Origin of the sequence: Bifidobacterium sp. B4142, from assembly GCF_026537325.1 — a bacterium.
Classification (GTDB): domain Bacteria; phylum Actinomycetota; class Actinomycetes; order Actinomycetales; family Bifidobacteriaceae; genus Bombiscardovia.
Window position 1 is genome coordinate 230,686 of sequence record NZ_JAFNMJ010000001.1, and the last position, 57,671, is coordinate 288,356.

Below are 57,671 nucleotides of genomic sequence, written 5' to 3' on the forward strand. Positions count from 1 at the left end.
ATTTCCACTGCCCACGAGGATCAGAAGTTCGGCATCCCCCTGCTGCCCCAGGGCACCGATGTGGGCCTGCTGGACCTCGGGCCTGAGCCTGGATCCTCCGGACAGGCTGGGGCAGCGGCTTCGGCGGCCACAAAGAGTGACGCCTCCTTGGCTCCTGTCGATTCCGTGGTCTCACCCACCTCTTCAGCCCTGTATTCGGCCGCCAACGGGCCCGCTGAACCTGCTGATCCCGCCCGGATCAAAGCCATGTCCGCCCTGGCTGACGGACCGGCTATCGCCCTGCTCAAGGAGATTCGCTCCCACGAGAAGGAACTGGAGCTGGTGGGCATCCATACCCATATCGGCTCCCAGATCCATGACTCTTCGGCCTTCATCGAGGCCGCCCGGCGCATGATGCTGCTGCGGCACACCTTCTGGGCCACCGACGGCTACCTGATGCCCGAGGTGGACCTGGGCGGCGGCTTCTCCGTGCCCTACACCCCGGATGAGGATCGGATGGACCTGGACCAGACCCTGACCAGCCTGGGGGCTGACATGGTCGCCATCAACCGTCGCCTAGGCATGCCCATGCCGGTCATCGCCTTCGAGCCCGGCCGCTGGATCGTGGCACCCTGCGGCATGAGCCTGTATCGGGTGGGCACCGTCAAGCCCGTCCCCCTGTCTGACGGAAGCGTGCGCACCTACGTTTCGGTTGACGGCGGCATGAGCGACAACATTCGTCCGGCCCTCTACGAAGCTCAATACACGGCTGTCCTGGCCAACCGGGATGGCAGCGGGGACCGTATCCAGGCCCGTGTGGTCGGCAAGCACTGTGAATCGGGGGATATCCTGGTGCAGGATGTGGCCCTGCCAGCGGACATTCGCCGGGGTGATCTGCTTTTGGTGCCGGTGACCGGCGCCTACGGGCGGACCATGGCCAGCAATTACAACCAGGCTCTGATCCCCGCCGTGGTAGGTCTGGACCAGTCCGGTGCCCATCTGATGCTGCGGCGGCAGACCATGGATGACCTGCTGGCCTTGGATCAGGGATGATGCGCTCCGTCTTGGCGGAAGCAGGCGCCGGGGTGGATGCGGGTGTCGGATTGGCTTTCTAAGATGGAGCAACACCCTGCGACAGGCCCCGATGGGGCGGATGGAGGATCCATATGCCTGAACGCATGCAGCAGCAGGAGGCCGTCAGGCCCATCCGCATAGCACTTCTGGGGGCTGGGACCGTGGGCTCCCAGACCGCCCGCCTCCTGGTGGAGCAGAGCCAGGACCTGGCCAGCCGAGTGGGCCGTCCCCTGCAGCTGGTGGGCATCGCCGTCCTCCATCCTGACAAGGTCAAGGCTGATTGGATCGATCCGTCCCTGCTGACCACAGACTCAGCCGACCTGGTCACCCGGGCGGACATCGTCATCGAGCTGATCGGCGGCATCGAGCCGGCCCGCACCCTGCTGCTCAAGGCCATCGAGTCCGGCGCCAGCGTGGTCACCGCCAACAAGGCCCTCCTGGCCCAGCACGGCCCTGAGCTCTACCGGGCTGCCGAAAAGCAGGGCGTCGACATCTACTTCGAGGCGGCCGTGGGCGGGGCCATCCCCATCGTGCGGCCCCTGCGCGAGTCCCTGGTGGGCGACGGCATCACCAGCCTGGTGGGCATCGTCAATGGGACCACCAACTACATTCTGGATGAGATGACCACCAAGGGTCTGCAATTCGACCAGGCTCTGCGCGACGCCCAGGCCAAGGGCTTCGCTGAGGCGGACCCCACCGCCGATGTGGACGGGCTGGATGCAGCCGCCAAGGCCGCCATCATGGCCACGCTGGCCTTCCACACTGATGTGCGCATGGATGATGTGCCCGTGGAGGGCATCCGCACCATCACCGCCGACGATATAGCGGCCGCACAGACCGAGCACCGGGTCATCAAGCTTCTGGCCGTGGCTGAGCGCGGCGAACAGGGCATCTCCGCCCGGGTCTACCCGGCGTTGATCTCCGACAGCCACCCCCTGGCCTCGGTCCATGGCAGCTTCAACGCCGTCTTCGTCACCGCCAAGGCCGCCGACGACCTCATGTTCTACGGCCGGGGTGCCGGCGGGGCGCCCACAGCATCAGCCGTTCTGGGGGACGTGGTCACCGAGGCCCGCCACATCGTCCAGCATGGCATGGGTCCGGGGATCCCCATGTACGCCAACATCCCCATGGCCCCTCTGGATTCATCCCGCGCCGCCTTTGCCGTCCGTTTCCTCATTCACGACAAGCCTGGCGTGCTGGCGGCCATCGCCCAGGTCTTTTCCGAGGCGGGCATCTCCATCAACGGAGTCAACCAGGACATCAAGCCCACCCTGCATGACCCGGGCTACAGCGGCGAGATCCAGCAGCTGCGCGTGGTCACCCACCTGTGCGACGAGGTGACCCTGCGGCAGGTGGTTGAGCGGATCTCCACCTTCGACTCGGTCACCGGGCAGGCCTCCATCCTGCGCGTCTTCGATCGGCAGGCCCAATGATGGCCGTTGCTGCAGAGGGTCCGTCTACTGTGCGGGTGTGCGTGCCGGCCACCAGCGCCAACCTGGGTTCAGGTTTTGATGCGGTCGGCCTGGCGCTGGACTACCATGACGAGATCGTCTTCACCCGTTCCGTGGACCCGGGCGACACCACCGCCTATGTGGTCATCAAGGGCGAGGGGGAGCGGACCCTGCCCCGAGACGAGACCCATCTGGTCGTCTCTACTTTCAGGCGGGCCTGCCAGGTCTTCGGACTGCCAAGGTTCGGCTTCATCATGCGCGCGGTCAACCGAATCCCCCAGGCCAGGGGGTTGGGATCCAGCGCCGAGGCCATCGTGGCTGGTATCGCGGCGGCTGCGGCCTTCGCCCACACTGGCCCACTGCGCCGTGATGCCGTCTTCGCGCTGGCAGCCCAGATCGAGGGGCATCCCGACAACGTGGCGCCTGCCGTCTACGGGGGGCTGACCGTCTCCTATGATCTGGCCACTGGCGAGGGGGTGGGTTCCCTGCCCATAGCCGGGGGCGCGCCCTTGGAGGGCGGCTACCACACCCTGCGTTACCAGGTGGATCCGGCCATCAAAGCCACGGTTTTCGTTCCCGGAGCCCATCTGTCTACGCAGAAGGCCCGACAGGCCCTGCCCAACCGGGTGCCTTACGCGGATGCCGTTCACAACCTGTCAAGGGCGGCCCTGATTCCTGGTGCTCTGAACCCAAGATCCCTGGATGACCTGGAGACAGAGGCAGCCGAGCAGTCTGCCAGAGCCAACGCCCTGCTCTTCGTAGCCACCCAGGACCGGCTCCATCAGCCATACCGGGCCGGGCTCATGCCCTCCTCAACCAAGCTCCTGCAGCTCCTGCGCAGTCGGGGCTACGCGGCGGCCGTCTCTGGAGCCGGTCCCTGCATCATCGTCCTGCATTACGGTGATGCCGAAAATGAGCTGCGGACCCTTGCCAAGGACTATCTGGATTCCGGCCGCTGGCGGATCCTGCCCTTGGACGTGGACTGCCGGGGGGTCCAGGTGGAACGGGACCAGGAAGGCAATCGTGAACACTGAAGACAGGCATACCCCGCTCATTCTGGCATCATCCTCCCCCTCCCGGCGGCGGCTCCTGGTCCAGGCGGGCATCGACCCCATCATCCGACCCTCAAAGGTGGATGAGCCGGCCGTCCTGGCTGAACAGGCCCGTAAACTAGGCCGCCACCTGGAGGACCTGGATGCGCGCGAGCGGGTCGCTATCTTGGCTGAGGCCAAGGCTTCGGCTGTCCAAGCGACCATGGATGCCGTCAAGGATGCCGAACGGCGCTCGCGGGGCGACCTGGTCACGTTCAGGCCTCTGAGCCAGGGTGATCCGGATGCATCCTCCAGGGATTCCATGAGCCAGGTCATCGGAGCCTGGGGCGGGATGCTCGGATCCGGGCGTGGGCCCCTCCTGCTGGGGTGCGACTCGCTGTTCAGCGTGGACGGGGCCGTCATGGGCAAGCCTCACCAGCCGGAGCGTGCTCTGGAGCGGTTGATGGCCATGCGCGGCCGAACAGGCACCCTGGTCACCGGTCACTGTCTGATCGATCTGGCCACCGGCCGACGGGTTCGAGCGGTCAGCAGCGCCCAGGTGACCTTCGGAGACTATGACCGGGCCTCCATGCAGGCCTATGTGGCCACCGGCGAACCCTTGGAGGTGGCCGGATCCTTCACCTTGGAAGGATTGGGCAGCGCCTTCATCCAGGGCATCCAGGGCGATCCCAGCGGAGTGATGGGATTGAGCATGCCCGCCCTGCGCGCCCTGGCCCAGGAGCTGGGCGTCTCCTGGCCTGACCTATGGGCCGGACGAGTCATGCCCGAGCGGCGGCAGACCGCCGGATCGACGCATGGGCCTGAAGGACTGGTCGCCCCAGTGGAGAACGTCCACCAGCCTGGCGACGGGTGGGTGGACTGCGCCTGCGGCAAGCGGCACTGGGGGCTCAACGGGGCTGCCGGCGTCTTGCTGGCCCGGCGCGATGCCCGCACGGGCGCGCCGATCAGCGTGCTTCTGCAACACCGGGCCCGCTGGAGCGCCGAGGGCGGCACCTGGGGTGTGCCGGGCGGCGCCATCTCGGACGGGGAGAACCCCCTGGAGGGCGGCCTGCGCGAAAGCTATGAGGAGGCCAACATCCGTCCGGAGGACATCCAGGTGGTGGGCTCCTACCTGGAGGACCACGGCCCCTGGGGCTATACGACCATCCTGGCCTTCGAGCGCCCCGGCCACCAGGTCGAGCCCCGCATGAATGACGATGAGAGCATTGCCCTGGAATGGGTGGATCTGGACAAGGTCGCGGACCTGCCCCTGCTGAAGGCCTTCGGCCAGGACTGGCCGCACTTCCTGCAACGCTTAAAAGCTCTGGCTGCCGAAGGCTGAACAGAAGGCCTGGTCCGGCGCGTCAGCTCAGGAGCAGAGCGACCAGGGCGATGATCACGGGCGAGCTGATCGTGCTCAGCAGGATGCCGTCCCTGGCGAAGGTGGTTCCCACCTCGTAGCGGGCCGCGTAGTTGTAGACGTTCTGACCGGTGGGCAGGGCCGCCAGAACCACGCACCCGTACAGCTCCACTCCGCTGAAGCCCATCATGAACCGGGCCAGCAGGTAGGCGATTATGGGCATGACCAGATTCTTCAGGATCACCGCGCAGAGGGTGGCACGACGGTCGGTGCCCCGGCCCATGGGCCGCGAACCCCGCAGGGACATGCCGAAGGCCATGAGGATCATGGGCACGGCCGACTGCCCGATCATGTCGATGGGCTTGTAGACGAAGTCGGGGATGATGAAATGGCCGGCCCGGGCGCTGATGGCCGAAATCACTATGCCGCCTATGGAGCCGATCAGGATGGGCTGCTTCAGGGGCTGTTTGAGGATGGTCTTGATCGAGAGCTTGCCAGAGGTGGTCGCGTCCAGAACGGTTAATCCAATAGGGGTGAACAGGGCCTGTTGCATGACCAGGATGGGTGCCACCAGTGTGGGATTGCCCAGAATATAAGTGGCTACAGGCAGCCCGATGTTGTTGGAGTTCAAATACAGGGAGTCCAGAGCGCCGATGGTGGCTTCGGCGGCCGGCAGGTGAAAGCTGGCCGCGTTCAGGGCCACGAAGAGCAGACCCACGGCCGCCGCCGACAGGAAGGCCACGATGATGCTGGGGTGGAAGATGACCGACAGCTTCTGCTTGGAGAGGATGGCGAACATCAGGCAGGGCGTCGAGACAAAGAAGGAGTACTTGTTGAGCACCAGCTGGGCCGTTGGACCGCCTACATGGAAGCGGGCGGCCACATACCCCACGGCGATGACCACGCCGATGATGAAGAACCCCTCCATGGCACTGAGCAGTCCAGGCACTCCGGCATCCTCCTCGTCTCGCATGGTGGACGGCGGCCTCCCAGGCGGAGTGCCACCGCTTCTGTCGTCCCCATTGTGCCACCCGGGCCTCATGCTTGCGGCTGCAAGTCCACCTGCGATTCCCAGCCCGCTAGCATGGCACTATGGCCAAGAACACACAGACCGATATTGATCTTCTCGCCGGCGTACAGGGGGCTGAACCTGCCCGGGCCCTGGCAAGGATACTGGAGTCCATGACCGCCCTGAACTCGGTCAGCGGCCAGGAGCGCACCCTGGCTGATGCCGTCCAGCGGGCCCTGTCGTCAAGGGCTGACCTCTTGGTTCGACGGCTGGGCGACACGGTCGTGGCCTCCACCCAGCTGGGCCGTCCCCACCGCATCGTCCTTGCCGGTCATCTGGACACTGTCCCCGTGGATGGGAACCTGCCCCCGCGCTGGCTGGAGCCCGGCGACCCGGCCATCCGCGCCGACCTGGCTGCCGCCCACCCCGGATCCCGGGTGCTGCATGGCCGGGGCGCCGCCGACATGAAGGCTTCAGATGCCGTCTTCCTTCACCTGGCGCTCACCCTGCAGGAGCCGGTCTATGACCTGACCTTTGTCTTCTACGACCATGAGGAGGTCCAGGCCGATCTGAACGGGCTGGGCCGGGTGGTGGCTGCCCATCCTGACTGGGTGCGAGGGGATTTCGCCATCATCGGCGAGCCCACCGACTGTGCCATCGAGGCCGGCTGCAACGGAACCATGCGCTTCGACCTGATCACCCACGGGACGACGGCCCATTCCGCCCGGGCCTGGATGGGCAGCAACGCCATCCACGCTGCCGCACCCATTCTGAACCGGCTGGAGCAGTACCGTCCGGCCACGGTGAAGGTGGATGGCCTGGACTATCGGGAAGGGCTCAACGCCACCATGATCGAGGGCGGCCTGGGCACCAACGTCATCCCCGACCGTTGCCGGGTGCACGTCAATTACCGGTTCGCCCCCGACAAGAGCCTGTCCCAGGCCAAGGAGCTGATGATGGGCCAGGGGACGGGCGCCGAGCTCGGCAATGGCGAGCATGTGGCCCTGGGCGGAGTCTTCCAGGGATTTTCGGTGCGCATGTGCGACGAATCGCCCGCGGCCCGTCCTGGTCTGGACTCGCCTTGGGCGCGTTCGCTGGCGGACCTGGTCGCCCGGACCACGGGTCAGCAGCCTCGCGCCAAACTGGGATGGACCGATGTGGCGCGGTTTTCAGCCCTTGGCCTACCGGCTGTCAATTTGGGGGCGGGGGACCCCCTGCTGGCCCACAAGGCCGACGAACAGGTGCCCCTGGATGACCTGGTTCGGTTGGAAGCCATACTGGTCGAGTGGCTCAATGGACCTGATGGCCGCTGATCTGTGACATACTAGAGGACGGTGGTTCTGCCTGACCACTTGCAGCGTAGGCGTTGATCCCCCCGGACGGAGACCCAGTGATCCGTGCGGGCGTCGGTGTCCGCCTGCGTCAGGAAGACTTTTTGCCAAGGCGTTTCGATCGGGCGCACGCAGGTGCGCGGCTGCAGTGAGAGTGCAGCGTGAGGACGGATCGGAACCGTGAGAGCGGCGCGAGGCGGCGTGCCGCAAGGAGCATTGTGCCCGAAAAAACGAATACTGAGGATACCCAGGATAATAGGTCCGCCACCAGGGATGGGCAGGAACGGCAGGTCGAGCAGACCGCTGGCTCCGGCACCCGTCGCCGTGCTGGACGGCGCGTGGTCAGAGTGGCCGGCGCCGCCGGCGCCGACGTGCCCGTGAAGGTCGAGGCCGAGAAGCGCAAGGCCTCTCGCAAGGCCAAGGAGGAGGACGACGAGTCCAAGCCCTCCGCCACCCGTCGCCGTCGCACCCGCAAGCCCAAGGAGGATCAGTCGGTCGATCAGGACGTCCAGGTGGATGAGAGCGAGTCCAAGCCGACCAGGACGACCACTCGTCGTCGCACCCGCACTGCTGCCCGCCGACGCGATGAGGAGCATGCCCAGGAGGGTGAACCTGATCAGGAGCGTCAGGAGCGTGCCATTGAGGCTGTGGAGGCACTGACCTCGGGCCGCAGCCAGAGGGCAGGCCGGAAGGCCGAGGAGCAGGATGAGCGCCCGCGCGCCTCCCGTCCCCGTCCTATGACATCCCTGCTCTTCCAGGAGCCCGTCATACCCGCCTCCCGGCCCGAGCATGATGGGCGCGAAGAACGGGATGATGAGGACGAGGATGCCGAGCAGTCGCCCAAGACCTCTCGCCGCAGCAGGTCCAGGAACACTTCGGAGGGCGGTTCACGCCGTTCCCGCAGGCTCAACGCCGAGGAGCGCAGGGCCGCCGACGAGGTGGAGCGCATCGAGGAGGATCTGGACCATGAGGGTATCACCTTCGTGGTCGACGAGGACCAGGAGCAGGACGAGGAGCCGCAGGAGTCCGGCACCCGCACCCGTCGTCGCCGCCGTGCCAAGGGCGACGAGGAGGACGCTGAGAAGTCCGTTTCCACCCGTCGTCGCCATCGCGGGCACGAGCAGGAGAAGGACAAGGATGATGAGGACGAGGCCCCGCTGACCCGTCGTCGCCGTCGTCGCAGGGGTGCTAAGTCCGCTGAGGGCGAGCCGGAGGTGTCCGGCACCCGCCGTTCCCGCAAGCAGCAGTATATTGACGAAATCACTGACGTGGAGGGCTCCACCCGCCTGGAGGCCAAAAAGCAGCGTCGACGGGACAACCGCCGCGAGCGCTCCCGTCAGTCCCAGCTGGTCGAGCAGGACTTCCTGGCCCGCCGTGAAAACGTCAACCGTCTGATGGTGGTGCGCGAGAAGGAGCACCACACCCAGATCTCGGTCATCGAGGACGACATCCTGGTCGAGCACTATGTCTCCGACATCCAGGAGGTCTCCACTGTCGGCAACATCTACCTGGGCCGGGTCCAGAACGTCCTGCCCAGCATGGAGGCCGCCTTCGTGGACATAGGCCAGGCCCGCAACGGCGTGCTCTATGCCGGCGAGGTCAACTGGGACTCCACCCGCCTGGAGGGCCAGCCCCGCCGGATCGAGCTGGCCTTCAAGTCCGGCGACCCCGTGCTGGTCCAGGTCACCAAGGATCCCATCGGCCACAAGGGCGCCCGGCTGACCTCGCAGGTCACGCTGGCCGGCCGCTTCCTGGTCCTGGTGCCCTCGGGCGGCATGACCGGCGTCAGCCGCAAGCTGCCCGACCGCGAGCGTTCCCGCCTCAAGAGCATCGTCTCCAGGGTGGCTCCCAAGGACATGGGCGTCATCATCCGCACCGCGGCCGAGGGGGCCAGCGAGGAGGCCCTGACCAAGGATCTGGAGAACCTGCAGCGTCAGTGGAGCAAGATCGAGGACAAGCGCAAGGAGTTCCTGCACGGCAAGCGCCCCAAGCTCCTGCAGGGCGAGCCGGACGTGGCCATCCGCGTGGTCCGCGACATCTTCAACGATGATTTCGCCAAGCTGGTGGTCCAGGGGGAAGGGGTCTACGAGCGGGTCCGCAACTACCTGGAGACCATGGCCCCCGACCTGGAGGAGAAGCTTGAGCACTGGGACCCTGCCGAGCACCAGGGCAAGGATGTCTTCGACCGCTGGAGCATCGACAGCCAGCTGCGCAAGGGCATGGAGCGTCAGGTCTACCTGCCTTCCGGCGGCTCCCTGGTCATCGACCGCACCGAGGCCATGACCACCATCGATGTGAACACGGGCCGCTTCATCGGCAAGGGCAAGTCCCTGGAGGAGACGGTGACCCGCTGCAACCTGGAGGCTTCCGAGGAGATCGCCCGGCAGCTGCGCCTGCGCGACATCGGCGGCATGATCATGATCGACTATGTGGATATGGTCATGCCGGCCAACCGCGACCTGGTCCTGCGCCGCCTGGTGGAGTGCCTGGCCCGGGACCGCACCAAGCATCAGGTGGCCGAGGTCACCTCCCTGGGGCTGGTCCAGATGACCCGCAAGCGGGTGGGCCAGGGGCTGGTCGAGGCCTTCTCCGAGGAGTGCCCCACCTGCCACGGCCGAGGCTTCATCCTCCACGACAAGCCGACCATCTCCGCCTCCTATGCCGACCCCTATGCGGTCAAGGGCGGCGACCCCTTCGTCAAGACCAACAAGCATGGTCATGGCTCCTCTGCCAAGGAGACCCTGTCCACCGGCTCGACGCCTGCAGTCAAGGCCAAGCTGGCCAGGATCGCTGCGGCGGCCCAGGCGGCGTCGGACGAGGACGACGCCCAGGCTGAGACGGCGGATGTCGCCAAGGAGTCATAAACTGAATTTCGTTTTGTCGGCGGGGCAGGCACATTTGACGACGCGGTGTGTTTGCTTCTATACTGGTTAGCTGGTGTCTGGACGGGTTCGTCAATTGCATGGCAGGACTCGGATGCCGGGCGCATACAGCTTTGGACAACAGGCAAGGTAGGGCTATGTACGCGATTGTGAAGGCCGGAGGCCATCAGGAGAAGGTCGAGGTCGGTGACCAGATCACGGTCAACCGTCTGGCTGCCAGAAAGGGCGAGTCGGTCGAGTTTCCGGTCGCGCTGGTCGTCGACGGATCCAAGGTGACCATGGCCGCCAAGGATCTGGCCAAGATCTCCGTCAAGGGCGAGGTCGTGGACGACGAGGCCAAGGGCCCCAAGATCAACATCCAGAAGTTCAAGAACAAGACCGGCGTGGCGCGCCGCAAGGGTCACCGCCAGAAGCAGACCGTGGTCAAGATCACGGCCATCGCCTGAGGGCCTAGGTCGAGGTAGGAAAGGAACCAGACATGGCACATAAGAAGGGCGCGTCCAGCTCACGCAACGGGCGCGATTCGAATGCACAGTACCTGGGCGTCAAGAAGTTCGGCGGCGAGGCCGTAGTGGCCGGCAACATCATCGTTCGCCAGCGTGGCACCAAGTTCCATCCCGGCCAGAACGTCGGCCTGGGCAAGGACCACACCCTCTTCGCCCTGACGGACGGAACCGTTCGGTTCGCCAACCGGCGCGACCGCAAGGTCGTTGACGTGCTTACCGCCTGATTGCTCTTTATCGGCATCGGCCAAAGGCCATCCCTGTCATGGGGGTGGCCTTTTGCATATGTATGAAGATGCCGGGCATTCAGCTCTCAGGGGCCGCATGTCAGGCCGGATTGAGTACCATGGGCCCCTATGAGCGCATTTGTGGATCAGGTCACCGTCCATGTCAAGGGTGGCGACGGCGGCAATGGGGCGTCCTCCATCCGCCGCGAGAAGTACAAGCCCCTGGCCGGGCCCGATGGGGGCGACGGCGGCCAGGGCGGCTCGGTCATTCTTCAGGCCGACGCCAACGCCACCAGCCTGCTGGACTACCGCTTTCTGCCGCACCGCCAGGCCGAGTCGGGCACCATGGGTCTGGGCGGCGACAAGGACGGCAGCCGTGGCCAGGATCTGATTCTGCCGGTGCCGGTGGGTACCGTGGTCTTCACCGCCAAGGGAGGCCAAGGCGAGCGCAAGCAGCCGGGCGAGCGCCTGGCTGACCTGGCCCATGCGGGGGACCGGTTCGTGGCGGCCCAGGGCGGCGTGGGCGGACTGGGCAACCGCTCCCTGGCCACCAAGGCCAGGCGGGCTCCCGGCTTCGCCCTGCTGGGGGATCCGGGGCAGGAGCGTGACCTGGTGCTGGAGCTCAAATCCATCGCCGACGTGGCCTTGGTGGGTTTCCCCAGCGCAGGCAAGTCCAGCCTGGTAGCAGCCATGAGCGCGGCCAGGCCCAAGATCGCCGACTATCCATTCACCACCCTGGTGCCCAACCTGGGCGTGGTCCAGGCAGGGGAGAGCCGCTTCACTATGGCCGACGTGCCAGGGCTGATCCCGGGAGCCTCCCAGGGCAAGGGCCTAGGGCTGGAGTTTCTGCGGCACATCGAGCGCACCGAGATCATCGCCCACGTCATCGATTGCGCCACTCTGGAGCCTGATCGGGATCCCATGAGCGACTATCGGGCCCTGGAGGAGGAGCTGTCCCGCTACGCCGACCGCCTGGAGCTTCCGCTGGGGGTCATCCCCATGGCGGAGCGGCCCAGGGTGATCATCCTCAACAAGGCCGATCTGCCGGAGGCACGCGAACTGGCCGAATTCGTCCGTCCCGACTTCGAAGCCCTGGGCCTCAAGGTCTTCATAGTCTCCACAGCCTCGCATCAGGGGCTCAAGGAACTGGGCTACTACCTGGCCGGTCTGGTGGATCGTCTGCGCAGGCAGCTGCGTGAGCAGCAGGAGGCCAGGCAGGAGGAGCGCGTGGTCATCCGCCCCCTGGAGCGGCGGCGCAGGAGCGGCGACCAGTCTGGGGACTTCACCCTTGAGCGGCATCAGACCCGATCCGGACAGACCTGGTTCAGGGTCTGCGGTGCCAAGCCCGAGCGCTGGGTTCGCCAAACCAACTTCGACAACGAGGAGGCCGTGGGCTATCTGGCCGACTGCCTGGCCCGGATGGGTGTGGAGGATGCCCTGCGCAAGGCCGGAGCCAGACCTGGGGACGAGGTTCGCATCGGTCCTGGCGACGATGCGGTGGCTTTCGACTGGGACCCGAGCGTGGCGGCCGGTGCCGAAATGCTGGATGGCACCCCCCAGGTGGCCCGGGGCCGCGACCTGCGGCTGGAGGAGAGCCAGGGGCTCAACCGCCGCCGCACCAACAGCGAACGCCGCCGCCAGTACCATCAGATGATGGACGCCAGGCAGGCGGTGCGTCAGGTCATGGAGCAGGAACGGCGCCAGGGTCACTGGGCCGATCCCTCCGTGGATGACGATCCCCACGACAGGCAGGGCCTGCTGGGGCGCGGGGATACGGATACCGCCAGTTCGGAAGAGGCCGGGCAATGACCGACGGGGAGGAATCCGACGAGGCCGCGGTCCGTTCCCGGGTGGCCCAGGCCCGCACCATGGTGGTCAAGGTAGGTTCCAGCTCCCTGACCGATCCCCACGGGCACCTGGACCTTGGCCGCCTGCGTTCGTTGGTAGGCGCCCTGGCCTCGGCTGCTGTGAATGGCGCCCGCCTGGTTCTGGTTACCTCCGGGGCCATCGCGGCCGGCTTCGGCACCCTGGGGTTTGACCAACGCCCTGACGACGTGGCCACCCAGCAGGCCACGGCCTCAGTGGGCCAGGGTCTGCTCCTGGCCCAGTATGAGACTGCCTTCGCCCGTTATGGCCTGCGTGTGGGCCAGATTCTGATCACCGCCCGCGACACCACCCATGCCGTCCAGTACCGCAACGCCCGACGCACGCTCTGCCGTCTGCTGGATCTGGGGGTCATCCCCATCGTCAATGAGAACGATGCCCTGGCCAGCAACGAGATCCGCTTCGGCGACAACGACCACCTTTCGGCCCTGATCGCCAACATCGTCAGCGCCGACGCGCTGGTCCTGCTGACTGACGTGGATGCCCTCTACACCGAGCCCCCCTCCAGGCCAGGGGCCCGCAGAATCGGCTTTGTGCCCGATGTGGCGGCCATCATGGATCAGGTGGATGCCCAGGGGTCCGTCTCCGGTCTGGGGACCGGGGGCATGTCCACCAAACTGGAGGCGGCGCGGATTGCTGCGGCCTCCGGCATGCCTGTGGTGCTGACCCGCGCCGATCTTGCAGGCCCTGCCCTGGCTGGCGACCGGGTGGGCACCCTCTTCGCCCCCATCCGTCCGCGGGGCTCCTCGCATCGGCTCTGGATCAAGTTCGCCTCCCGTCCCCGGGGCGGCTATCTGGTGGATCAGGGGGCTGTCAAAGCTTTGCGCGGCGGTCGGGCCAGCCTGCTGGCGGCTGGTGCCAGGTCGGTCCAGGGCGAGTTCTCTGCCGGGGATCCGGTCTGGATCCACGATGAGTCTGGACGCCAGGTGGCCAAGGGCTTGTCCGGCTACGATTCCGAGGAGGCCCAGGACATGCTGGGCCTCAACACCAAGGAGCTCCGCCGCCTACTGGGCGCCCACTATGCCCACCCGCTGGTGCATCGGGACTCTCTGGTACTGGTCTGAGCACAGCCCTGGGGGTGCTGGGCGGTAGCATGGCAGCATGACTATGGCGCAATGGCAGACCCTGAGCAGACGCATAGACGCAGTGGCCCCCAGTGCCACTCTGGCCGTGGATTCAAAAGCCAAGGCCATGAAGGCCCAGGGCATGAATGTGATCAGCTTCGGTGCCGGCGAACCCAACTTTCCCACGCCTGACCACATCGTGCAGGCGGCGGCCCGCGCCTGTCTGGACCCGCGCAACCACCGCTATACGCCCACGGCTGGTCTGCCCCAGCTGAAGCAGGCCATCGCCGACAAGACCCTGCGCGATTCGGGCTATCGAATCGACCCGGATCAGGTGGTGGTCACCAACGGCGGCAAGCAGGCCGTCTATGAGACCTTCCAGATCCTGCTGAACCCCGGCGATGAGGTCATCATTCCTGCCCCTTACTGGACCAGCTATCCCCAGATGGTTCTGCTGGCTGGCGGCCATCCGGTACCGGTGCTCAGCGGAGCCGACCAGGGCTATATCCCCAGCCTGGAGCAGCTGGAGACGGCCCGAACCGAGCGCACCCGTGCCATCATCCTCAACCTGCCCGCCAACCCAACCGGGGCGATCTGGGACGCCGGCCTGGTGGCTGCCGTGGATCGCTGGGCCATCGAACACCAGATCTGGGTGATCAGCGACGAAATCTATGAGCACCTGACCTACCAGGGGGCGCATACCCCCTATCCGGGCGCTCTGGTGCCCCAGGTGCGCGATCAGCTGATCGTGGTCAACGGCGTGGCCAAAACCTATGCCATGACAGGCTGGCGGGTGGGCTGGCTGGTCGCTCCCCTGCCGGTGGCCCAGGCGGCTGCCAAGCTTCAGGGGCACATGACCTCCAACGTGGCCAACGTCTCCCAGCAGGCGGCCCTGGCTGCCCTGACCGGCGGTCTGGAGGACGTGGAAGCCATGCGGTCGGCCTTTGCCCTGCGTCGACAGGCCATTGTGGATGCCCTGAACGCCATGGAGGGGGTGACCTGTCCTGAACCCTTGGGCGCTTTCTATGCCTTTGCTGACGTGACCGGTCTGCTGAATCGTCCAGTGGGTCCACAAGGAACGATCTGCGCTACCTCGGGCGAGCTGGCCGAGGTCATTCTGGAGCAGATCCAGGTAGCGGCCGTACCAGGCGAGGCCTTCGGCGCGCCCGGCTGCCTGCGTTTCTCCTACGCGCTGGCTGACGAGGACCTGGCCGAGGGTATGAGGCGCCTTGCGCACTGGGTCGGTGCCTGATCCTGATCTTGGGCGAAATGCTGTTGGGGCAACACGGTTGGACGCAATCCGTCCTTTAGGCTAAACTCGAGATTTGGCGGTTTTTCCTCCCTGCCGAGTAGGCTGGTGGGAAGTTCCGATAGGGAAGTGGCGCAATTGGTAGCGCAACGGTCTCCAAAACCGTAGGTTGTGGGTTCGAGTCCCGCCTTCCCTGCCAAGGCTTGCAGCAGATGGTGCAGAACAAACGAAGGACGGATGACCATGGCACAGAAGGATGGGGCTGAGGAAGCCAGGCCGAACTTCTTCATGCGTATCGGGCTCTTCATCAAGCAGGTCATCGATGAGATCCGCAAGGTGGTGACTCCCACGGGCAAGGAGCTGGTGGGCTGGTCCGTGGCGGTTTTCATCTTCGTGCTGTTGCTGATGATCTTCGTAACCGTAATGGACTTCGGACTGGGCAAACTGGCCTTCCTGATATTCGGCTGAGCTGTGACAAGGTAGAAGGTGGAGTGATCCATGAGTGATGATCTGACCAGAGAGGGACTGGACCCCGATCAGGCCGCTGAGTCGGCCCCGTCGGCATCCGATGATGCCCCCACGCAGGAGGATGCCCAGGTCCAGGATCAGCAGCTCGGAACCTCTTCGGAGCAGGCCGAGCAGGACAGCACACCCGCCGAATCCGCCCAGGCCAAGGACACTCAGGACGATTCTTCCGATTCCGGCGACCAGCCCGACCAGGAGGATCCCGGTCAGCGTGCCGTGGACGAGTTCTCTAAGAAGCTGCGCACCCTCGAGGGCAAGTGGTATGTTCTGCACACCTACTCCGGCTACGAGAAGCGCGTCAAGGCCAACGTGGAGTCCCGCGTGGCCTCCTTCGGCTTGGAGGACAAGGTCTTCCAGGTGGAGATTCCCATGGAGGAGGTCGAGAAGCACACCGACAAGGGCAAGAAGGTCGTCACCCGTGTGCGTGTGCCTGGCTACGTGCTGATTCGCATGTGGCCCGACGAGAACGCCCGCCGCATCATCCGCGACACCGAGGGCGTCACCGGATTCGTCGGCCCCAACAAGGAGCCGGCCCCGCTGACCCGCAAGGAGGTCGTCCAGATGATGGCCCCCATGATCGCCTCCGAGGCCCTGAAGGCCGCTGGAGACAAGCCCGAGGCCGCCAAGAAGCGCACGGTGGAGGTCTCCTATGCCGTTGGCGATCAGGTCACCGTCACCGAAGGGCCTTTCGCCACCATGGCTGCCGTGGTCTCCGACGTGGAGCCCACCACCCAGAAGCTGACCGTTCTGGTCTCCATCTTCGGCAGGGACACCCCTGTGGAGCTGGGCTTCGACCAAGTCGAAAAGATCGCCTGAAAGCCTTCGGTCGGTCCTCGGTCAATGCGATAATCATGAAGCTTGTGCTCTCCTGTGGAGCGCATTTGGAAAGAACAGGTTGCGGGAGGGGATCCATGGTCTCCGACATCACCGCTTCGTAGAAAGAAGAACCAGCATATGGCTGCAAAGAAGAAAGTCACCGCGCTGATCAAGGTGCAGATAGAGGCCGGCAAGGCCAATCCTGCGCCCCCGCTGGGTCCCGCACTGGGCTCCCACGGCGTGAACATCATGGACTTCTGCAAGCAGTACAACGATGCCACCAAGGACAAGATGGGCCAGGTCATCCCCTGCATCATCACCGTCTACGAGGATCGTTCCTTCACCTTCATCACCAAGACTCCGCCGGCAGCCGACCTGTTGCGCAAGGCCGCCGGTGTCTCCAAGGGTGCCGGCAACCCGCTGACTACCAAGGTGGGATCCGTCACCAAGGCCCAGGTCCGCGAGATCGCCCAGACCAAGATGGAGGATCTGTCGGCCCGTGACGTCGAGGCCGGGATGAAGATCATCGAAGGCACCGCCCGTTCCATGGGCATCACCGTCACCGACTGAAATTTTTGTTGTGAGCGGTAGGGCATACGCTTGCCCGCACCGCGACTGCTGATAGGAGAAGCAGATGACCAAGCGTTCCAAGAAGTACCGCGAGGCGGCCGAGAAGGTCGATCGCACCAACCTGTACACCCCTGAGGAGGGCATCGCCCTGCTCAAGAGCATGCCCAAGCGCGGGTTTGACGAGACCGTAGAGGCCGTCTACCGTCTGAACGTGGATCCCCGCAAGGCCGACCAGCTGGTCCGCGGCACCGTCAGCCTGCCCAACGGCACCGGCAAGACCGTGCGCGTTCTGGTCTTCGCTCGTGGTCCCCAGGCGACTGCAGCCGCCGAGGCCGGAGCCGACGAGGTGGGCGACGACGAGCTGGTGACTAGGGTCGCCGGCGGCTACCTGGACTTCGATGCCGTGGTGGCTACCCCCGACATGATGGGCAAGGTCGGCCGTCTGGGCCGCGTGCTGGGTCCCCGTGGCCTCATGCCCAACCCCAAGACCGGCACCGTGACCATGGATGTGGCCAAGGCGGTCACCGAGATCAAGGCTGGACGTATCGAGTTCCGTGTGGATAAGAACGGCAACCTGAGCTTCCCCGTGGGCAAGGTCTCCTTTGAGCAGCAGGCTCTGGAGGAGAACTTCCACGCGGTCGATGAGGAGATCAAGCGCCTGAAGCCGGCCACGGTGAAGGGCCGCTACATCACCAAGGCCACCGTCACCACCACCATGGGCCCGGGCGTTCCCCTGGACATCGCGGTGCTCTGAGCCGGTTCTGCTGTAAGCTTCCAGGGCGGGAGACCTCCGGGTCCCCGCCCTTTTTATATCTTGGTCTGGCGGCAGTCGGTCGGGCAGCAGTCAGTCGGCGCGCGGATGCGATCTGCGGATTCTGCCGATGATCAGGGCCGCCTGGAGGACGAAGGATTCCCGTGGGTCCATGGCGTCCCAGCCGGTCACCTCCACACAGCGCCTGAGCCGGTAGCGCACGGTGTTGGGATGGATGCCCAGCTTCTTTGCGGTGAGCTCCAGCGAGTTGCCAGAGCGCAGGAAGGTGAGCAGGGTGATCGGCAGAGGCCCGTCCGGATCCTGCCCGGCCAGGCTCAGATAGACTTCCTGGTAAAGCTGGTCGGCAGCGTCTGTGTCCCCGTTGAGGGCTCGTTCGGGCAGCAGGTCGTCGGCGTGCAGTGGCCTGGGCAGGGCGGCGGTGATGGGGTCGGCCACTGCCGGGGCCGCCGCGTGCGTGCTCAGGGCGGCTCGGATGGAGGCTCCCGCACCGGAGATCCCATGGTTCAGGGGCCCCATGCAGACAGCTGACTCGTCGGCGAAGAAGCGCAGGATGGACGCGCAGAAGTCGGTCGGTGTGCCCGAGCGGTTGGGGTCGATCAGGACCACCATGAGCCCCTCGCTCTCGCCCACCAGAGCCCTGCCGCCTTGACGGGCCGCCGTGGTGTGTATGGGCTGGCGTGCGTTCTCCATGCCCTGTCCCTCATCGTTGCACCGGGCCTCGCCAGCGACGGCGAAGCAGTCGAATTCGGTCGGCCAGCCCAGCCGGGCCAAATCGTCAACAGTGCGTGTGTCCGCCGCTTTCTCAGTCACATGCCGGATGATCCTGGACTCCGTTGCGGCATTGCGCCCGTTCCTTGCCTCGGCCAGATCGGCGTAGAGAGCGGCTGCTGAGGTGGCGGCATGACAGGTGTAGACCAGCGTGGACCGCTCCCCCTCGGCACCCATGGTCCGGCCGGCCTCCTCAAGCATGTCCAGAATGAGTCGGGTCAGCTCCATGGCCCGGTGCGAGCCCAGGCTCCGGGAGAGCTCGGCTGGTACGGGGGAGGGGATTTCGCTGCCTTCTGTGCCTGGGGTGTCAAGTCGGGAGAGCAGGTCGTCCAGAGCTGTTCGTATGGCCCCCTCCAAGGTTCTGCGGCCATCGGCGGGCAGGGACCTGGCCCAGGGCAGCGCCTCCTCCAGATGGTCCAGTGTCTTCCGCAGAATCTGCTCCACGGCGGCATCGGAGGCGTCAGGTGCCTGGTGACCTTGCTGCGCTTCTGCAGGGTCGTCGTCCTGCGGCCTGGACCGCTTCGACTGGCCGATCATGTCGGCCGGTCCATCGGGTTTTCGACGCGGGCACGACGGCTCTGCCGGACCATGTCCAGGATCAGGAAGGGCACCACCATGTCCACCGGCAGCATGTGCCGTTCGAAGTTGTTGGCGGGGGCGGTGATCATGACCCCCATGATCAACAGGAGAGGGAACCAGCACAGGGCCCCGCGCCAGCGGCCGGCAGCCAGACGGGCCATGATCAGCAGCAGGGCGGCCACCACCCAGAAGTTGGCCCGTGCCACCAGGCCCAGCAGGGGGGTGTCGGCCCAGGTTCTGACGAATCCGGTCACCCCGTTGCGCCAGTTGTGGCACCAGGCCGCCAGCCAGGAGCCCGAATTCTGCACGTAGCCGTTGTTCAGATAGTAGGACATGGCCACGTAGGCAGGGTCGCCGGGGTCGAAGTAGCCGTAGGACTCGGCCATGAAGGCATCCAGGTAAATCACCGGGTTGCGCAGTCCCACCTGAAGCCAGGCTCGGTTCAGCCGGGACAACTGCTCGGGCGTGACGGTCCTCCAGCGATAGACGATCAGTTTGGGCTGGTTGCCCGAGGACTTGACCCGGTCGGCCTCCCAGGGGGTGTATTGGATGGCGGCATTATCCAGGTCCATGATGGGCTCAAGGTCGGCCCTTGCCTGGGCCGGAACCCCTCGGGGGTTGAGCTTGGCCACCCGGGCGATTTGCTGCAGCTGGATGCTGCGGCTCTCTACAGGGTCACCCTGGATGACTGTCCCTGTGGCCGTCAGGGCCCCGGTCACCCCTGTGAACAGGACCAGGGGCAGCAGGAGTCCTATTAGGATGGTGGCCCACTGGCGGCGGTGGATGATCAGGGCCAGGACCAGCTGGGCCAGAATGATGTAGAGGGCGTACTTGGCGCTGATCAGCATAATCAGGGTGCTCAAGGCGAGGCCGGGCCGCAACCGGGCCGCTTGGCTGGTATGGAGTGGCAAGTTCTTGCCTCCTGACTCCAGCTGGTGCCAGATGCCGAACCACCAGATGAAGGCGAAGGCGAAGAGGGGGGACTTGGTCAGGCTGAAGGTGCTGAAGACCACGAAGGGGGAGAAGAGGAAGAAGAGCATGACCAGGGTGCGGGCCAGGGCACCGACATGTTCAGTTTTGTCGCCGCGCAGGAAGCGATCGGCTGTGACGGCGCAGCAGAAGGCCGCGAAGACAACCTGCAGCCCTGCCAGAAGCACGATGCCCGCATCATAGGATCCGGTCAAATGGTTGGAGGCCATGATGGTCATTCCGTAGAACAAGGTCAGCACCATGTTGTGCTGGTCGGTCAGGAAGGCGGGGTGCCCTGGCCACAGGTAGTGGCCGATGGGATAGACGTCCATCTGGGTGAAGGCATTGCCGCCGTAGGGGGGCTGATCGCCCTGCAGCTGGGCCAGGAAGTTGGCGCATTCCTGGGCCTGCGCGTACAGGTCGGCCCCGTAGGCGGCCAGCAGGGTAAGGAAGGCCCAGGCCCAGCCCAGCAGGAGCAGACGCATGATGGGTCGCCAGCCGCTGGTTTGTCTGGTGATGAAGGCCGCGTAGGCACGCATCCACGGGCGCTGTGCCAGGGCGGTCAAGCGCTGTGGCATCCGGGGGGGTTCGCAACCCAGTGAAATCCGGCGGCAGGCCAGGACCAGGATCAGGCAGACGGCCAGGGTCCCCAGCATGATCAGCACCTGGGGCAGGCCCACCTGTGTCAGCGAACCCTGCTGACGGTAGAGGGGGCCCAGACCGGTGCAGCAGGCAATCCAGAGGCAGGCCAGCAGGGCCAGGACCAGGCCGACGGTCCGGGATGCACGGGAACCAGGCCTTCCGGTCTGTAAGGCTGACGTCTGTACAGGTTGCTCGCCCGTCTCTCTCGGTTGCGCCCTTCCGCTTTCTGCGTTCAAAAGAACCCCTTTCGCGGGTCATGCCTGGTGGACGGTTCCCCCATTTTATCCAGTGCTCGCCCGAGGATGCGCTCAGAGATGTCCAAGGATCTCCTGTGAAAAGATACAAAAACCGGCCGTCGCTTTTGTGGGTGGTCCGCTACCGGGGCTGACCCCTTGTGCCGTATAGTGGAACGCGTGCCTCACCAGAATATCAAGTGGCAGCCATCGGCATCGCTGGACAGTGGCGTACTCTCCTCGATCGTGGTGCTCGACACCGTCGATTCGACCAATACGCTCGTGGCTCATGCTCTGGAGGCCTCGACGTATTCGGATGCGCGCGACCGGGTCGAGCGGCTGTTTGGGGGCAGTGAATCGACAACGAGCACGGAGACCGTGAAGGGACTGGCCTCTGGCACAAGGGGAAAAGCCGAAGATACGCCTCGAAAAAATGCCTGTCAGGGTGTTTCTACGACTACAAGGTACGAGGGAAGAGTCGCAAGTAAAGGTATTCGGCGATGGCCGGGCGCCGGGGGGAGCACCATGCCGCTGAGCGTAGCGGTTGCCGATGCGCAGTCCCGGTGCCGCGGTCGTCTTGCCCGAACCTGGGTCAATCAGCCCCGACGTTCCTTGCTGGCCACTTGGGCCTTGCCGCTGCCCACCAGCCTGCTGGCTGGACCCTTTGGCGGATGGATGCCCATGGTGGCGGGGTTAGCCGCTCTGGAAGGCCTGCAGGACGTGCTTGGGTACCACCGTTGCCTGCTGGCTGACGGCGGCGACCCTGAAGAGGTCCTGATGCTCAAGTGGCCCAACGATCTGTTCTGCCGCGGGGCCAAGCTGGGAGGCATCCTCTGTGAGCTGGTCCGGGTGGATCAGGACTGGTCGGCCTTGGCTGTCGGCGTTGGCATCAACCTGTTCCTGCCTCGGCAGGCGTTGCCTATTGTGGAGTCCACCTCCCTGCAGCTCCACTACCAAGACCTGCCCGATTACCAGACCTTGCGCGACGATCTGGTCGACGCCATCAGCTGGCGCCTGAGCGGGGAGATGGCCCCCCTCGGCGTTGACGGGTCGCTGGACAGGTCCTTGAACGGGCCCCAGGGGCTGCGTTCGCGGATTGCCACGCTCAGCTGGACATTGGGCAGGCGGGTCAGGGTCGTTCCCGTGGCCGGTGAGCCCGTGGAAGGCCGTGCCCTGAAGATCAATCCGGACGCCTCCCTACGGGTGCAGTTGCCCGACGGCAGCCAAGTTGACGTGTCCACCGCCGACGTGGGAGTCCTGCCTGAAGTGGCCGCTGTGGGGGCCTAATCCCCAGCCTGTCCATGTTTTCCGCCAGTTCAATCACCCTTGTGCAACCAGTGAGGAGAGGGGAATGAAAAAACTGCTGATCGCCAACCGCGGCGAGATAGCCCTGCGGGTTGTGCGCACCGCCCAGGAGATGGGCATCGCCACTGTGGCCGTCTACGCCGACCAGGATCGGGATGCCCCCTATGCCCAGATGGCGGACGAGGCCTACCTCTTGCCTGGGGACACCAACATGGAGACCTATCTGAACGAGGATCTGATCGTCTCCATCGCCCGCCGGGCCGGCGTTGATGCCCTCCACCCGGGCTACGGCTTCCTGTCCGAGTTCTCCTCCTTCGCGCGGAAGGTGATTGAGGCGGGCATCACCTGGGTGGGGCCGGATCCGGAGGTCCTGGACGAGTTGGGTGACAAGATCACCGCCTGCAAGGTGGCCGAGCGGGCCCGGGTGCCCGTGGTGCCGGGCCTGAGCGAGCCCGTCACCGACATGCGTCCCCTGCTGGACTTCGCCGACGAGCATGGCTATCCGGTCATGATGAAGAAGGCTGACGGCGGCGGCGGCCGAGGGATCACCCTGATCAACGACAGCGATGAGCTGCGCACCTTCTACATGAACCATGATGCCCTTCAGGGCGGCGACCTGGGCGACTACTTCATCGAGAAGTTCGTGGACCGGGCCCGGCACGTGGAGACCCAATCCGGCAGGGACAGCCACGGCCAGTTCACCGTCTACTCCACCAGGGACTGCTCGGTCCAGCGACGCAACCAGAAGCTGGTGGAGGAGGCCCCGGCCCCCTTCCTGTCCGACGACGTGATCGCCCAGCTGGAGGGATTCTCCCGCCGCCTGTTCGACACGGTGGGCTACGTGGGCTTGGGCACATGCGAGTTTCTGGTCACACCCAGAGACGACGTCTACTTCATGGAGGTCAACCCCCGGCTGCAGGTGGAACATACGGTCAGCGAGCAGGTCTGCGGGCTGGACCTGGTCCGCGAGCAGCTGCGGATCGCTGACGGCGGCTCCCTGAACGTGGCGCCTCCGCCCCGCGGCCACAGCTTCGAGCTGCGCATCACCAGCGAGGATCCGGCCACCAACCTGACCCCCAGCTCAGGGACCATCGAGTCGATTCAGTGGCCCTCCGGCCCCGGCATCCGCGTGGATTCGGGCGTCGAGGTGGGCGACACGGTCTCACCTAGGGACGACTCCATGATGGGCAAGCTGATCGTGACCGCCCAGGACCGTCCGGCGGCTGTGGCCAGGGTTCGTCGGGCCCTGCGCGAGATGAGCATCAGCGGGGTTCCCACCCCGGCCGGCCTCTTCCAGAAGATCTTCACCAATCCTGAGTTCACTGCCGAGGATGGGCACTCCTTCGATGTGTCCACCAAGTGGCTGGAACGGGTCTACCTGAACGTGGAGCCTGCCTCCAACGGCAGCGGCCAGCCCGCCTCGGTCTCCAGCGCCTCCGCCCAGGAACAGGACCGGGACAGTAATCCCATGGAGACCTACAACGTGGAGATCGACGACAAGCGGGTCAAGCTTTCCCTGCCCCAGTCACTGCTGGGAGGCATGGGTGGAGTCGGCGGCCACGGCGGCATTTCCAGGCCCAGGCAGCCCCTGCGAGGGCGCGGGCTGCGAGATCAGGAGCCTTGCGCACCCCGGCAGGACGCAGCCCGGTCCGGCGTTATAGTGGCCACCATGCAGGCGGTGGTCACCCGCATCAACGTGGCCCCCGACCAGGAGGTGGACAAGGGCGACCTGCTGGTGGTGCTGGAGTCCATGAAGATGGAGAACTACGTCTATGCCCCGGCCAAGGGCCGCGTGAAGGCCATCGATGTGTCCGTGGCCCAGGGGGTGGATCCGGGCCAGACCCTGGTCACCCTGGATCTGGGAGGGGAGGATCAGGCATGAGCGCCACCGAATCCACCTTGGGCTCCCAGCCGGTGCGCCAGGGCATCCATCGGGCCGCCGCCCTGGCCAAACAGGCTGAGGAGCACGCCCGCGACCGTCAGCATGCCAGGGGCAAGCAGACTGCCCGGGAACGCCTGGACCTGCTCTTCGATAAGGACACCTTCGAGGAGGTGGGCCGCTTCGCCGGCGGTGACATCGCCGGGGATCGAGCGGGCTCTGCAGTCATCACCGGTTTCGGCCTGGTCTACGGGCGCAAGGTCGGCGTCTACGCTCAGGACTTCTCTGTTCAGGGCGGCACCCTGGGCCGGGCCGAGGGCGAGAAGATCTGCCGGCTCATGGATATGGCCCTGAGGATCAAGGTCCCCATCGTGGCCATGATCGACTCGGGAGGCGCCCGCATCCAGGAGGGTGTGGCCGCTCTGACCCAGTACGGCCACATCTTCCGCAAGACCTGCCAGGCCAGCGGATTCGTCCCGCAGATCTCCCTGATCCTGGGGCCCTGTGCCGGCGGTGCCGTCTACTGCCCGGCCCTGACCGATTTGATCATCATGACCAAGGAGAACTCGGACATGTTCGTCACCGGTCCCGACGTGGTCAAGGCTGCCACCGGCGAGACCATCAGCATGGACCAGCTGGGCGGAGGCTACGTGCACAACACCCGTTCCGGCGTGGCCCACTACCTGGGTGAGGACGAGGCCGACGCCATCGACTACGCCCGGACCGTGCTGGCCTACCTGCCTTCCAACAGCGCACAGGAGCCTCCCCGGTACGCCTTCATCTCCGGCCATGCCGAGCGCCAGGCCGCCAAACGTTTGGCCACGGTCATCCCTGAGAACGACCGGCAGCCCTACGATGTGCTGGACGTCATCCACGCCATCGTCGATTACGGCGAGCTGGTCCAGGTCCAGGAGCTCTACGCCAGGTCCGTCGTGGTGGGCTTCGCCTGCCTGGAGGGCCGGCCGGTGGGGATCGTGGCCAACCAGCCCATGGTGGACGCGGGCAGCCTGGATGCGGAATCCTCTGAGAAGCTGGCCCGTTTCGTCCGACTCTGCGACGCCTTCAACCTGCCGGTCATCACCCTGGTGGACACCCCTGGCTACAAGCCGGGCTCGGACCAGGAGCACGCCGGCATCATCCGTCGTGGGGCCAAGGTCATCTATTCCTACGCCAACGCCCAGGTGCCCATGGTCACCATTGTGCTACGCAAGGCCTTCGGCGGCTCCTACATCGTCATGGGCTCCAAGGCCATCGGCGCGGATCTCAACTACGCCTGGCCCTCCTCGCAGATCGCAGTGCTGGGAGCCCAGGGAGCGGTCAACATCATCCACCGGCGCGACCTGCAGGAGGCCAAGGAGGCCGGCCGGGACGTGGATGAGCTGCGCAGCCGGCTGGCCCAGGAGTACGAAACCAGCACCGTCAACGCCAACCTCTCCCTGGAGATGGGCGAGCTGGACGGCATGATCGACCCGGAGCAGACCAGACCGGTCCTGATCCAGGCCATGGACCTCCTGGCAGACAAGCAGCGCGTCAGGGTCAACGACAAGCACCACGGCAATCAGCCTCTGTGATCTTCCTCGTCATTATCAGCAATCCCCAACTCTCTATGAATAGGACATCATGACCAGTACATTCTTCATCAACCGTCTCGCCGAGCAGCCGCACGCGCTCATGTTCGCCGGACAGTCCAACCCTTGGACCGTGGCCCTGGCCGATCTGCAGGGCGATCCCGACATCGACAAGGCCTTGAGGGAGCGGATGGCGGCGGCCACCGACCTGCTCAGGGCAGTCAAGCCCGACCTGCTGGCCACCAACGGTCGTCAGCTGGACCTGTTTGGCTACAAGCCCGACCCGGTCAGGCTGGGGCCGGCCGCCGACGCGGCCGTCAGTGTGCCCGGCATCGCCCTGGTGCAGCTGGGCGCCCTCATGGATATGGATCAGCTGGGCTATGACGCGGCCCAGGCCCGTCCCGTGGCCCTGCTGGGACACTCCCAGGGCATCATCGGCGTCCACATGGTCCAGGAGATTCAGGCTGCAGGGTCCCTCAAGGCCGCCCAGGGCGCCATCGACCAGATTCTGGCCACCGCCATGCTGATCGGCGCGGCCGGAACCCGCCAGGCTCGTCGTCTGGGCATCCATCGCCAGGGTGAAGCCACGCCTATGCTCTCGGTGCGCGGCGCCACCCGCCGTCAGGTGGAGGTCCTGGTCGACCGGGTGCCTGGCGCTCGCGGCCCCATCAGCGTGGCCGTGACCAACTCGGATCGCAACCTGGTCCTGTCCGGCTACCCGGAGGATCTGGCCGCCTTCGCCATCGAGGCGAGCAAGGAGAGCGAGCACCAGCTCCAGCTACGTGAAGACAAGGTCCGTGGCGGAACCGCCTTCTCTCCGGTTCTGGAGTACCTGGATGTGACACTGCCCTTCCACTCGCCGCTCATGAAGGAGGCTGTAGATCTGAGCGTGGACTGGGCCTCCCGCTGCGGTCTGGACACCGAGCGCGCCCGGGTCCTGGCCGAGGAAGTCCTGCTCAACCATGCCGACTGGGCAGGCCGGATCGCCGAGGTCATGGACCAGCAGGATGCCGCCTCCCTCTGGCTGGTGGATCTGGGCCCGGGCGAGACCCTGGGCAAGCTGGTGGACAACCTGGTCCAGGGCACCGGTGTGGGCGTGGTCGAGGCCTCCAACCAGGCCCGGCGTGCGCAGCTGTCCACCATGGAGGAGGACCCGGTCAGAACCCAGGACTGGTCCAAGCTGGCCCCACGCCTGCTTGAGACCCCGGCTGGCCCTCGAGTGGAGACCGCCTTCAGCCGGTTGACCGGCAAGCCCCCGGTCATGCTGGCCGGCATGACCCCGACCACCGTGGAGCCCGAGATTGTTGCTGCGGCCGCCAACGCCGGCTACTGGGCCGAGCTGGCCGGTGGCGGCCAGGTGACCGCCGAGGTCTTCGACCGCCATGTGTCCCAGTTGGAGGACCAGTTGCAGGAGGGCCGCACGGTCGAGTTCAACGCCATGTTCATGGACCGCTACCTGTGGAACCTCCAGTTCGGCAGCCAACATATCGTGCCCAAGAAACGTGCCTCCGGCACACCCATCGACGGGGTGGTCATCTCTGCCGGCATCCCCGAGCTGGACGAGGCCGTGACCCTGATCCGTCAGCTCAACGAGGAGGGTTTCCCCTATGTGGCCTTCAAGCCCGGCACGGTAGACCAGATCCGTCAGGTTGTGGCCATCGCCCGCAAGGTCGCCCCCACCCGCATTCTGATGGAGGTCGAGGGCGGGGCCGCCGGCGGCCACCACTCATGGGAGTCCCTGGACGACCTGCTTTCGACTACCTACGCCGAGGTTCGCGCCTGCCCCAACATCGTCCTGGTGGCCGGCGGCGGCATCGGCACCCCTGAGCGGGTGGCCGACTACATCAGCGGCCAGTGGTCCCGCGCCTACAACCTGCCGGACATGCCTGTGGACGGCGTCATGATCGGCACAGCGGCCATGACCGCCAAGGAGGCCCATACCAATCCCGAGATCAAGCGGGCTCTGGTAGCCACTCCCGGCATCGACAGCTCGACTCCGGATCCGGACCCCTTCGCCCCCATGGGCGAGAAGTGGGTGCCCAGCGGCAAGTCTGTGGGAGGCGTAGGCTCCGGCCTGAGCCATCTGCACGCCGACATCTACGAGATGGAGAACTCCTCCGCCGAATGCGGCCGCCTGCTGGTCCGAGTCATGAAGCACCCCGAGGAGCTGGAGACCCGCCGTGGAGAGATCATCGAGGCTCTGAATAAGACCGCCAAGCCCTACTTCGGCGATCTGGAGACCATGACCTACCAGGACTGGGCCCAGCGCTTCGCCGACCTGGCCTGCCCCTGGGCCGATGACACCTACATCGACCGCTTCCTGCACCTGCTGCGGCGCATTGAGGCCCGTGTCTGCGAGCGCCAGAGCGGCGAGTTCGACTCCATCTTCGTCTCCAGGCAGGATGTGGCCGAGCCCGAGCAGGCGCTTCGTCGGCTGCATGAGGCCTACCCTCAGGCAGCAGAGCTCAAGGTGGTGCCCACCGACGTGGCCTGGTTCCCCGCCCTGGTGCGCGAGTACCCCAAGCCCATGCCCTTCGTGCCGGTCATCGACAACGATCTGCTGCGCTGGTGGGGTCAGGATCAGCTCTGGCAGTCAGAGGACCCCCGCTACGGCGCCGACTCGGTCAGGGCCATCCCCGGGCCCATCTCCGTGGCGGGCATCACCACGGTGGACGAGCCGGTGGCCTCCATTCTGGGACGGTTCGAGCAGGCGGCCATAGACCGGGTGCGCGATCTGGGCAAGGGCCCAGCCAAGGCTTACAGCCAGCTGGCAGGCGCCGCTGACGCGCAGGAGTTCATCCGCCGCAGCCCCAATATCTCCTGGGTGGGCCACCTGATGGCCAATCCGGCTTACGGGACGGCCATGGACGACCCCAACTACACAATCACCGCCACCGGCCAGGACGACCAGGGCGAGCACTACGACCTGGACATCCATCTGGACACCTACTGGGATGACGACCCTGACGGCGGTCTGGACCGGCATGCGGTGCGCGACATCGTCGTGCCGCTGACCCTCAAGAGCGACCAGGTCGGACTCTTCCCTGTGGTCGACCGCAGCCGCCTGCCCAAGGACGTCTACGCCATGCTGGCCGATACAGCCGGCATCGGCAACACCACCATCACCGGCGACAGGCTGGAGGCCATGCCTGTCATCGAGAGGGACGATGACGACCCTGACCACCCCTTCGGCCTGGCCCACAGCGGCTACACCCTGGCATCCAACCTGGGCTTCGACCATGAGGCGGCCACCGGAGGCACCCTGCCCGATGCGCTGATCCCCTCCGGTTTCGCCCCTGACGCCCTGGTAGGTCCGGCCTGGCCGGCCATCTACGCAGCCCTGGGATCCGTCTATGTGGATGGCTTCCCCATCATCGAGGGCCTGCTCAACGCGGTCCATTTGGATCACCTGATTGAGCTGGAGGTCAGCGAGGAGCGCTTGCTGAAGTACACCGGCCAGCGGATCGAACTGACCAGCTGGGCCGAGCCCTACCAGGAGTCCGCCTCCGGCCGGGTGGTGACCATCCACGTGGTCCACGCCGCCCAGGACGGGACCGTGCTGGCCCGCGAGGTCGAGCGTTTCGCCATCCGTGGCCGCGCCTACAGCAACCAGCTGCCTCAGGAGGCCCCCGAGTACGGCGGCATCCGTGCCGACACCGTGGATACACCCCGCAGGCTGCTGCGCCGCGTCACCGTCACCGCCCCCAAGGACATGACCGCCTTCGCACGCACCTCCGGGGACTTCAATCCCATCCACACCTCCAAACGAGGCGCTGCTGTCTCCGGCCTGTCTGCGCCGCTGGTGCACGGCATGTGGCTGTCGGCCACCGCTCAGTACGCGGCGCAAGCCACCGACGAGCAGGGCATCCACTACGAGATCGCCGGATGGACCTACAACATGTACGGCATGGTCCAGCTGGGCGACAGGGTGGAGATCAGCCTGGAGCGTGTGGGCAAGGTCCGCCATGGCGGCCTGGTCCTGGAGGTCACCTGCAGGATCGACGGCCAGCTGGTCTCCCGCGGCACGGCAATCGCCCGAGCACCACGGACCGCCTACGTCTATCCCGGCCAGGGAATCCAGCAGCAGGGCATGGTTCTTGACGAGCGGGCCAAGTCTCCGGCCGCCCGTGAGACCTGGGAACGGGCCGATGCCCTGACCCGCAGCAAGCTGGGGTTCTCCATCCTGGCTGTGGTGCGTGATAATCCGCATACCCTGACGGCCAAGGGGGTCACCTACCACCATCCGGAGGGGCTGCTCAACCTGACCCAGTTCACCCAGGTGGCCCTGGCAACCGTGGCCTTCGCACAGACCGCACGCCTGCGTGAGTCCGGCATGGACATCTGGCCCGCCTACTTCGCCGGCCACTCTCTGGGCGAGTACAATGCTCTGAGCTCCTTCGCCGGGGTCATGTCCCTGGAGACGGTCCTGGAGCTGGTCTTCCACCGCGGGTCCACCATGCACTCCCTGATCGAACGCGACGAGCAGGGGCGCAGCAACTACCGGATGGGCGCCCTGCGTCCCAACCAGTTCGGTGTGGGCGACTCCGGTGTCAAGCAGTATGTGGAGTCCGTGTCCAAGGAGTCCGGTGAATTCCTTGAGATCGTCAATTATAATCTGGCTGGTCAGCAGTACGCCGTGGCCGGTACCATCGCCGGCTTGGAATACCTGCGGGCAGATGCCAACCGCCGGGCCAAGGAGGCGGGCGGCAAGCCGGCCTTCATGTATGTGCCCGGCATCGACGTGCCCTTCCACTCCACCCTGCTGCGCAAGGGGGTGCCTGAGTTCCGCGACACCCTGGATGCCCTGCTGCCCGAACACATCGACTATTCACGCCTGGAGGGTCGCTACATACCCAACCTGGTTGCACGGCCCTTCCAGATGACCAAGGAGTTTGCGGCCTCCATCCTGGAGGCGGTTCCCTCCGAACGCATCAAGCAGGCTCTGGACGATCCCCAGATCTGGGACCAGTATGCTGCCGACGACCAGAAGCTTGGCCGCCTGCTGCTGACCGAGCTGCTCTCCTGGCAGTTCGCCTCTCCTGTGCGCTGGATCGAGACCCAGGCGATCATGTTTGACGCCCCCGAGCAGGGCGGTCTGGGCGTGGAGCAGCTGATCGAGGTAGGGCTGGGCCATTCGCCCACCTTGGCCAACTTGGCTACCAAGACCCTGAAGCTGCCCGACTTCCGCGAGCGTCATGTGAGCGTCTACAACCTGGGCAGGGACGAGAGCCGGGTCTATCTGACCGACACCGATCCCATGGCCCCGGTGGAGGAGGAGATCACGGCTGCTCCGGTCCAGGACCCCATCCCTGATCCAGCTCCGGCACCAACGGCTGCCCCTGAGTCGGCTCCAGCCCCGGCCCCTGCTGGAGACGGCTCGGCTCCGGGTCAGGCGACCGGCGGTCCATCGGGCGCCGATATAGCCGACCTGCCCTTCAGGGCCTCGGATGCCATCGCTGTACTGCTGGCCTACTCCACCAAGATTCGCCCCGAGCAGATCGGGCAGACCGACACCACCGACACCCTGACCAACGGCGTCTCCTCCAGACGCAACCAGCTGCTGATGGACATCAGCTCCGAGCTGGGCGTGGCCAGCGTGGATGGTGCGGCCGAGGCCAGCATGACTGACCTGAGCGCCCTGGTGAACAAGGTGGCCCCCAACTATCGGCCCTTCGGCCCGGTGCTCTCCGACATCGTGCGTGAGCGCATCCGTGACCTCTTCGGCCCATCAGGCATCAAGCTGCAGCAGGTTGAGCAGCGGGTCACCGATGTCTGGCAGCTGGGTGCTGGCTGGGTCTCGGCCACTGTAGCCAGCCTGGTCCTGGATACCCGCGAGGGTGCCTCTTCGCGTGGCGGCGACCTGGCCCTCCTGCCTACTGAAGCCGTCTCCACTGTGGCCGCGGCCAATGCTCTGATCGACCAGGCCGTTCAGCAGGTGGCCCAGCGTCACGGCGTCACGGTCTCCATGCCCTCTGCAGGTGGTGCCGCTGGCGGTGCCGTGGTCGACTCCGCCGCCTTGGATGCCTTCGCGGCCCAGGTGACTGGCTCTGAGGGTGTGCTGGCCTCCACCGCCCGCTTCCTCCTAGACAAGCTGGGGCTTAAGCCCCCGACCGTCCAGCCCGGCGAGAATGAGGATGCAGCCGTCGTGGCCGCCGTTGATGCCGAGCTGGGCAACGACTGGCCCGAGCAGGTGGCGCCACGGTTCGAGGCCTCACGCGCCGTCCTCTTCGACGATCGCTGGGCCAGCGCTCGCGAGGATCTGGCTCACATCTACCACGAGCATGATGATGACCGCAGCCGCCTGAGCTTCGTAGGAGCCGGGCGCGAGGTGCATGATCAGGCCGTCTGGTACGCCAAGCAGGCAGGCAAACGCGGCGAGCAGGATCTGGCCCGGGTCTTCAGCGGAATCGCCGACCAGGCCATGACCCCTGCCGACTCGGACCAGACTGCCGCACGATTCGCTAAGGACGTGGCCGTGGTCACCGGCGTGGCATCCAAGTCCATCGCGGGATCTCTGACTGCCGGCCTCCTGGAGGGCGGTGCGACGGTCATCGCCGTCTGCCACTCCCTGAAGCCGCAGACCGTCATCTGGGCACGCGACCTCTACCGTCGCCATGCCGTGGGCGGTGCCCGTCTCTGGATCGTGCCCGCCAACCTGTCCAGCTACCGGGATGTGGATGCCCTGGTCGACTGGGTCGGCAATGAGCAGCGCAAGACCACGGGTGCTACGACCACCGTTCTCAAGCCTGCCTACGAGCCCACCCTGCTGCTGCCTTTCGCAGCCCCCGCCATGCACGGGACCATGGCCGACTCGGGCCGGCTCTTCGAATCCCAGGCCCGGCTCATGCTCTGGAGCCTGGAACGCCAGATCGCCGGGTTCGCCAGCATCGGGGCGGACACCGATGTCGACCACCGCCTGCATGTGGTCCTGCCCGGCTCCCCCAACCGTGGCATGTTCGGCGGCGACGGAGCATACGGGGAGGTCAAGGCTGCCCTGGATGCCATCGTCAACCGGTCCCGCCCGGAACAGGACTGGTCCGGGCGGGTCACCTTCGCCCATCCGCTGATCGGCTGGGTCCGTGGCACCGGACTCATGGGCGGCAATGATCCGCTGGTCCAAGTCGTGGAGCGCCATGGCATCCGCACCTACTCCACCGAGCAGATGGCTGATTCTCTGTTGGAGCTGTGCACTGTCCAGGCTCGCCAGCAGGCTCTTCAGGCCCCGCTTCAGGCCGACCTTACCGGCGGCCTGGGCTCCAGCTCGCTAGATCTTAAGGCCCTGAAGGCCGAGGCTGCCCAGGACGACGATTCGTCGACGCCGACTCCAGCCGGAAAGCCCGGGGATGCGCTTGCAGATGCCGAAAGGGATCCGGACCGGGTCATCAAGGCCCTGCCCACACCCCGGGTGCCTGCTCAGGCTCCGGTAGACCTGCAGGATTGGCAGGGCGTGACCGCTCGGCCCGAGGATCAGATCGTTATCGTATCCATCGGCGAGATGGGCCCCTGGGGTTCCGGCCGCACCCGCTTCGAGGCCGAGATGGGCATCCATTCGGATGGCCAAGTCGACCTGAGCGCCGCCGCCGTCCTCGAGCTGGCCTGGAACATGGGCCTGGTCGAGTGGCAGGACAGCCCCAAGCCGGGCTGGTACGACACTGACGGCGAGCTGGTGCCTGAGCAGGACATCGCCGAGCGCTACCACGACCAGGTGGTGGCCCGCTCCGGCATCCGTCCCTTCGACGACGGCATGGGCTCTGACTACCGCCAGGGCACCAACGAGGAGGAGGTGGACGTCTTCTTGGATCACGACGTGGCCTTCTCGGTGCCCACCAAGGACATGGCCGAGGAGTACGTGGCCCAGGATCCTGACCACACCAGCATCGCCCGCGACGAGCAGTCCGGCGAGTGGACCGTCACCCGCCTGCCCGGCTCCCGCATCCGCGTGCCGCGCCGGGCCACCATGTCCAGGACCGTGGGCGGCCAGTTCCCCAAGGGCTTCGACCCGGTCAAGTGGGGCATTCCCGCCTCCATGGTCGGGGATGTGGATCAGATCGCCCTCTGGAACATCGTGACCACCGTGGATGCCTACCTGTCGGCCGGATTCACCCCGGTGGAGATCCTCCAGGCTGTGCACCCCTCCAAGGTGGCCTCCACCCAGGGAACCGGCTTCGGCGGCATGGCCTCCATGCGCAAGCTCTACCTGGACCGCTTCCTGGGCAAGGAGATTCCCACGGACATCCTCCAGGAGGCTCTGCCCAACGTGGTGGCTGCGCACGTCATGCAGTCCTACATAGGCGGCTACGGCAACATGGTCCAGCCGGTCTCGGCCTGCGCCACGGCTGCGGTCTCCCTCGAGGAGGGCGCCGACAAGATCGCCCTGGGCAAGGCGGACTTCGTGGTCACGGGTGCCATCGACGACATCGGCGTGGAGTCGGTCATCGGCTTCGGCAACATGAACGCTACCGCCAATTCCGCCGAGATGTACGCCAAGGGCATCCAGCCCCGGTTCTTCTCCCGGGCCAACGACCGTCGGCGCGGCGGCTTCCTGGAGTCCCAGGGCGGCGGAACGATCCTCCTGACCAGGGGAGACATCGCACTGCGCATGGGTTTGCCCGTGGCTGGCGTAGTTGGATACATCCACTCCTTCGCGGACGGCGCTCACACCTCCATCCCCGCACCTGGGCTGGGGGCTCTGGCCGCCGGCATGGGCGGCAAGGACTCGGATCTGGTGCGCTCGCTGGCCAAGCTGGGCGTGGCCCCTGACGACATCGCGGTGGTCTCCAAGCATGACACTTCCACCAACGCCAACGACCCCAACGAGTCCGAGCTGCACAACACCCTGGCCCACGCCATCGGACGGACGGACGGGAACCCGCTCTACGTCATCTCCCAGAAGAGCCTGACCGGCCACGCCAAGGGCGGTGCCTGCATCTTCCAGATCAATGGACTCACCCAGCTCTTCCGGTCTGGAGTCATTCCGGCCAACGCCTCCCTGGACTGCGTGGATCCGGTCCTAAAGCGTGACGACCATCTGGTCTGGCTGGAGCAGCCCCTCAAGGTGGGCAAGGTCAAGGCCGGGCTGGTCACCTCCCTGGGCTTCGGCCACGTCTCCGGCATCGGGGTCATCGTCAGCCCTGGAGCCTTCGAGGCGGCAGTGCTCAAGGCTTTCGGTCGGCAGGCCCTTGATGCTTGGCGTCACCGGGCCAACGACCGCTTGGCCTCTGGACAGCGCCGCCTGGAGGAGGGGCGCATGGGCCGGGTCCCGCTCTACGAGTCTATTGACAATCGTCGTTTCCACGAGGACGGCCACGGCTACGTCGGCCACGAGGTCGAAAAGGCCATGCTCCTGGATCCGAATGCCCGCCTTGGTGCTGACGGATACTACGACCGATCCTGAACCTGACGGCCTGCGACGGCCTGCTCCTGCTCGGTTTATGCCGGGCCGGAACAGGCTGTTTTCTTGTCTGGCAGTGGTTGATTTGTTCGTCTGGGCGTCAGGCAGGTGGTTGCAGAGGCTGATAATGGTGGATTCTGTGTAGATGGCAACGGGGTAGGTGATTCGCGTTCTCAACGGAGTCCGCCTGGCTCATACCATGATGGATATGAGGACCGGATGGCCTTCTTTGCAACCAGAAGGGAAGAGGTCGGACAATGGTTGATCAGGATAACCGGGACCAAGGCAGTAGTCAGTTGGATAATCATGGCGAGATGAAGGCCGATGGTCCGGACAGCCGCCCGGTCAGCTCCATGGCCATCGTCAGCCTGGTGTTGGGAATCGTCGCCCTGCTGGCCTCTTTCTTCAAAGAGATTGATCTGGTGGCCCTCTGCCTGGGCGGCCTCGGGGTCATCTGCTCCCTGCTGGGGTTCTTCTTCGCCCGGAGCGGCGGTCGGCACAAGGGGAAGGTCATGGTCATCTTCGGCCTGGTGATGAGCCTGCTGGCCATCGTCATTGCCTTCTTCATGCATGGCGGGATCAGCCAGCCCTTCGTCATGCCGACCTTCCGGTTCTGATCTGTCGGCAGCCTGGGATCAGAGTCAATTCTGAACCGGGGCTTGGGCGGCCCTTGACAATGGGGATGACCAGTGGTTCCGGACTCCGGACGAGCCATCAAGGGTCTCTGGTGCTGAGATGGAATGTCTGGTAGTGTTTGTCTCAACTGGGTAATACCCGTAGTGTGGCGGGCATTGCATGGTTCAATCCTGATAGGGGAAGCCATGAAGACAAGACTGCTGGCATTGGTTCTGACGATTATGTCCGGGGCTGTTTCCCTTGCTGGGTGCGGGGGTTCCACCCGCTCGGAGCCGAGCCTGGAAGATGTCAGCGGCAGATTCGCCGCAATGAAGACATACGACCTGACCGGGGATGGCGGCAAAGTGACTATTTCCGCCAAGAAGCAGGGTACTGTCTACCTCCTCGCGATGAGGCCGGACCTGCGCAAGGTGGATGCCGGGCGGTGCACTGTCGACGGCAAAACAATGCGGTCCTCCTCTTCAAACCTCAATTACCCCGCAGGACAGGGGAAGAATTTCTTTGTCTTTGCCGAGTCCTCGATCGTCGGCGGCAATCATCAGCTCGCCTGCACCCAGAACGAGGGGACAAGGTTGCTGGCCCTGTTCGAACCTGCTTCCTGATGGCTGCGACGTGTCCGGTGATATGGCACGGCAGCCATGAAACAGGATTGAAATCCGGATTGAGATGCCATGTCCGACCGTATTGCCACCAGATGCCTTATGCGCCATGAAGCCGAATGCCTGCTATATGTGGAGCGACCGCCTGAAGCTGGGGATGGCGCTTGAAAGGGCCGTACGGGTCTGGTCGCGAAGGCAGTAGGAAGGCTGGTCCCACCAGGTGTATATCTAAGCTGACCTCCAATCCCTGCTTTTGACTGACGACCCAGGACTTGCCGATGGCCTTCCATCAAGGGCATACTCATATCATGGGTTTTTCGGGTGAGAAAACTGTGTTGGGACTGGGGCATGATCTGGTCTTCATAGCCGATTTCGCCGAGCGGTTGGCCATGCCAGGTACTCGGATGAGCAGTTTGTTTTCAGTCCGTGAGCGACGGCAGTCCCAAGAGCGGGCCCGGGTCAAGGGCGATGATTCCGAATCGCACCTGGCAGTCCGTTGGGCCGGCAAGGAGGCTGTTCTGAAGGCCTGGTCTGAGGCGCTTGAAGAGAGGGGTGCCCCCTATGGCCTGGATGACTTCCCTTGGGGTGCAATTGAGATCCTGGATGATAGCCGGGGCAGACCTGGTGTCTATTTGGCGCAAGATCTGCAACTGGCTCTGTCTGATTCCCTGGGCGCTGATGGAAACGATCGGCTGGCATGGCATATTTCCCTCACCCACGACGCAGGACTGGCTTCCGCGGTTGTCATACTGGAACGGCTCTTGTCGTGAGTTGAACGCCTCTGCTGTTCACCCCCTGAACTTCGGAAAACGGCGGCAATCTGAATCCGGGATGTCAGCCTGTTTTTGTGACTACCGCCTACCTGGTGGGATCCGTATGTCGCGGCTCTTGCGCGACGCGTGGATTCCCAGCAAGGCAGGAAGAGATGCCAGGCTACGACTTCTTGGAAAGGATGATCCTCAGATCATCCAGATCGGTCCGCTCCATCAGTCGGGCCAGCTGGACACGGCTCAAGTCCAGTCTGTCATATGCTGCCGAGAGGAGGGTCGACCGTTTGATGGACATGGTTTTGGCGATTGCGGCGTTGGCCGTGCCTTCCGCGGCCAGGAGGCGGCCTGACGTTTGCGCTCGCTCAACGAGTTCAACATGGCCCTTGCCTGGTTCCTTCTGATCATTGGACGGCTGTCGAACAGGCTGTGAATGAGCTGACGGGTGCTGACGGCGTTGAATTGAGGTCCACCCCTGCAGGCCTTGATGCTCTTGGTGATGATCTCTTTCGATGGGTCCGTCTTCACAACAAATCCCCCGGCACCGGCTTCAATGGCTTTTCTGCCATGCGGGGTCGGGGAGCCTGCGGATCCATTTGGTGGCCTCAACGCGATCGCATTCAGGATGACAGGCACTGGCAGTCGAGATGTCGCACCCTGTGGTAAGCTCTTTACCGAGCCAACGGCTTTGCGGGCGTAGCTCAATGGTAGAGCCTCAGTCTTCCAAACTGATTACGCGGGTTCGATTCCCGTCGCCCGCTCCATGGCAATCGTTGATATTTTATTCAGCAATTGGGCGAATATCTCGTAGGTTTTCTTGCCGAGGAGATAAGAAGCGTCTCATATTTCAGAGCAAAAAACAATCCAATATCAGACGCAATCTGGGGAACAGCACATAAAGTGGCAAGTTTATTGTGTTGCTGCTTCAGGTGCTGCTGCTGTTTTTGGACCTATTGCGTATGTTCAAATTCGTTGTAGAGAAAGGGCGAAATGAGCAGTTTAACAGGTAGTGGTTCGGGCGGCCTGAGTTCATCCCATAAGCACACTTCTGTGGCTGCCTTTACCGATTTATGAGGTTGCAAGGTCTTCGAACTATGACAGGGTGATTTGCTACGAGGTCAATAAGGGAACACTCGGACCCATGGATATTGCCGGGTTTGAACAAGTGTTGGGTCTGGGCTATGATTTGGTCGACCTGCAGGAGTTTGGTCGGTAGCTAGCCGTGTCAGGCACGCGCATGCTCAGTTTGTTCTCGACGCGAAAGCGGCGACAGGGTGAGCCGAGAGCATTGATCAAGGATGACACAGCGGCGCACTAGGCATGCGCTGGGCCGGTAATAAGTGGAATCGGTGCTCAAGCCTGGCCTCAGGCACTGGGGCCTGAGCCATCACCCTATGAGTTGGATGACTGCTCCTAGAGCTGGGCGGATATTCCGGACGATAGTAGAGGTTGACCGAGTGTCCGCTTGAATTCCTCTCTGGCAGCCAAGCTTCATGATTTCTTGCCTCTAACCGGTGGTCAGGTCAATCGAGTGCAGTTGTGCTGGCATATCGCTCTCAGTCATGATGGACCGGTAGCTTCGGCTGTTGTGCTTCCGTGCAGACGCGTCTGGAATGAGGTTAAGGCATCAGCTGTTTGGATGAATTCCTGGCTAGTTCGTTGGGCTGTCCAAAACAGCAGTTCGGCAGACAGGACGATGTTGGAAGTCGTATCGGTTGCCAATGGTCTCAAGAGCGGTCAGCAGCGTGCATTACAGGCGTTTTTCAGGCGAGCGACCACGGTTTCGGTGTAGACTGACTGCACGTTGCCTCTTCTTGAGGTGTGCTCCCCACATTGTAGGGGGATGGCCCCGCCTATATCGCGGGGCAAATAGACCGTTCCCCGTGCTCCCCGCATACGCGGGGATGATCCCAAATGGCGCCACTGCCAGACAGCGCACCACAGGTGCTCCCCGCATACGCGGGGATGATCCCCACCTCTGATGGCTTCCCAGATACGCTGTCCAGTGCTCCCCGCATACGCGGGGATGATCCCCACATGCGTACACCTGTGGCCTTGTCCTCCATGTGCTCCCCGCATACGCGGGGATGATCCTCCTGAGCTGAGCTTCGGGTGCGGCCACCGGTGGTGCTCCCCGCATACGCGGGGATGATCCCGGGCTGCGCATCAGCGAGGCGCTGGGATTGAGGTGCTCCCCGCATACGCGGGGATGATCCGCCCGCCTGCACCTACAGCTGCTCCCACAGCCGGTGCTCCCCGCATACGCGGGGATGATCCCGACGAAAGCGAATGGTCGTTATCCGACATCGAGTGCTCCCCGCATACGCGGGGATGATCCCCCCTGCACGAACATGCCGGCAATCCTGTCAACGTGCTCCCCGCATACGCGGGGATGATCCTCGACTGTTGCGCCATCGTCCGATTCCATCCTTGTGCTCCCCGCATACGCGGGGATGATCCCGCCTGCTGGGCTTTGTCCTGAGCAGCCTGGACGTGCTCCCCGCATACGCGGGGATGATCCGCCGTCGCTCACCCGCTGCCCATCCACATACAAGTGCTCCCCGCATACGCGGGGATGATCCCACGTCGGTCACTCTTATGCCTTTCCCGGGTCGGTGCTCCCCGCATACGCGGGGATGATCCTGACCTCCTGCATAGACAAGGACTTAAATTTCAGTGCTCCCCGCATACGCGGGGATGATCCTTCGGCCTTCATCATCACAGTTACGTGGTAAAAGTGCTCCCCGCATACGCGGGGATGATTCCCGTTGCAAACCGTCAATACCAGTCCCAGAGGAGTGCTCCCCGCATACGCGGGGATGATCCCGACACGGAACGCCGCTACGTCGCGCACCTCGCGTGCTCCCTGCATACGCGGGGATGATCCCTACTACGGCTCAGACTCGGCATCGGCGCATCGTGCTCCCCGCATACGCGGGGATGATCCCAGAGTCAGGCTTGCGTGCGATCGGCTCTGCGGCTGCCGTTGTTGTTTCTTTAAGCCCGCGCTGCGAATGCAAAAAACCAGTGAAACTTCCCGATGTTTATTAGGTGTAGGTAGGTTAGTTGGTGCTCATTTGTTCAGATACTCCCTGAAGGGTTCAAGCTCGAAACTAGAGGTAGTTGGCCATCTTCCTGACTTGGGCTGTGGAAAGTCGCATCAGCTTGGAGTGGCCGCATGCGGCGTCGAGCACGCTCTCGATGGCTGTCGGCGACTCACTTGCTGTGAGAGCATTCTTCGTGTCGTCCTCGATGTATGTCCAGGCTTTGTCGGGCAACTGCCATCATGGCATCAAAGCGGATGTCAGTCATCCATGTCCTCCTTTCAGTGTCCCTGCCTGCTAGGCCATGCTTCCCGCATCCGGACGTGGTGACTTGTTGTCTGCGTTTCGCTGTGGTTCGGGACGCAGACCAAGATTTTTTGGTCTTGTCCTTTATATGCTGTTCGTGGCCGTTGCTCAAATTTGTGAAGGCGTGAACTTCTAGCTGGGTTCTTTAAGGTGGAGAGCAGTGAGTTCGGATGACTTGTTCTTGGCATCGGGCTCTCGAGTAGCGCCTTCAAATGTTTGAGAGCCTTCGCATCCATCGAGCTTAACTTGCTGGCGGAAATACACAGTTGACTGCAACCTCTTTCTTCCGACAAGCTGGCATCCTTGCAGCAGCACGGCATATTCAGTAGACCGGAATTAATGTCCAGCCTTTCCGGTTTGTGTTGTATCGCCTGCACAGATCAATATCAGAAACTCGAATAATCGAAGAGATTCATGCTTTGTAATCGTAATAGGGCTAAAATACTGGATGAATGATTAGCTGGGCCAGAACCTTACGTGCTGCAGGTATGCACAATGCGCAAAGGGGAGAGCCTCCCGAGCACTCATATTTTTTGATGATTATATGAATACCATTGACGGGGATCCGACCACAGAAAAACTGATGCCCCTGATCGAGGAGGCAGGATCTTTGGATATCGACGTGTTCTACTAACCGATCTATTCAAGCTGGGATCTAGGTGAAGCGCGCGATATAGACAGAGCACTCGCCTTGAAGGAAGATGCGACTGCTGTGTTTGCTGGCAAAATTTTGCGGCGGCAGGCAGATTAACAGCAGGAAGCAAGAACAGGATGATGCGATTGTAGACAAGAATAAAGAAGGTATGAGAACGGACATCCATGGCAAATTGATAATTCGTGGATCCGTTCCCAAACCTCAGTGGTCAATGGTTTGTCTGTTCTTAGTTTTGGGGCTTTCTGAACAGGATTTGACTTTTCGATGCATGTGCATGTGTGTCTTAGTCGTCTAGTGATGAAAAACGAGCGGCAGGGGAATATGGCAACTGAAGTGGATGGTCAGCTGCATCAGGTCTATGCGATGACTTTTGCGTTTCTGGGCACGAGTGCGCTGCCCGGTATAAGCTGTAGGCGATGTGTTCACGAGTGGCGGACTTGGAGGTGTGGTCGCCGATGGAACAATTCGACGATACGAATGGTGCGGAATCCGCCAGAGGCGATGCAGCTGGTTCCGTAGCCGTGCCGACGCACACGGATGAAGCGACTGCTGTGAACAGGGTTTCGGCCCATCCTGAGGCCACTATTCCAGATTCGGAATACTCGCTGGCTGAGATCGAGCAGCGCCGTGCCCGTCCGGTCCGCTGGGTCGTCTTCGCGCTGGCAGTCCTCTTGGCCATTGTCATTCCTTACGGATACGGTCGCTCGCTGGCCATCAACCATACCCAGGGCGTACTCCACTATGCCTCGGTCCTGGATCCGCGAGGCATAGCCCTGATTGCCTGGACGGTGACCGTGCTGACCTTTATGGGTATCGCCATGTCCATCATTGAGTCGTCCTCCTGGTTCTGGCGGGTGGTCTTCGTGCTGGGGCTAGCCGCAGAGCAGCTGATCGCCGGCCTCTGCCTGCTCAAGATGAATTTCTGGTACAGCACCTTCGTGGTCTACCAGCACCAGGCCATCCTGGCCAACGCGGCCAACCTGGGCATCATCGCGGCCGGACTGGGAGTGGCGGTCTTCGCCATCCTCTTTGTGGCCATCCTGGTCTGCGTCAAGAAGGATTCCCCCTGGAACGCATTGACCCACAGCTGGTCGGCCCTGTCCATGTTCTTCATCATTGAACTGATTGCCATAGCCATTGTCCTCTTCGGCGGTCTCATCACCGCGGTTTGATTCGTAGGGTTGCTAATTCGTAAGAAATAAGTCGCTTGACATGCTGTAACCGACGAGTTGGGGTTTTCAGGTTGGTTTTCGTCTGCCCACGGCAATAGAAGCGGCCGTAAGACCACGATGCCATGTCCCATTGATTGCTGCAGAGCATTTGACCTTCGGGGATGAGTTGTTGCATGTGATTCTATTCTGCTAATTCCCGATCCAGGCAGTGGGCTATCCAACCACTGTAGAAGATGTCTATGGTGGATATGCTCACGCCGATTCCTGCGAAAATGAGGATGGGCCAGTTCAAGTAGGTCTTGACCCGTTCGGGAAGGGTGAAGAAGTCGTCAATGAAAGGGTAGGCCATCATCAGGACGAGTGCGGTGTACGCGAGGACGTGGATGGAGTAGGGGATGGTGGTCCCGGTGGTGTATCGCATGCCGATCAGGTAGTTGTTGAAGGCAGTTTGGAGTTCGCGGCTGCTGGCCGGGGTCATGCGGTGTGGGGGGAATTGCCGGTGGGTGGCCCAGGCCCATGTGCCGATGCCGAGGGCGAGGCCCAGGAAGCAGCAGACGATCTCAGAGGTCAGTGGGGGCATGCCCAGGAGGACCTCACCGCCCTGGAGGGGACGGTGAGGTCTGGAGCGGTGCCATGCGCGGGCTATTCTGAAGGCGACCAGGAGGATGGTGACGATCAGCGCGGTGACGTATATGGGTGCGGCGTAGTGTTGCCTGTTGTATTCCCTGGCTTCCGGGGTCCGGTAGCGCATGGGGGCTTTGAGGGGCTGGTTGCGGACGCGGTCCCAGTAGACGCGGGTGAACCGGTCGGGTAGGTAGCCGATGGCTTCGTAGCGCCACCATGCGGGGCGGCGGGCGCGCCAGTGCGGTGTCGGCCGTGTCCTGCGGCGGACGGGGTCATCCCGCTGGTGGTTGTGGGCGAGGGCGCGGACCCGGCGGGCGCGCAGGAGCCTGGTGACGGGGTTGTCGGGCCCTTTCCAGACCAGGAGGCTGATCTGGTCCTGGGTGAAGGTGACCAGGTCAGGGTCGGGAGTGTGGCCGACGCCGACCTCGGGCAGGGGGATGTCGCCGCCGGGGACCACGCCGGAGCCGCAGGCAGCGCCGCCCACGGAGCAGATCCTGCCCGCGTACCATGGGCCGGTGGCCTGTTCGGGTGGTTGCACATATTGGCCGACCAGGCGGACCACCAGCCCGTCCTCTCCCGGCTCGTCGAACAATCCGCTGCCCCTGCAGGCCCCGGATACGGTTGCGGGCCCGTCGGCCAGGACGACCAGTGATCCCAGGGGCAGGACCTGCCCAGGTCGGGGTTGGCCGATTCTGCCGCGCCGCCGCCACACGTGCCCCTGGTAGGTCGGCAGGCACAGGCCCCGCGCCAGGAGGTAGGGCGCCAGGACACGGTCCATCAGCCGCCTCGACCTCACGCATTGAACGACACCACGGCAAACAACCAGACCAGCACCGCCCCGAAGAGCAGCAAACCGACCATCAAATACAACATGAAAATCCTTTTGTAAGCCTTAATTCCAAGAATTGCTTTCTCCGGCATTCACCAAACGTTATCCTGAATATGGTCCCCCAATCCATCTCCCTGGCCGCGTTTGACAGAGTTGTCGTAAATGCTGTTTCCAAATGCCGGTATTGCAACGCCAACTATTAAGCTAACTATCGCACCTGCTATTGTGCCGACTCCGGGAGCGAAGGCGGTACCGACAAGAGTGCCTATATAAGCGCCGGTTGCGGCTCCGCTAATTCCTTCCACTGTGGTGATAGCTCCATGAAAGAGCATCTTGTGTTGCAACATGCTCTCCATAGGCTTCTTTCCGCTCAAAGTAAGTTCCGGAAGCGTCAGCCACTCCGCCGACCAAGCTGCCAAAACTGCTTATCCTCCCAGCTTTGCTTGCAGCTTTTAATATATTTCCGGCTGTTTTAGATGCTGGTGCAACAAGATCACCACCCTCAACGAGTCCACTAATAATAGGAGCATACCAATTCCCTGATAATCCTTCTCCAATGAGGCCTGCGGTCTTCAGCCCCTCAATAAGGACCGGATCGGCTTTCATGAGCTCAGCGATTCCGCTCAGTACTTCAAAACCGGCTGAGAGACCACTGCCGTCCGTGGAAGAGTGGTTCAATGTGCTCAGTTGCATAGCCTTGGCGGTTGCTTCATCAACGCATCCGTCAAGTTCGTTTTTGGTTTTCCTGGCAGCGTCCTTGTATTGTTCCCTGGCCTGGCTGACTTCAAGCTTCAACCGATTGATTTCGGCATTGTCGTCGGCAATTTGCCCTCGGTAACGAATTATGCTCTCGTTTGTCGAATCAATGATACCAAGCAGACGATTGGTATCCAGCGACATGCTGTCCCCGTTGGTTTGCCTGGCCCTCTCCAGATTATCGCTGGTTCTTTTCAGTGACTGCTTCGCCTGGTCGATTTTCTTCCGATTCCTCGCGGTTGAGTCGCGAAGGTTCATTGCCTTTCGGCAATCTCTGTATGCGGTATCTTGGCTCGTGTCGACTACAGACCCCCAGCTTCTTAATGCTTGGTCGATGCTCCCGTAGACCTCTGAAAGGCGTCCGGCAAACTGTGCCACTTGAGAAAGGGACTGTTGGAGCTGTTCTGCTGAATCGCCTTTGGAATCAGGTGCCTTTCCGCAAACGCTGGTTATGGAGTGACTCACTTCCTGCAACGTTTACCGTTCTCGGGAAACTGCGAGGCCAGTGCGTCGATTGTGCTCTTCCCTCCTGGTACAGGGTTCTTTGATAGGTCTAGAGCCGACCAATCCAAATCTGAAGCGCCCATGATGCCGTATCCTTAATAGTGTCATCCCGGTCAATGCAAATATCAAAAAATGTGATTTTTGTTATTTGCGCTTTTTGATTTCAACGCTCAGCTTGTCATCGACATTGCTTGTCTGCATGGTTACCGATTCAATGAACTGATTAAGAACGTGAACAGATTGCTGAAGGTTCAACATATGCTGTTTTAGGTTGTCATTGGCCCGATTCGTACTGTCGGTTACTGAGTCGTCCCCTAATCCGTCTTCACCCTGAACGCTGTCGACGTTAATGGTGTTTACTTCATACTCCCAGTTTTGTCGGCTTGGTTCAAGGTTCTGCACATGTCGCCAAGCTGACCGTAATCCACGGAAAAGTCCGCCATGGTATTCTCCCGTCTCTCCCTTTTATCAAGTATGTCCTATGTGGCCGGTAGCTGAATCAGAGATGAAGGTGGGGGTAGTCGGTTGATTTGGTGACTTCATTAAATGATCGTTCATAGGATTGTTCCTCGGCATTGATGTATCCCATGAACACTTTTTCCGTCACGTCTGGACGGTTGAAGAAAATCGTCTTGGCCGGATAGGTCATGCCATATGGGAATTGTACGGCACCATAGTCAAAGTAACCCGTTGTTCCATTCATGACTGTCAACGGAGCGCGGGCGATGATAACCAGCAGGGTACCTGGGTCCCTTTTGGTCCTCACCACGGATCCCAAAGGAAGAATGGTGTCTTCCGATTTGATGGAGCTCTGATCGGATTGTTTCATTGGGTGCTCTTCTTTGATGGATGGATGAAGGTACATTCCTTCAACTTCTTTAACAACCTATGGTGGCACTACGCAGTACATCACGGTCGTCTCATGTAACACAATACAACATCTTCTCTACGGTGCAAGCGATAACCACGTTCAAGGCAGCAGCGTCATAGTTGGGGAAAGGAATCGATTGTGTTGATTCGTCATGGCCGAGCAGGGAAATTGGCGGAGTGGCACATGTGCATTCACGTAGTACTGACTTCCTCCATTTTGCTGATTCCGTCACTGTTTGCTTGGTCCGCAAAATGTGTATAATAGTTCTTTGGCGTGTTTCGCCCGCGGAACCAGAGCGCTTCGGCATTGGGCCGGTGCACCGCGTAACGGAAAGAAACAGAGGAGGAGCCGTGGCTCTTACGACTGAGCAGAAGCAGGCAATCGTCAAGGAATACGCGACGCACGAGGGCGATACGGGTTCCCCCGAGGTCCAGGTGGCCTTGCTGAGCAAGCGCATCTCCGACCTGACTGAGCACCTCAAGGAGCATCAGCACGACCATCATTCGCGCCGCGGCCTCCTGCTCATGGTCGGCCATCGTCGCCGGTTGCTGGACTACCTTAAGAAGGTGGATATCAACCGCTACCGTTCCTTGGTGGAGCGTCTTGGACTGCGCCACTAATATGCATGCTTTCGCCCGGGCCTAGCGCTCGGGCGCTTTTGCATGACTGAACCAGGCGCCGTCGACCCCGGGATGGGGTTACAGAAGATGGTGCCGAATTGAAATGCAAGGCTGGTTCGCAAGGCATGAAGATAGCCGGACACGGGGTTCGGCAGGGCCAGGCCGAAGTACACGGATCTCCGGCAGTTAAGTGATGCCGAGCATCCTGACATCAGGTAGTAAACAAGCAGTAAACAAAAGGAGGAACCCTATGGAGGGTCCCGAAATCACGGCTGTAGAAGCCACGATCGATAACGGATCATATGGCAAGCGCACGGTGCGCTTCGAGACGGGTCGTCTCGCCCAGCAGGCGGATGGGGCAGTAGCCGCCTATCTTGATGACGATTCCATGGTGCTGTCCACCACCACCGCCGGGTCCAGCCCCAAGGAGAACTACGACTTCTTCCCGCTGACCGTCGATGTGGAAGAGAAGATGTACGCCGCGGGCAAGATCCCCGGGTCCTTCTTCCGCCGCGAGGGCCGACCCTCAAACGAGGCCATTCTGGCCTGTCGGCTGATTGACCGCCCCTTGCGCCCCCTCTTCCCGCACACTCTGCGCAACGAGGTTCAGGTCGTGGAGACCATCCTGGCTGTCAACCCCGAGGATGCCTACGACGTGCTAGCTCTGAACGCGGCATCCGCCTCTACCCTGATTTCAGGTCTGCCCTTCGAGGGTCCGGTTTCGGGTCTGCGCCTTGCCCTGATCGATGGTCAGTGGGTGGCCTTCCCGCGCTGGAGCGAGCGCGAGCGTGCCGTCTTCGAGCTGGTCGTAGCCGGTCGTGTGGTCGATGGCGGGGATGTCGCCATCGCCATGATCGAGGCAGGCGCCGGCAAGAACGCCTGGAGCCTGATCTATGACGAGGGCCAAATCAAGCCCGACGAAGAGGTGGTCGCCCAGGGCCTTGAGGCTGCCAAGCCCTTCATCAAGGTGCTGTGCGAGGCCCAGAGCGAGCTCAAGGCCAAGGCCGCCAAGCCCACCAAGGACTTCCAGCTCTTCCCTGAGTACACCGACGAGCTTTATGCTCGCATCGACCAGGTGGCTCATGCCGACCTGGACCAGGCCCTGTCCATCGCGGAGAAGCTGCCCCGCCAGGATCGCATTCACGAGATCAAAGAGAAGGTCCGCGAGGCCCTGGCTGACGAGTTCACCGACATGGACGAGGCCGAGAAGGACAAGGAGCTGGGCAACGCCTTCAAGGAGCTCCAGCGCCAGATCGTCCGCCGCCGCATCCTGACCCAGGACTACCGCATCGATGGCCGTGGCCTGCGCGACATCCGCACCCTGTCCGCTGAGGTGGACGTGGTGCCCCGAGTGCATGGTTCCGCCCTCTTCCAGCGTGGCGAGACCCAGGTGCTGGGCATCACGACCCTGAATATGCTGAAGATGGAGCAGACCATCGACGCCCTGTCTGGCCCCACCACCAAGCGCTACATGCACAACTACGAGATGCCGCCCTATTCGACCGGCGAGACCGGCCGTGTGGGTTCGCCCAAGCGTCGCGAGGTGGGTCATGGCAACTTGGCCGAGCGCGCCCTGATCCCGGTTCTGCCCAGCCGCGAGGAGTTCCCCTACGCCATCCGTCAGGTCTCTGAGGCCATCGGCTCCAACGGGTCCACCTCCATGGGCTCCGTCTGCGCCTCCACCCTGTCCCTGCTGGCTGCCGGCGTGCCCCTGAGGGCTCCTGTGGCGGGCATCGCCATGGGCCTGGTCACAGGCGAGGTCGACGGTCGGCCCACCTACAAGACCCTGACCGACATTCTGGGTGCCGAGGATGCCTTCGGCGACATGGACTTCAAAGTGGCTGGCACCTCCGAGTTCATCACTTCCCTGCAGCTGGACACCAAGCTGGACGGCATCCCCGCCGACATCCTGGCCGCCGCCCTGCAGCAGGCCAAGGAGGCCCGGGCCACCATCCTCGACGTGATCAACGAGTGCATCGACGGGCCTGCCGAGATGAGCCCCTATGCGCCGCGCATCATCACCACCCAGGTCCCGGTTGACAAGATCGGCGAGGTCATCGGTCCCAAGGGCAAGATGATCAACCAGATCCAGGAGGACACCGGCGCCGACGTCTCCATCGAGGACGACGGCACGGTCTACATCGCCTCCGAGGGCGGCGAGGCTGCAGCCAAGGCCAAGGAGGTCATCGACCAGATCGCCAACCCGCACGTGCCCGAGGCCGGGGAGACCTTCAACGGCAAGGTGGTCAAGATCACCAGCTTCGGCGCCTTCGTCAACCTGACACCGGGCACCGACGGACTTCTGCACATCTCGCAGATTCGCAACCTGGCCAACGGCGAGCGCATTGACTCCGTGGAGGATGTTCTCAAGGAGGGCGACACCGTCGAGGTCATCGTCCAGGGTGTGGATGACCGAGGCAAGATCTCCCTGGCCATCCCCGGCTTCGAGGACCAGGAGTCCGCAGGAGGCCGTGACCGTGGCGGCCGTGGAGACCGTCGTGAGCGCGGCGGCCGTGGTGACCGCGATCGTCGTGATCGCCGCAGTCGTTCCTCCGAGCGCGAGGATCGGTATGAGGCCCCGCGTCGCTCCCGTTCCGAGCGTGATGATCGCTACTACGATGACGAGGACCAGGAGGACCGTCCCCGGCACCGTCGTCAGAGCCGCGACCGCGACTATGAGGATGACGGTGACTGGTTCGAGGACGAGGACCGTGGCTCCCGTCGTGCTCGCCGTCGAGTCTCCCGCGATGATGACGAGGATCGTGGCGGCCGGGGCCGTGGCGAGCGTCGCGGCCGCAGCAGCCGTTCCGAGCGTGATGGCCGCAGTGATCGTGGCGGTCGTCATGAGCGTCGCTCTTCCGGACGTGGCGGCTATCGTGGTCGCAGGGAGAACCCGCGCTATGCGGCCGACGAGCACTACGACGAGTACCGTGCCGACCGGGAGGAGCGTTCCGAGCGTCCCCGTCGTCGGGTGCGCAGGGACTTCGATCCCTTCGACAGTGAGGACTGATTCCCGCTGATGACAGGACCCCGTCTGTTGGACGGGGTCCTGTTTTGTCTGCAGACCCTCCCGTGAGAGAATGGGAAACATGTCCGTATCACTGATTGTGCTTATCGTCATCGTCCTGCTGGTCGTCTGGGGCATCGGGGCTTATAACGGCTTGGTTAATCTGCGTAACCGGGTGGCCAATGGCTGGGCGCAGATCGACGTTCAGCTCAAGCAGCGTGCCGACCTGGTGCCCAATCTGGTCCAGACGGTTAAGGGCTACGCCTCACACGAGTCCACCGTCCTGGAGGAGGTCACCAAAGCCCGCGCTGATGTGGCCCAGGCTCAGACGGCTGGCGGGGACCAGATGCAGGCCCGTGCCGATGCCGAGCAGCGGCTGGGTCGATCCCTGGTCACTCTGATGGCTCGTGCGGAGGCCTACCCTGAGCTCAAGGCCAACCAGAACTTCCTGGACTTGCAGCGTCAACTCAAGGACCTGGAGGACAAGATCGCCTACGCCAGGCAGTTCTACAATGATGTGGTTCAGAAGTTCAACACCCGCATCGAGACGGTCCCCTCAAACATCATCGCATCCCTCTTCCACTTCCGTCAGGCCCAGTACTTCCAAGCCGACGAGGGCAGCCGTCAGGCGCCAGTTGTGGACTTCGGACAGTGAACGCCCCAGCAGCCTCCTCCGGGAAGGCGGCCTCGAATCATCCCTCCTCGGGCCATCCCTCTTGGAGCACCTCACGCTTTCTCGGGGCCTTGGCGCTGGCTCTGGTGGCAGCCTTGGTGACGTGCCTCGCTGTCCTGTATATCTCCAACAGGAATCGTCCCGACCTGGTATACGATTCGGTGGATTATGATGTCCAGGTCCTGAATAATGGGGATTTGCGTATCAGTCAGACCCTGACTGTCACCATGAATTCCCGCGAGGACGACCACGGCAAGAAACGCCCTTGGCGGGAGCTCTACCACCGCTATCAGATCAAGCCTGACCGGTTGACCGGCATAAGCGACGTAAGCGTGACTGACCTGACTAATGGCTCCACATATAGGCAGACTAACCCGCTAAAGTATCCTGATGATGTCAGGTACATTCACGACTGGGACAAGAACTGGGCTGGCACCTGGTATATGGGCATAGTCTCGGACTCAGAATTGGAATCCTACGAGCCGGGCGACCCGAACCAGGGGTCCGCCTGCGGCGATCAAGGGAACCAGTGCCAGGTGGAGCTGGGCTGGAACATTCCGCAGACTGCCAAGGATTCAGGACGGCGCTTCCGCATCGACATGACCTTCCACGGGGTCACCACTGCCCATCCCGATGTGGCCGAATTCCAATGGGAGCCCGTGGGCGACACCAACCAGATTCCCGTTGAGCATATGAGCGCCAATGTCAAGCTGCCCAAGCAGACAGGAACGGAGAAGGACAAGGACGCGAAGGCCTGGCTGCACTTCGTTGGCAGGGGTTCCTACGATGTGGTAGATGACAGCCGTATCCGATTCTCCGCAGACCACATCGAGCCGGGCCAGCATCTGGATTTGGTGGTGCTCTTCGATGCGGGGAGGACTTCCTCGGTGGTCAGGATCGATTCCCGACCGGCGCGTGTCCGTATTGTCGATCAGGAACGCCAGCAGTATGATCGCTGGCACGCTGAGCAGACCAGACGGGCGCGGATCGGACTCTTGACGGGCGTCTTGGTGCTCTTGGCTGCTATCGCGCTGATTGCAGTAATGCTTTGCCATGCCTTCCGCAATTATGGAGACTCCCAGTACCAAGGCGATATCATCTACTACCGTCAGCCTCCTGATCTGTCACCCGCCGTGGCCGCCGTTATCAACGATGTGATGCTGACCCGAGAATCCCCTATTGACAGGCAATTGTCAGCAACCATTCTCTCCCTGGCCTCCAAGCGGGCCATCGCTCTTGTTCCCGTCAAGTATGAGGACCGGGCGAGTTTCTGCGAAGGATCCGTGACCACCCAGGTGAGGCGCTTGCTGCTCAAAGGCAAACAGCAGTCCATGGAGGTGGTCATCAATCCGGTCTGCAGCAAGGATCGAGCATCCCTGGCCCTGTCCTCAAGCGAGGAAGCCTGCCTGAGCATGCTGGAAGGTGCCTCCACTCTGATTGGCTCCGAGAATGAACGCTTCGACCTGTATGAGATGATTGCGCTCTTCGCCAAGACTGAATCCGATAATGGCAGGGCCTACCTGGATGCTTTCTACCAGGCTGTCGAGTATGAGACCGACAATGCCGACCTGCGCGCCTATCGTCATAATGTAGGAATCTTTGCCTTCCTGGCTGTGCTCTTGGCTGCTTTCATTCTGTTGGCCGGATTCCTGCCGGGCACCGTACTGGTACGTGCGCCCTTGGCCATGCTTCTGGTGGCTGTGGTGACATTCTCCTTGCGCTATAACTGTTGGCGGGTGCTGAGCAGGAATGGACAGCCCATGGCCGGGCAGGTGTCGGGACTTCGGCGCTATCTGCTTGACTTCAGCGATTTTAGCCACCGTGGTGTGGAGGATCTGGTGCTCTGGGACCGTTACCTGGTTTACGCTACGGCCTTCGGCATAAGCGACCGGGTCGTCACTCAGCTGGCACAGGCCAGCCCTGAACTGACCGACTCCGACTGGCTGAATGACAATGCGCGCGGCAGCCTGCTCTACTGGACCTTCCTGCCTTACAGCCAGGATGTTGCGGCGGCTTCCTCCCTGAGTGACCCTGAAGCATTGGCTGTCAATTCAGCGCTCGGCCAAGGTGGCGTGATTGATTTGGGTACTCAATTGACCCAGGGACTCGACCAGATTGGCGGCCTGATTGGCATGGCCAGCGGCAACGGCTCTGGCAGTGTTATTGGTGGGTTTGGCGACGGCGGTGGCTCCTTCGGCGGTTCCGGTGGTGGTTCCGGTGGTGGTTCCTTCGGCGGCCGCTGAGACCGGGCCGCCAGTTAAGCTCGATGGGAGGCCGGCGGTGTCGAAGCCGGCCTCAATCTACAAGACGGGAGTACATGCATGACATCGTCGATGCGGGCCTTGGGGCCCTTTACTGCGACAGCGGTCGGACTGGGCTGCATGGGATTGTCCATCGAGGGCAAGCCGGACCAGGCAACGGCCATCGACGTCATCCACCAGGCCCTGGATGCCGGTTGTCGACATCTGGATACCGCCTGGTCATACTACGAATCGGGCGGCCCCGAACAGACCAACGAGCGACTGGTTCGCCAGGCTTTGGACTCCTGGAAGGGCCCCCGTCAGGACGTGCTGGTGGCCACCAAGGTTGGGCACTACCGCAACTTCACCGACGGACGGCCCACCTGGGCTGTGGACGGTCGGCCGGAGAGCCTGATCCGGCACGCCAAGGAGTCCGCTCAGGCCCTGGGCGTGGACACCATTGACTTGCTCTATATGCACCGCCCTGACCCGCAGGTGCCCTACCAGGAGTCTCTGGAGGCCATGGCTGAGCTGGCCAAGCAGGGCGTGGCCCGGACCCTGGGTGTCTCCAACGTAGATATTGAGCGGATGGACCTGGCTCGCAAGATTCTGGGCGATGACCTCGTAGCCGTGCAGAATCAGTTCTCGCCTACCTTCACCAGTTCCCGCCAGGAGCTGGACCATGCGGCCGAACTGGGTCTGGCCTTCGTCTGCTGGAGCCCCCTGGGAGGGTTCCGAGCGCCCAAGGACGAAACCCGTTATGATGCCTTCCGGCAGGTGGCTCAGGAGCGCGGCGTCTCCCACCAGCGCGTGGTCCTGGCCTGGGAACTGTCCCAGAACAGCAACATCTTTGTGGTTCCCGGGGCTCACAGGGCGGCCACCATTCTGGATTCCCTACAGGCGGCTGACATGGAACTGAGCGAGGACGAGATGGACCGCCTGAACCGGGCGGCGACTGCATGAGTCCCAAGCCTGAACCAAGAGAGCAGGGCAGCCAGAGCGCTCAGGGCCAAGCCTGGGATCGGGAACGGACCCTACTGGACAGCAGTCCCCTGTCGCCACTGGACGATCAGGGCCGGCCGATCCCAGTCACCATTCCCATTGCCTTAGCGCCTGGGATCAAAGTGGTCTACACCACCAGGCTGGGCGGGGTCTCCTCGGGCGATTATGCCCAGCTGAATCTCGGCGGCAAGGGGGGCGACGACCCACAGGCGGTGGCTGCCAACCGTCAGGCCCTGCGCCGCCAGCTGGACCGTCCCATGGTCCTGGTGGATCAGGTTCACTCAGCCAGGGTCTGGGACGCTGACCAGGGTCAGCCCCAAGGGCGCTGCGAGGCCGATGCGCAGGTGACCACCCGTCGTGACCTGGCCCTGGGCATCTTCGCGGCCGATTGCCTCCCTGTGCTGCTGACCGACCCCCAGGCCGGCGTGACGGGTGCGGCACATTGCGGTCGTCGTGGTTTGGTGGCTGGCGTCATTCCAGCCACAGTCCAGGCTATGGCCGACAAGGGCGCCAACCCCTCCAGGATCGTGGCAACGCTGGGGCCTCGGATCTGCTCAGACTGCTATCAGGTGTGTTCGAACCTGGCTGATGACTTCGAGAAGCGCTTCCCTGGCGCACCCGGACCATGCCGATTCGGCGGAATCGCCATCGACATCGCCGCTGCAGCCAGAATGGAACTGAAGGCGGCAGGAGTGACCCGTATCGTTGACTCCACCCCGCGGGTCGCTGCCGCCACCAGTTACCTTTGCCAGGATCCGGATCTGGAAGAGCTCTGCAGCCATGACAATGAGGGCCCCTCCCTGTCGAGGCGTCTTGAGGACCTGCGCCGACCCTTGTGCACCCTGGAGAATCCGCTCTGGTACTCCCACCGCCGGGCCTCGCTGGCCAGCAAGGCGGGGGAGGGGCGCATGCTGGCCCTTATTCTGGCCGACGACTGATGCAGTATATTGATTGATTGGCTTCTGACAGCTGGAGCAGGCCTCGGGTGCAGATGTTCGGTGCAGATAGCACCGGGTCTGCGCCCCTTCCTGTCCTGGCGTGAGTACCGTTGAGTTTATGAGTGAGAGCAGAGCATCAGCAGCCCCGTCCGAGGTCAGTCAGGATAACGCCGAGCCAGAGGAGCAGATTCAGCCAGTTGTGGCGGTGATTCTGGCGGCCGGGCTGGGCCTTCGATTTGACGAGAGCAACCCCAAGCAGCTGGTGCAGGTGGGCGGCAAACCCATCATCACCTGGTCAATTGACGCCTTCCAGTTCAATGCCCGCGTCACCGACATTCTGGTCGTGGTCAACGATCGGGTGCGGGAGGCTGTCGAGGCCATCGTGGGCGATGACACCTACGACAAGGTCCGCATGGTCATTCAGGGCGGCATCGAGCGCATGGACAGCACCGAGGCGGCCCTGCAGACCCTGGCCGAAGCGGAGATCCCCCAGGATGCCAAGCTGCTCATCCACGATGCCGTACGCCCCTTCGTCAGCCAGGAGTCCATCAATGGCTGCATCGATGCCCTGGATACTTTCAACGCCGCAACCGTGGCCGTGGCCTCGACCGACACCATGCTGATGGCCGGGGATCTGGGGGATCGCAAGGTGGTCCGTCAGGTGCCCGACCGAGACAACATATTCCGGGCCCAGACCCCGCAGGCCTTCCGCTTCGGCACCCTCCGCAAGGCCTATGACCTGGCTGCCGCAGACCCCGACTTCCATCCCACCGACGACACCCGGGTGGTGGTGGATCGCCTGCCCGAGGAGCCGGTGGCCATCGTGGCCGGCAGTGTGACCAACATGAAGATCACCCTGCCCTCGGACGTGCCCATGGCTGAATGGATAGCGCGCTCCCTGGCCGGGTGAAGCCCTGTGTACCATGGGGCACATGGAGCAGATCAAGGTCATCGTCGCCGGATACGATCATTACGAGGGTGTTGATGTCAACCCCTCCTATCAGGTCTCACAGGCTCTGGCCGAGCATGGCATGGAAGGCATGCGGCCAGTCGGCCCCACCGAGGAGGATCCTCTGGAGGGCGTGGATCTGGCTATTTCCTCCGTCACCATGCCTGTCAGCTTCGCCAAGGCCTGGCCCATACTGCATGAGGCCATAGAGCGTGTGCGTCCGGATATCATCATCGCCACAGGGCTCAAGCGTCGGGCTCGCGGCATCGCCATGGAGCGCTGCGCCGTCAACCTCAAGGAGGACGACGCTGACGATCGTGAAAACCTGGGGGAGCAGGAGTCTCGAGATGCCGTCCGTCATGCCAACCGCCAGCCCATCGACTCCCAGGGCCCGGCCGCCTACTGGACCCGACTGCCGCTGAGGGCCATCCTGCACGACTTCGGCACCTGCGGAATTCCTGCCACGCTGAGCTCGGACGCGGGCACCTATGTCTGCAACGCGCTCTTCTACAACCTGCTGGCTTGGGCAGCAGGACACAAGGATGTTTTGGCCGGATTCGTCAGCCTTCCCCTGGTCGACGAAAGCGGCGGTCAGGAGTGCGGCCTGCCCCTGGATCAGCAGATAGAGGCTGTGCGCGAGGTGGTCAATGAGACCATTCGCTACTATCGCAGGCCCTCCTCCAGCCCCATTCTTATTGCCTGAGACCCGTATGTAAGGCCAATGTGTCGGCGGCAGGTCAGACGGCGACTTTTGGTCGGTCATGGGGTAGAGTCGAGGTAAATCCACCGGACCGAAGACATCTTTGTCACGGCCCGGCATGTCCTGGTGGCGAAGAGGAGTGTTTCCATGGCCGAAGATCAGTTTCCCGTTGTCCTGCGAGGCTATGACAAGGAGCGGGTCGACCAGGCCTTGGCGGCCTCGCGGAGCAATCTAGCCCGGCTGCGTCAGCAGATCAAGGCCGATGACGATCGCATTCTGAAGCTGGAGGCGGAACTCCAGGAGGTCAAGTCCCGCAAGCCCGAACAGCCGCGCAATTCTTTCGCTTCCCTGGGGGCCAACGCCCAGCAGCTGCTGGCCTCGGCCGAGCAGACCAGCACCGAGCTGCTCAACCGCGCCAAGCAGGATGCGGCATCCACCAAGACCTCCGCCCAGGAGAAGGCGACGACCCTGGTCAACAAGGCTCAGCTTGAAGCCAAGCACATCGTGGACGAGGCCAACGCCAAGGCCAAGTCCATCGTCGAGGCCGCCAACGACGAAGCCAGGACCGTCACCACCACCGCCAAGCAGCAGAGCGAACAGAACAAGGCCGCAGTCGATAAGGTCGTGGCCGAACGCCGTCAGGCCCTGGATCTGGAGCTGCAGAACTCACGCGAGGAGCATGAGAAGCGGCTGGCCACCAGCAAGGCCACCCAGGACAAGGAACTGTCCGAACAGAAGGCCAAGGCCGCCAAGGAGATTGCTGACAAGCGGCGCAAGAGTGACGAGGAGATCGCCAAGCTCAAGAAAGAGGCCAACGATCAGATCCAGAAGGCCCTGGCCGAGGCCAACAAGAAGCTGGCCGACGTGCGTGAGCAGGTCTCCAAGAGCCTGAATGACGCCCGGCGGCAGGCTTCGGAAATCACCGACAAAGCCAAGTCCGAGGCCCAGCAGATCGTGGACGAGTCCAAGGTCACCAGCGCCGAGACCATGGCCAAGGTCAACGCCGAGGCCGAGCAGGTCCGCTCCGACATTGCCGCCCAGCAGGAGGATGCCACCAAGAAGGTGGGCGAGCTGCTCAAGAACCTGGAGGATCGGCGGGTCAAGACCGAGAAGGAGACCCAGGAGCTGATTGAACAGGCCAAGGCCACCCGCAAGGATGCCGATTCGTTCGCCTCCTTCAAGCGGGAGGAGTCCGAGCGCAAGGCCAACCAGTTGCTGGAGGAGGCCAAGCAGCGCGCCCAAACCGAGATCGAGGACCAGCGCAAGGCCGCCCAATCCGAGCTTGACGGGCTCAAGGACCACATCGCCAAGCTGCAGCACCGGGAGGCCACCATTACCTCTCGGGTCGACGAGCTGCGGAACATCTTCTCCAAGTCCTTCGGCAATTTCGACGGCTTCCATGATGAGGCTGTGATCAATGACCAGGACGAGGGGCAGGCGCCCAGCGTGCCAGTGGTCAACGCTGTACCTGCTGCGGATCCGCTGCCGGCCCCTGCTTCGTCGGCTTCGGCGACATCCTCGGAGGCTGAAGGCGAGGATCAGGCCGTCGATCAGCCCCTTGCCGATGCCCAGGCAGACGCCCCTCAGATACCGGTCGATCCGGTTCCAGCCAGCCAACCGACCGATGGCGTGGCCACTGATTCCACCAGTAATTCCGAGGATGATGCCAACGTAGCTGCGTCTGTCAGGTCCTCAGCCAATATGCCTACTCAGGTTCT

At 63.3% G+C, this 57,671-nt stretch carries 40 protein-coding genes, 2 tRNA genes and 1 CRISPR repeat array (2 of these 43 only partly in view); of the genes, 34 read left to right on the forward strand and 8 right to left on the reverse strand.

What is annotated here, in order from left to right:
* From J3U06_RS00970 to J3U06_RS00985, 4 genes are all read left to right on the forward strand, one after another.
* Positions 1-1,032, forward strand: partial view of a diaminopimelate decarboxylase family protein gene (locus tag J3U06_RS00970; RefSeq protein WP_267444049.1) — the 3' portion only. The gene continues 528 nt to the left of window position 1, outside the view; the window shows 1,032 of its 1,560 coding nt (coding positions 529-1,560); its start codon lies beyond the left edge, outside the window; it ends in the stop codon at positions 1,030-1,032.
* Between the two features lie 113 nt (positions 1,033-1,145).
* Positions 1,146-2,486 (forward strand): homoserine dehydrogenase, encoded by a 1,341-nt coding sequence (locus J3U06_RS00975; RefSeq protein ID WP_267444050.1) that lies wholly within the window; start codon positions 1,146-1,148, stop codon positions 2,484-2,486.
* Positions 2,486-3,538, forward strand: coding sequence for a homoserine kinase (gene thrB / locus J3U06_RS00980; RefSeq protein WP_416378923.1), 1,053 nt, complete (start codon positions 2,486-2,488; stop codon positions 3,536-3,538). The genes J3U06_RS00975 and thrB overlap by 1 nt, the downstream gene beginning before the upstream one ends.
* Positions 3,528-4,877, forward strand: coding sequence for a Maf family nucleotide pyrophosphatase (locus tag J3U06_RS00985; protein ID WP_267444052.1), 1,350 nt, complete (start codon positions 3,528-3,530; stop codon positions 4,875-4,877). Before thrB ends, J3U06_RS00985 begins: the two co-directional genes overlap by 11 nt.
* A 22-nt stretch (positions 4,878-4,899) precedes the next feature.
* On the opposite strand, the gene J3U06_RS00990 is transcribed toward J3U06_RS00985, so the two are convergent.
* Positions 4,900-5,844 carry an AEC family transporter gene (locus tag J3U06_RS00990; RefSeq protein ID WP_267444436.1) on the reverse strand — a complete coding sequence of 315 codons (945 nt, stop codon included), beginning with the start codon at positions 5,842-5,844 and terminating at the stop codon, positions 4,900-4,902.
* A 143-nt stretch (positions 5,845-5,987) separates the two neighbouring features.
* Between J3U06_RS00990 and dapE the strand changes: the two genes are divergently transcribed.
* The 12 genes from dapE (at position 5,988) to rplA (ending at position 17,709) form a co-directional block, all read left to right on the forward strand.
* Positions 5,988-7,217 carry a succinyl-diaminopimelate desuccinylase gene (dapE, locus tag J3U06_RS00995; protein ID WP_267444053.1) on the forward strand — a complete coding sequence of 410 codons (1,230 nt, stop codon included), beginning with the start codon at positions 5,988-5,990 and terminating at the stop codon, positions 7,215-7,217.
* Positions 7,218-7,396: 179 nt separating this feature from the next.
* On the forward strand, positions 7,397-10,099 hold the full coding sequence (locus tag J3U06_RS01000; RefSeq protein ID WP_416378916.1) for an Rne/Rng family ribonuclease: 2,703 nt from the start codon (positions 7,397-7,399) through the stop codon (positions 10,097-10,099).
* A 155-nt stretch (positions 10,100-10,254) separates the two neighbouring features.
* Positions 10,255-10,563, forward strand: coding sequence for a 50S ribosomal protein L21 (rplU, locus tag J3U06_RS01005; RefSeq protein ID WP_024626855.1), 309 nt, complete (start codon positions 10,255-10,257; stop codon positions 10,561-10,563).
* 32 nt (positions 10,564-10,595) lie between these two features.
* Positions 10,596-10,847: a 50S ribosomal protein L27 gene (gene rpmA, locus J3U06_RS01010; RefSeq protein WP_015022457.1), complete on the forward strand. Its 252-nt coding sequence runs from the start codon at positions 10,596-10,598 to the stop codon at positions 10,845-10,847.
* 129 nt (positions 10,848-10,976) lie between these two features.
* The gene (gene obgE, locus J3U06_RS01015; RefSeq protein WP_267444055.1) at positions 10,977-12,656 is read left to right on the forward strand and encodes a GTPase ObgE; all 1,680 of its coding nucleotides are present in this window, start codon (positions 10,977-10,979) and stop codon (positions 12,654-12,656) included.
* On the forward strand, positions 12,653-13,795 hold the full coding sequence (gene proB / locus J3U06_RS01020) for a glutamate 5-kinase (protein WP_267444056.1): 1,143 nt from the start codon (positions 12,653-12,655) through the stop codon (positions 13,793-13,795). The genes obgE and proB overlap by 4 nt, the downstream gene beginning before the upstream one ends.
* A 43-nt stretch (positions 13,796-13,838) precedes the next feature.
* Positions 13,839-15,047, forward strand: a complete 1,209-nt coding sequence (locus J3U06_RS01025) for a pyridoxal phosphate-dependent aminotransferase (protein ID WP_267444437.1) — start codon at positions 13,839-13,841, stop codon at positions 15,045-15,047.
* A gap of 120 nt (positions 15,048-15,167) precedes the next feature.
* A tRNA-Trp gene (locus tag J3U06_RS01030) sits at positions 15,168-15,243 on the forward strand.
* A 44-nt stretch (positions 15,244-15,287) separates the two neighbouring features.
* Positions 15,288-15,512 carry a preprotein translocase subunit SecE gene (gene secE / locus J3U06_RS01035; RefSeq protein ID WP_024626851.1) on the forward strand — a complete coding sequence of 75 codons (225 nt, stop codon included), beginning with the start codon at positions 15,288-15,290 and terminating at the stop codon, positions 15,510-15,512.
* Positions 15,513-15,542: 30 nt separating this feature from the next.
* Positions 15,543-16,385: a transcription termination/antitermination protein NusG gene (gene nusG, locus J3U06_RS01040; protein WP_267444057.1), complete on the forward strand. Its 843-nt coding sequence runs from the start codon at positions 15,543-15,545 to the stop codon at positions 16,383-16,385.
* A gap of 138 nt (positions 16,386-16,523) precedes the next feature.
* On the forward strand, positions 16,524-16,955 hold the full coding sequence (rplK, locus tag J3U06_RS01045) for a 50S ribosomal protein L11 (RefSeq protein WP_015022451.1): 432 nt from the start codon (positions 16,524-16,526) through the stop codon (positions 16,953-16,955).
* Between the two features lie 64 nt (positions 16,956-17,019).
* The gene (rplA, locus tag J3U06_RS01050; protein WP_029678147.1) at positions 17,020-17,709 is read left to right on the forward strand and encodes a 50S ribosomal protein L1; all 690 of its coding nucleotides are present in this window, start codon (positions 17,020-17,022) and stop codon (positions 17,707-17,709) included.
* Positions 17,710-17,799: 90 nt separating this feature from the next.
* On the opposite strand, the gene J3U06_RS01055 is transcribed toward rplA, so the two are convergent.
* Entirely contained in the window at positions 17,800-19,032 is a 1,233-nt protein-coding gene (locus tag J3U06_RS01055; protein WP_267444058.1) for a PucR family transcriptional regulator, read from the reverse strand.
* Entirely contained in the window at positions 19,029-20,921 is a 1,893-nt protein-coding gene (locus J3U06_RS01060; RefSeq protein WP_267444059.1) for a DUF6020 family protein, read from the reverse strand. The genes J3U06_RS01055 and J3U06_RS01060 overlap by 4 nt, the downstream gene beginning before the upstream one ends.
* Before the next feature lie 522 nt (positions 20,922-21,443).
* Here J3U06_RS01060 and J3U06_RS01065 point away from each other — a divergent pair.
* The 7 genes from J3U06_RS01065 (at position 21,444) to J3U06_RS01095 (ending at position 37,066) form a co-directional block, all read left to right on the forward strand.
* On the forward strand, positions 21,444-22,205 hold the full coding sequence (locus tag J3U06_RS01065) for a biotin--[acetyl-CoA-carboxylase] ligase (protein WP_267444060.1): 762 nt from the start codon (positions 21,444-21,446) through the stop codon (positions 22,203-22,205).
* 64 nt (positions 22,206-22,269) lie between these two features.
* Positions 22,270-24,105: an acetyl/propionyl/methylcrotonyl-CoA carboxylase subunit alpha gene (locus J3U06_RS01070; protein WP_267444061.1), complete on the forward strand. Its 1,836-nt coding sequence runs from the start codon at positions 22,270-22,272 to the stop codon at positions 24,103-24,105.
* A complete protein-coding gene (locus J3U06_RS01075) occupies positions 24,102-25,673 on the forward strand; it encodes an acyl-CoA carboxylase subunit beta (protein ID WP_267444062.1) in 1,572 nt (523 codons plus the stop codon). The genes J3U06_RS01070 and J3U06_RS01075 overlap by 4 nt, the downstream gene beginning before the upstream one ends.
* Before the next feature lie 49 nt (positions 25,674-25,722).
* The gene (locus J3U06_RS01080; protein WP_267444063.1) at positions 25,723-35,064 is read left to right on the forward strand and encodes a type I polyketide synthase; all 9,342 of its coding nucleotides are present in this window, start codon (positions 25,723-25,725) and stop codon (positions 35,062-35,064) included.
* Positions 35,065-35,318: 254 nt separating this feature from the next.
* Positions 35,319-35,678: a hypothetical protein gene (locus J3U06_RS01085; protein WP_220236335.1), complete on the forward strand. Its 360-nt coding sequence runs from the start codon at positions 35,319-35,321 to the stop codon at positions 35,676-35,678.
* A 204-nt stretch (positions 35,679-35,882) separates the two neighbouring features.
* Complete coding sequence (locus J3U06_RS01090; RefSeq protein ID WP_267444064.1) at positions 35,883-36,299, forward strand: hypothetical protein; 417 nt, start codon at positions 35,883-35,885, stop codon at positions 36,297-36,299.
* Positions 36,300-36,604: 305 nt separating this feature from the next.
* Positions 36,605-37,066: a holo-ACP synthase gene (locus J3U06_RS01095; protein WP_267444065.1), complete on the forward strand. Its 462-nt coding sequence runs from the start codon at positions 36,605-36,607 to the stop codon at positions 37,064-37,066.
* 163 nt (positions 37,067-37,229) lie between these two features.
* Here the strand turns inward: J3U06_RS01095 and J3U06_RS01100 are convergent, their stop codons facing one another.
* Entirely contained in the window at positions 37,230-37,361 is a 132-nt protein-coding gene (locus J3U06_RS01100) for a hypothetical protein (protein ID WP_267444066.1), read from the reverse strand.
* 392 nt (positions 37,362-37,753) lie between these two features.
* On the opposite strand from J3U06_RS01100, the gene J3U06_RS01105 reads away from it, so the two are divergent.
* Positions 37,754-37,827 (forward strand) — tRNA-Gly (locus tag J3U06_RS01105).
* A 1,119-nt stretch (positions 37,828-38,946) separates the two neighbouring features.
* A CRISPR array of direct repeats spans positions 38,947-40,010; the repeat unit is 28 nt; unit sequence GTGCTCCCCGCATACGCGGGGATGATCC.
* Positions 40,011-41,523: 1,513 nt separating this feature from the next.
* The gene (locus tag J3U06_RS01110; RefSeq protein WP_267444067.1) at positions 41,524-42,240 is read left to right on the forward strand and encodes a hypothetical protein; all 717 of its coding nucleotides are present in this window, start codon (positions 41,524-41,526) and stop codon (positions 42,238-42,240) included.
* A gap of 181 nt (positions 42,241-42,421) precedes the next feature.
* Here J3U06_RS01110 and J3U06_RS01115 read toward each other — a convergent pair whose 3' ends face one another.
* From J3U06_RS01115 to J3U06_RS01130, 4 genes are all read right to left on the reverse strand, one after another.
* Positions 42,422-43,642 carry a hypothetical protein gene (locus J3U06_RS01115; protein WP_267444068.1) on the reverse strand — a complete coding sequence of 407 codons (1,221 nt, stop codon included), beginning with the start codon at positions 43,640-43,642 and terminating at the stop codon, positions 42,422-42,424.
* A gap of 14 nt (positions 43,643-43,656) precedes the next feature.
* A complete protein-coding gene (locus J3U06_RS01120) occupies positions 43,657-43,785 on the reverse strand; it encodes a hypothetical protein (RefSeq protein WP_267444069.1) in 129 nt (42 codons plus the stop codon).
* A 199-nt stretch (positions 43,786-43,984) separates the two neighbouring features.
* A complete protein-coding gene (locus tag J3U06_RS01125) occupies positions 43,985-44,593 on the reverse strand; it encodes a hypothetical protein (protein ID WP_267444070.1) in 609 nt (202 codons plus the stop codon).
* An 859-nt stretch (positions 44,594-45,452) separates the two neighbouring features.
* Complete coding sequence (locus tag J3U06_RS01130) at positions 45,453-45,782, reverse strand: DUF4176 domain-containing protein (protein ID WP_267444071.1); 330 nt, start codon at positions 45,780-45,782, stop codon at positions 45,453-45,455.
* A gap of 392 nt (positions 45,783-46,174) precedes the next feature.
* Here J3U06_RS01130 and rpsO point away from each other — a divergent pair, with 392 nt between their 5' ends.
* From rpsO to J3U06_RS01175, 9 genes are all read left to right on the forward strand, one after another.
* Positions 46,175-46,444 (forward strand): 30S ribosomal protein S15, encoded by a 270-nt coding sequence (gene rpsO / locus J3U06_RS01135; protein ID WP_220236320.1) that lies wholly within the window; start codon positions 46,175-46,177, stop codon positions 46,442-46,444.
* Between the two features lie 250 nt (positions 46,445-46,694).
* Positions 46,695-49,454 (forward strand): polyribonucleotide nucleotidyltransferase, encoded by a 2,760-nt coding sequence (locus J3U06_RS01140; RefSeq protein WP_267444072.1) that lies wholly within the window; start codon positions 46,695-46,697, stop codon positions 49,452-49,454.
* Positions 49,455-49,533: 79 nt separating this feature from the next.
* Positions 49,534-50,106: a LemA family protein gene (locus J3U06_RS01145; RefSeq protein ID WP_267444073.1), complete on the forward strand. Its 573-nt coding sequence runs from the start codon at positions 49,534-49,536 to the stop codon at positions 50,104-50,106.
* Positions 50,103-52,367 carry a DUF2207 domain-containing protein gene (locus tag J3U06_RS01150; protein WP_267444074.1) on the forward strand — a complete coding sequence of 755 codons (2,265 nt, stop codon included), beginning with the start codon at positions 50,103-50,105 and terminating at the stop codon, positions 52,365-52,367. The genes J3U06_RS01145 and J3U06_RS01150 overlap by 4 nt, the downstream gene beginning before the upstream one ends.
* Positions 52,368-52,445: 78 nt before the next feature.
* On the forward strand, positions 52,446-53,327 hold the full coding sequence (locus J3U06_RS01155; RefSeq protein WP_267399355.1) for an aldo/keto reductase: 882 nt from the start codon (positions 52,446-52,448) through the stop codon (positions 53,325-53,327).
* On the forward strand, positions 53,324-54,304 hold the full coding sequence (locus J3U06_RS01160; protein ID WP_267399357.1) for a polyphenol oxidase family protein: 981 nt from the start codon (positions 53,324-53,326) through the stop codon (positions 54,302-54,304). The genes J3U06_RS01155 and J3U06_RS01160 overlap by 4 nt, the downstream gene beginning before the upstream one ends.
* Before the next feature lie 118 nt (positions 54,305-54,422).
* Positions 54,423-55,214, forward strand: coding sequence for an IspD/TarI family cytidylyltransferase (locus J3U06_RS01165; RefSeq protein ID WP_267399358.1), 792 nt, complete (start codon positions 54,423-54,425; stop codon positions 55,212-55,214).
* Between the two features lie 22 nt (positions 55,215-55,236).
* Positions 55,237-55,956: a pyroglutamyl-peptidase I gene (locus J3U06_RS01170; protein WP_267444075.1), complete on the forward strand. Its 720-nt coding sequence runs from the start codon at positions 55,237-55,239 to the stop codon at positions 55,954-55,956.
* 144 nt (positions 55,957-56,100) lie between these two features.
* Positions 56,101-57,671: the 5' portion of a cell division protein gene (locus J3U06_RS01175; protein WP_267444076.1), read on the forward strand. The gene runs 160 nt beyond the window's last position; 1,571 of the gene's 1,731 nt are visible here — the first part of the coding sequence; its start codon is at positions 56,101-56,103; the stop codon falls past the right edge of the window.

Excerpts from the sequence above, each read along its gene's own strand:
- J3U06_RS01115 (WP_267444068.1), bottom strand. The coding sequence starts at position 43,642 with ATGGACCGTGTCCTGGCGCCCTACCTCCTGGCGCGGGGCCTGTGCCTG.
- J3U06_RS01125 (WP_267444070.1), bottom strand. The coding sequence starts at position 44,593 with ATGTCGCTGGATACCAATCGTCTGCTTGGTATCATTGATTCGACAAAC.
- J3U06_RS01165 (WP_267399358.1), top strand. The coding sequence starts at position 54,423 with ATGAGTGAGAGCAGAGCATCAGCAGCCCCGTCCGAGGTCAGTCAGGAT.
- rpmA (WP_015022457.1), top strand. The coding sequence starts at position 10,596 with ATGGCACATAAGAAGGGCGCGTCCAGCTCACGCAACGGGCGCGATTCG.
- rplA (WP_029678147.1), top strand. The coding sequence starts at position 17,020 with ATGACCAAGCGTTCCAAGAAGTACCGCGAGGCGGCCGAGAAGGTCGAT.
- J3U06_RS01120 (WP_267444069.1), bottom strand. The coding sequence starts at position 43,785 with ATGCCGGAGAAAGCAATTCTTGGAATTAAGGCTTACAAAAGGATTTTC.
- thrB (WP_416378923.1), top strand. The coding sequence starts at position 2,486 with ATGGCCGTTGCTGCAGAGGGTCCGTCTACTGTGCGGGTGTGCGTGCCG.
- J3U06_RS01095 (WP_267444065.1), top strand. The coding sequence starts at position 36,605 with ATGGGTTTTTCGGGTGAGAAAACTGTGTTGGGACTGGGGCATGATCTG.
- J3U06_RS01025 (WP_267444437.1), top strand. The coding sequence starts at position 13,839 with ATGGCGCAATGGCAGACCCTGAGCAGACGCATAGACGCAGTGGCCCCC.
- rplU (WP_024626855.1), top strand. The coding sequence starts at position 10,255 with ATGTACGCGATTGTGAAGGCCGGAGGCCATCAGGAGAAGGTCGAGGTC.
- J3U06_RS01055 (WP_267444058.1), bottom strand. The coding sequence starts at position 19,032 with ATGATCGGCCAGTCGAAGCGGTCCAGGCCGCAGGACGACGACCCTGCA.
- J3U06_RS01100 (WP_267444066.1), bottom strand. The coding sequence starts at position 37,361 with ATGTCCATCAAACGGTCGACCCTCCTCTCGGCAGCATATGACAGACTG.
- J3U06_RS01130 (WP_267444071.1), bottom strand. The coding sequence starts at position 45,782 with ATGAAACAATCCGATCAGAGCTCCATCAAATCGGAAGACACCATTCTT.
- J3U06_RS01160 (WP_267399357.1), top strand. The coding sequence starts at position 53,324 with ATGAGTCCCAAGCCTGAACCAAGAGAGCAGGGCAGCCAGAGCGCTCAG.
- secE (WP_024626851.1), top strand. The coding sequence starts at position 15,288 with ATGGCACAGAAGGATGGGGCTGAGGAAGCCAGGCCGAACTTCTTCATG.
- J3U06_RS01155 (WP_267399355.1), top strand. The coding sequence starts at position 52,446 with ATGACATCGTCGATGCGGGCCTTGGGGCCCTTTACTGCGACAGCGGTC.
- dapE (WP_267444053.1), top strand. The coding sequence starts at position 5,988 with ATGGCCAAGAACACACAGACCGATATTGATCTTCTCGCCGGCGTACAG.
- J3U06_RS01085 (WP_220236335.1), top strand. The coding sequence starts at position 35,319 with ATGGTTGATCAGGATAACCGGGACCAAGGCAGTAGTCAGTTGGATAAT.
- J3U06_RS01140 (WP_267444072.1), top strand. The coding sequence starts at position 46,695 with ATGGAGGGTCCCGAAATCACGGCTGTAGAAGCCACGATCGATAACGGA.
- J3U06_RS01110 (WP_267444067.1), top strand. The coding sequence starts at position 41,524 with ATGGAACAATTCGACGATACGAATGGTGCGGAATCCGCCAGAGGCGAT.
- rplK (WP_015022451.1), top strand. The coding sequence starts at position 16,524 with ATGGCTGCAAAGAAGAAAGTCACCGCGCTGATCAAGGTGCAGATAGAG.
- proB (WP_267444056.1), top strand. The coding sequence starts at position 12,653 with ATGACCGACGGGGAGGAATCCGACGAGGCCGCGGTCCGTTCCCGGGTG.
- J3U06_RS01145 (WP_267444073.1), top strand. The coding sequence starts at position 49,534 with ATGTCCGTATCACTGATTGTGCTTATCGTCATCGTCCTGCTGGTCGTC.
- J3U06_RS01090 (WP_267444064.1), top strand. The coding sequence starts at position 35,883 with ATGAAGACAAGACTGCTGGCATTGGTTCTGACGATTATGTCCGGGGCT.
- obgE (WP_267444055.1), top strand. The coding sequence starts at position 10,977 with ATGAGCGCATTTGTGGATCAGGTCACCGTCCATGTCAAGGGTGGCGAC.
- J3U06_RS01080 (WP_267444063.1), top strand. The coding sequence starts at position 25,723 with ATGACCAGTACATTCTTCATCAACCGTCTCGCCGAGCAGCCGCACGCG.
- J3U06_RS01065 (WP_267444060.1), top strand. The coding sequence starts at position 21,444 with ATGCCGCTGAGCGTAGCGGTTGCCGATGCGCAGTCCCGGTGCCGCGGT.
- J3U06_RS01170 (WP_267444075.1), top strand. The coding sequence starts at position 55,237 with ATGGAGCAGATCAAGGTCATCGTCGCCGGATACGATCATTACGAGGGT.
- J3U06_RS01070 (WP_267444061.1), top strand. The coding sequence starts at position 22,270 with ATGAAAAAACTGCTGATCGCCAACCGCGGCGAGATAGCCCTGCGGGTT.
- nusG (WP_267444057.1), top strand. The coding sequence starts at position 15,543 with ATGAGTGATGATCTGACCAGAGAGGGACTGGACCCCGATCAGGCCGCT.
- J3U06_RS00975 (WP_267444050.1), top strand. The coding sequence starts at position 1,146 with ATGCCTGAACGCATGCAGCAGCAGGAGGCCGTCAGGCCCATCCGCATA.
- J3U06_RS01075 (WP_267444062.1), top strand. The coding sequence starts at position 24,102 with ATGAGCGCCACCGAATCCACCTTGGGCTCCCAGCCGGTGCGCCAGGGC.